We start from the raw sequence: 56240 nt of genomic DNA on the forward strand, positions 1-56240 counted from the left end.
ACGAGCTGAATTAACCCCTATTAAGTTGAGAAAAAAAGCAGCTGCTTATGCAAAAAAACAAGTTTCCCAACAAATGGATGGTTTTAAAAGATGGGGAATATGGGGTGATTGGGAACAACCATATTTAAGTTTAGACAAAAAGTTTGAAGCCTCTCAGATCAAATTGTTTGGTGAAATGGTATTTAGAGGATACATATATCGAGGTCTAAAACCAGTTCATTGGAGTCCAAGTTCTCAAACTGCTCTGGCCGAGGCGGAGTTAGAATATCCCTCTGGTCATATTAGCAAAAGTATTTATGTAGGATTTAAAGTTGATCAAATACCAAAAATATTAACTCAAGAAATTTCTAAGCAAGCTCCAGATCTATTTAATTCTGAAGGTAAATTAAAAGAAGTTAAGCTTGTTATTTGGACTACCACGCCTTGGACGATTCCTGCAAACGAGGCTATTTCTGTTAACCAAAAATTAGACTATGTAATTGCACAAAGTTCTGATAGCTCGTTAATAATTATGGCTAAAGATCTTTTGGAAGAAGTTTCTGAAACTGTAGGAATTAATTATGAAAAAAGAGTATTAATCAAAGGATCAACATTAAATGGAATTATATATAAACACCCTTTATTTAATAAAAGAAGTCCTGTTATTTTAGGAGGAGATTATATTACAACTGATTCAGGAACTGGATTAGTACATACTGCTCCAGGCCATGGTGTTGATGATTTTAACACGGGTAAAAAACATAAGTTACCAATTTCTTGTACAGTTGATTCAAAAGGTTTTCTGACTAAGGAAGCTGGAAAATTTGAAGGTTTAAATGTATTAAAAGATGCTAATAATGTCATAATAAATGATTTGATTCATACTGGATCTTTGCTTAAAGAAGTTCCCTATGAGCATAAGTATCCTTATGATTGGAGAACTAAAAAACCAACTATTTTTAGAGCTACAGAACAATGGTTCGCTTCAATTCAAGGATTTAGAGATAAAGCTCTTACTGCAATAGAAGGTGTTATTTGGCTTCCTGAATCTGGAAAAAATAGAATTAATTCTATGGTTAGAGAAAGAGGAGATTGGTGTATTTCGCGACAAAGGACTTGGGGACTTCCAATACCAGTATTTTATGAAAAGAATGGGCAAGAAATTCTGCTCAATAAAGAAACTATTTCTCATATAGTTGATTTATTTTCTATTCATGGATCAGATATTTGGTGGGAATATGATGTATCACAGCTATTACCTTCTTCTTATTTAAATGAGGCAGATCGATGGCAAAAAGGTACTGATACTATGGATGTTTGGTTTGACTCTGGCTCTAGTTGGTCTTCAGTTATTTTTAAGAAAGAAAATTTAAATTATCCAGCAGATTTATATTTGGAGGGATCTGATCAACATCGGGGTTGGTTTCAGTCCTCTTTGTTAACCTCTGTAGCAGTCAATGAACATGCACCTTTTAAAAAGGTCCTTACACATGGTTTTGCATTAGATGAGAATGGTAGGAAAATGAGTAAATCTTTAGGAAATATTATTGATCCTTTAGTTATAATTAATGGTGGTTCCAATAAAAAATTAGATCCTGCGTATGGAGCTGATGTTTTGAGACTTTGGGTTAGTTCTGTTGATTACTCTGCAGATGTTCCTATTGGATCAAATATACTTAAGCAAATTTCTGATGTTTATCGTAAGGTTCGCAACACGTCTAGATATCTATTAGGCAACCTCTATGATTTTGATTATAAAAATGATTCCATTGATATTTCTAATTTACCATTGTTAGATAAATGGATGTTGAATAGAACAGCTGAAGTAATCGATGAGATAACTGAAGCATACTCTGGTTTTGAATTTTCGAAGTTTTTTCAAACAATTCAGAATTTTTGTGTAGTTGATCTCTCTAATTTTTACTTAGATATTGCAAAAGACAGGTTGTATGTCAGTTCTAAATCTGACTTTAGAAGAAGAAGTTGTCAGACAGTTTTATCCTTGGTGATTGAGAAAATATCTGGCCTGATTGCACCTGTTTTGTGTCATATGGCAGAAGATATTTGGCAGAATATTCCATATAGCTTAGAGGAAGCCTCAGTATTTCAAAGAGGATGGCCTAATGCACCTAAATCATGGCGAAATAGTAGTTTTAATTGCCATGTTATTGAACTCCGTAAACTCAGATCAGTTCTTAATCGTATGTTAGAGAGTTGTAGAAATAAGCAAGAGTTAGGTTCTTCTTTGGAAGCATCAGTAAGGATTGATATCTCTGATGAAAAAGTTCAAGCTGCTATTGAATGGTTAGCTCAAAGTGAATCCAATAATGTTGATGTTTTAAGAGATTGGTTTCTAGTTTCATCTTTACAAATTGGTGGTGAGCCTTGGGCTGAAGTTTTAGTTAGTGAGGATCATGATCTTGCTTCAGTGGATATTGCAAAAGCTAAAGGATTTAAGTGTGAAAGATGCTGGCATTATGAAATTGAAATGAGCAATAATGAACAATATCCAAATATTTGTAAAAGGTGCGAAAAAATAGTTTTAGCTATTTGAATATTAATTAAAATGTAATATTAAAGTTATTATTATTAAAATTTACCGGCGAATCTTCCATTCTTTGGAAATTGAATAATCAACCATTGAAGTAAACCTATTAAATATAATATCAGAGCTGAATATGCAAAAAATGTAGCGATTCCTGTAGTCCAATTACCATCTAAAACAAATTTTATAATTACTTTTGTTGTATTAAATGAATTATATGGAATTTCTCTCCAAGCATCGCAATAGTTCCTATCGACTGAATTCAAGCACCTCCAACTAAATATATGAAGTCCAGTATTTAGTATGGCCCAAAACGACAAAGTCCATCGCCAAATTCTTGTGGTTAATGAAATTGGTTTATAAATAGGCATTTCATCAATTTCTTCATTGAGATCAACCCAAAACCAGATAGACCCCACCATAATTGTGGGTGCAATGAACGAAATTGATTGACCTAATTGACTCTCACCACTAAGGAATAAAAGGTTTATCGCGTATAGACTAGAAACTTTCCAGTAGATTGATAAAAGACGATCAATGGCGCTTGAATTGGAAATTTTAGCCCAAATTAATAGAAATAATGGGAGTCCAAATGCGAAAGTAGCAGCAATTCGATATGAGAGCCATACTAGAATTTGAAATTGAGGTTCAGTCAAGAAAAAAATCTCATTCATATGTATTATCAACCTTAAGGTATTCTTTTTATGGTTATTCTTAATTATTAAAGAGTTTTCTCCACATTTGAAGAAGCCCTTAAGCGATTAATTGATTTTCTTCCATAGATTTATTAATAATTATTAGCCCATAATAACAAAATAAAAAATATAATCCATTAAAAAAAATTTATAATTTTTTCTCTTGTTTATACTTTCTTTTAAAAATTTGAATTAACTTGCTAATATAATAATCTGATTTAATTAATATTAGGTTTATTTTTGTGAGACAGCATGTAAATCCTCTAAGCCAATTTTTTCAGCGACCTTTATCACTTCCAAGTAAGTCTATTCTTTTTAGTAATTCTCATTATCCAATTCATATAGATATTGGATCTGCAAAAGGTGAATTCTTAATTGAATTAGCATCAAAATACCCTAAGTGGAATTTTGTTGGTCTTGAGATAAGAGAATCTCTTGTTAGTGCATCTGAAAGGAAAAGAAAAAAATTAGAATTGAATAATTTAAAGTTTCTATTTTGCAATGTTAACGTAAGCTTACATGAGTGGTTATCAGATTTAGATTATGGTCAACTAAAAAGAGTTACAATTCAATTCCCAGACCCATGGTTTAAAAGAAAACACTTCAAAAGGAGAGTGTTGAAAATAAGTCTTTTAAACTCAATTGCAAGATTTATGGGTAAGGATGGCGAGCTATTCATTCAAAGTGATATATTTCAACTTATAGAATCTATGACTAATGTTATTGATCATAGTAATTACTTTGATAGAAAAGATTTAGATGGATTTAAGTTGATTAATAAGAATCCGTATGATGCATATACAGATAGGGAATTATTTGCTCTTAAGAAAAATTTAAAAATTTACAGGGCAATGTATATTAGAAATAGTTCATTATTCATAAATTAAGTTAATTTATTATTACTCCTATAATATGCTTTTAAATTAAAATTTTTGTATATTATTAGTATAAATAATTATTTCTGATGACTAATAACTCAAAAGTAGATAATGACCTTAGTTCTCTTCAGAAAATCTTTCTAGTTTTTCTTAGTATCTTTTTGGTTATGGGGTTATTTTTTTTTCGAGGTGAGTTTAAATCTAATGCAATGCTTGACCAATTAGCAAAAAACTCCCTTGAACCAGAAAAAGCTTTGTCAAATGGAAGGCCTACAGTGATTGAATTTTATGCAGATTGGTGTGAAGCCTGCAAGGAAATGGCTCCTTACATGGTGAATATTAAAAAACAAAATTATAATAAAGTAGATGTAGTTTTACTTAATGTTGATAATTCTCGCTGGTTTGATTTGATTGAGAAATATGATGTAAATGGTATCCCTAAGTTGATTTTTTTCGATGCTAAAGGTGAATTTAAGGGTTCTGCAATTGGAGTTAGAAAATATAGTGAGTTAAATGAAATATTTATTGCTTTAATTAGTAATTTAGAATTACCTTATTTTACTAATCTATCAAATTCAACTTATTTAATTTCAGGTAATAATTCTAAACAATTGAGTTTTAATAATATTAAATCTGAAGAACCTAGAGGACATGGCTAGTTTAGCCAATTCAAAGCGGATGAAACAACAGGATATTCTTTTGAAAAAATATTTTTGCATTCTTGTGCAATATCCATATGCTCTTTTTGTGTCCCGTGTCCAGTTCTTAGCTTTATGTAGTGAATCCAGGAGCGACATGACCCTGTCATGTAAATTCTGGTAGGTGTAGCAAGTGGAAGTACAAATCTCGCACATTCTTTAGCAATTCCAGCTTCTAGCATTTCTTCATAAAGTTCTTTATTTAGATTGAATTGACGTGCAATTTTTTTGTTGAATTGATTAACAACTTCTTCTGATAAGTCTGAGATGGAATTTTGTCTATTTTTATTATCTTGTCTTCTTAATTCAGGTATAGGTATTTCTCCTAATTGCCTACTATCCGCATAACGTTGAGAGAATTCCTGGAAAGTAAATGAACGATGCCTTAATATTTGTGCAGCAATTCCTCGAGTAGTTTCTATTTGTAAAGTCATATAAGCTTGCTCAAATACACTCCAATGTTCATTCTTTATGCAATATCCTATTAATTTTGTGAAGTCATCATTATCTTGATTTTTTGGATTACTTACTCTAGCAATGTATGCCATGCTTTTTTCAGCATCTGGTGTAGAAGTTATGAATTGAACAAGACTCATATTTAAACTTTTGCTAAAGTTACTCTTTCTTTTTGGTATTGATATTTACCTTTCCTATCACTATAAGTAGTCTCACAAGGATCACCTTCAAAGAAAAGTAATTGACAAATTCCTTCATCAGCATAAATCCTGCAATCTGCTCCAGAGCTGTTACTGAATTCAAGGGTTAGATGACCTTCCCAGCTTGCTTCTGCAGGAGTTGTATTTACTATTATTCCTAAGCGGGCGTATGTGCTTTTCCCAAGGCAAATAACCGTAATATTGGGAGGAACTTTCATTTTTTCTAATGCCACACCAAGTCCGTAAGAGTGAGCAGGTAAAATAAAAAACTTACCATCCTCATCTTCTTTTAAATCTGTGGATTCTAAATTGGCAGGATTAAATTTTTTTGGATTCATTACTGTTCCGGGGACATGTTTAAATATCAAAAATTCTTTCGGTGAAAGACGCAAATCATATCCATATGAGGAGCAACCAAAGCTTAAAACAGGTGATTTTTGTGATTCCGGTTCAAGATGTCGTATTAGTTTTTCTTGAAAAGGTTCAAGCATTCCTAAAGAAGCCTGCTCTGAAATCCAACGATCGTTTTTTAGCATTTAATTGCAGCGTAATTCAGTAATTTGATCAGCCATTTCCATTACTTTAGGTGGGATTGCTGGTCCTGTAAGAATAATATCTGTGGATGATGGTCGATTATTAATCATCGAAATCAAATCATTTTCTTCAATCAAACCAAGGCTAATAGCCATTCCTATTTCATCAAGAACAATTTTATCTAATTTTTTTTCAATTAAACGCGTTTTACAAAAGTCCCATAATTCTTTAATGGCTTTTTCTTCGTATTTTCTTCTTAGAGACAAATTCCCTTCCGATAATTGTTCAGGTATGCAAGTTTCAATAGCTGGCCTTAACCATTCCAGTCTTCCACAAAGATTAATTGCTCCATTTGGTCCTTGATTGACACCACCTCTCAAGAATTGAGATATTAAAACTTTGCTTCCCAATCCTGCAGATCGTAAAGCTTCACTAAGAACAATAGAAAAACTACCTCTAAAAGTAGAAGTGTGGATTTGGACTTGACCTTGTGTCGCAACTAGTTGTAGAGGCTTCCTAAGGGGGGTAGGCCTAAGAGAAGTCTCCGTCAAAGGTGATGACCCCCTCTGTTGAGCATTAATGCTGATTCGTGCATTCATCTCAATTTTTATCAGGATGTCTTTTGATTAATCTAGCGGTATAAAAATTCTAATCAACAAAATCAACACTATCTGTGGTGTATCAAATGAGAATCATTGGGTATCTAAATTTTTATAAGTCTTCAAAATCTGATCAAGGAAAATTTTAAATGTATTTCTTGATACTTTTTTTGAGTGATTTTTATTTTAGAGCCTTGTAAATATAGACTTGTGAGTAAGTTCAGGCTCGAATTGGAGACTTAGCTTGAAAAAAGTCGCCATGGCTACATATCGTTTTTTACCAACTTATTAATCTTCTCTGAACAATAAATTAAATATGGTCACTTCGTATCGTGGCTTTACTCGTTTCAACCAACAAAAGAATAACCAGATGGGTGGTAATTCTTCATCTTCTTTGCCGACAAACAAGACTCTCTTGGAGGTAATTAAATCTCTTGAGGGGGTGTCTACTGAAATAGTAGATAGGTCAAAAACTATTTTTTTCCCTGGTGATCCCGCTGAAAGGGTTTACTTGATAAGGCGAGGTGCAGTCCGATTGAGTAGGGTTTATGAAACAGGTGAAGAAATTACAGTCGCTTTGTTGAGAGAAAATAGTCTTTTTGGAGTTTTATCTTTATTAACAGGACATAGGTCAGATCGTTTTTATCATGCTGTAGCCTTTACTCGTGTTGAACTTGTTGCTGCGCCAGCTACTTCAGTAAGGAATGCAATTGAGCAAGATGCTTCTGTTGGATTACTACTACTCCAAGGTTTATCAAGTCGAGTACTTCAAACTGAGACGATGATCGAAACCTTAACTCATAGAGATATGTCCTCTAGACTCGCAAGCTTCTTGCTTGTTCTGTGTAGGGACTTTGGCGTACCAGGAGAAAAAGGAGTAACAATTGACTTAAGACTTTCTCATCAAGCGATCGCTGAAGCAATAGGTTCAACCAGGGTAACTATTACAAGACTACTTGGTGAGTTAAAAAGTTCCTCATTATTGGCAATAGATAGGAAAAAAATAACTATATTTGATCCGATTGCATTAGCAAAAAGATTTAATTGAAGGCCATTACATACTAAGGTTTAGGAGGTTTGATTAATTCTTCTTCTTTCTTTCTGTGACAGCCTGGCTTAAAATTCTATTACTATTAATCCTAGGTGGAATACTTTCTACTTTGGGAGATCGTTTAGGCAGCAGAGTTGGTAAAGCGCGTTTAAGTATTTTTAAATTAAGGCCAAAAAGTACAGCTATTTTAATAACTGTTTTTACTGGGAGTATTATTAGTGCTATTTCATTTGCAACTATGGTTGTATTTGATAGGGATTTAAGGATTGGATTATTCCAATTAGAGGATATTCGGGAGAAGATTACAGAAAGTGAAAAAGAATTAAAAAAATTAGAAAAAAATTTATATGCTCTAAGAAGTGGAAATGTAGTAATAAGTAGTGGTCAAACTTTAGCAACTAATACTATTAAAATAAATAAAAATAACGATATAAAAAAAATTATAGAAAGTTTATTGCAGCAAGCAAATTTTTATGCTTTTAACTTAGTAAAAACAAATCAATCGAAATATAGAAGAATATTATTAGTTCGGAAAGATGATATTGAGAAGCTTGAAAGTAAAATAGCTGATAATAGAAGTTGGGTGGTGAGTATTAAATCAGCAGGAAATATACTTAGAGGCGAAAATTATGTTTATGCATTTCCCGAAGTCACCTTAAATAAAATAATAACAAGACAAGGAGAAATTATTGCCCTAGAGAATATATATTTATCAAAGTCTGATTCTGAATCAATTAGTAAAAAGATTAATCTTTTACTTGCTTCAACTTTAGCTGAGGTTAGGAGAAGAGGATCATTAAGTTCTGAGTTGAAAATTAATGCTAATCAAATTAATAGTTTAGGTAAATATCTAGTTAAGAGAAAATATGGAGATTTTCAAATTATTGCTAGGGCGCTTGATAATAGTCAAAGTGCAGATAAAGTCTCAATATCATTAGAATTAAAATCTTTAGAAAACAATTTAATAAACAAAACTAAATGAGTTTTTATATATCTATAGATCCTGGAAATAAAAAATGCGGCTTGTTATTGGCTGATATTAAATCTGGAAAAGTTATTGAGGCAGGAATATCTTCATTAAATAATTTCTCTGATCTAGTTTCATTTTGGAATGAACAATACCTGATTAAAAAAATAATCATTGGTGATGGAACGAATTGCAGGTATATAGAAAATGAATTAAAACAAAAAAAAATCGTTAACCTCAAATATGTTAATGAAAGGGGATCAACCTTAAGGGCTAGGTTTAGATATTGGGAAATCTGGCCTCCAAATTATTGTATTCGTTGGCTTCCAAAAGAAATTCTTTTTCCTCCTGATAATCTTGATGCAATTGTCGCATTAATTTTATTAGAAGATTGTTTGAAATATACATTTATTTGGCCTGAAAAAGTAAATATTAAAATTTGGCCCTAACTGTGAAAATGTAATCTCCACCAGATTCAAGTTTATAATCCGCTTTTACTAAATAACGCTCTAAAGCATCTTTTATTAACGCTCTACCTAGTGGAGGTTCTACAAAAAGTTGTCCATGATGAAAGGCCCAAATAAAATTCCATTCAAAATCTCCTGCTCGGACTACACCTTCAACTTTTTTTTGATTAAAGCACTGCTTGTGAATCTTAAGATATGCAGTAGTGGATGGTTTGCTATTCATTTTTCTAAAGTTATATATTTTGAGGCTTAAAAGAATTTAGTCGAGTGGTTATCTTGTCCCAATTATTAGATGTAATTGAATCAATAGAACTAATGATTTCCTCAATGATGAACTTTAATATTGTAAATTCTTCTTTTGAAAATCTACCTAAAACGTGCGAAACAGTTTTAGATTTCCTCTCTTTTTGAATTTCACTAGGCGGACCTATCCCAATTTTTAATCTCTTAAACTCAGTAGATCCAAGATGATTGATAATGCTTTTTAATCCATTATGACCTCCTGAACTTCCTTTAGAGCGTACTCTTATTTTTCCTAGCGGTAGATCCATATCATCTACTAAGACTATTAATTGGTGATTATCTAAATTAAACCAATCCTTTGCTGATCGAACTGATTTCCCACTCTCATTCATATAAGTGTTAGGCATTAAAAGCCTAGTCTTATTAATACCTGATCCATATTCGCAAGTTTTTCCAAAGAGTTTCTTGCTTTCACGAAAGCTGCAATTATTTTGACTAGCAATTTCCTCTAACACCATAAACCCAACATTGTGACGAGTTTTACTGTAATCAGCCCCAGGATTGCCTAATCCAACTAGTAATTTCAAGTCATGAGACAACATATAAACCTTTTTTATTCTAATAGTTGAGATATATCTAATTAGTTTTGGAGTAATTAATTTTCTTTGTCTACATTGTTTTCATTTGAAGACTCGTCTTCTGTCATGGCATTTTTTATTTCACGCTCGAACTCATTAGAGGCGCTTTGAAGACCTTTAAGAGTTTTTCCAATAGTTCGCCCAAGTTCGGGAAGACGTTTTGGACCGAAAATAACAAGTGCTAATGCAGCAATAACTGCTATTTCGGGCAAACCTACCCCAAAAATATTCATGGGCGAATCTCTACTACTCAGAATTTAATCAATTCAGCCGTTCCAGTCGACTGAAAAGCCTTGTAATAAGAGTGACTGGTTATAAATTTGGAGCATAATAACTAGGAAAACTAATAGTAAGGCTCCTATAAAAGCCATTACTGGCACAGCCCCCCAACCAGGAACCACCTTTCCTTGTCCAGAATTGCCAATAGATTTCAGCAAAGATCCAAGTGCTGTTTTTTGTCCCATGTCGTTTCTCTAGCTCAGATTTGTATGAGTCAAGATATTGTATGAGAAGTTGTCCCAAAGGAGAAGAGACTGTAGAAACTTGTGATGGAATGTCCTAAAAAAAATGATATTTGAGAAATATGTTCTGAAATAAGTTGAAAAACTTGGAAAATTTAATAAAAAAAAGAAAAGTTAGAGATTTTTTTGAATTCCAATTTGAATAAATATTGATCTTCCCATAAAAATCCGCCGGTTTTATTGACTTTTCTAGCTTTCCCTAGTGATTAGAATTTATCCAATTTCCAAAAGTCTGTAACACCTTTGTTTTTTTGATTGGAGTTATCGACTTAATAGGATAGGTTTAAGCTCATATTAGTTGGTTCCTATTCATGCTTGCCCTCAAGATTTCCGTCTATACGGTCGTCTTTTTCTTTGTCGGGATCTTTTTATTTGGTTTCTTGGCAAGTGATCCAACAAGGACACCAAATAGAAAGGATTTGGAAAGCCCTCAGGACTAAAAATGACACGCTAATTACTGGACTAAACAAGTTCATGTAATTGCTTTATTAGGTATTATCTTTTCGTTGCTTAACTCATTTGGCGGCGAAAGAAAAATTCTTTTTTCTTATAAACCTTGGATTTCTAGGGTTTGCTAGTTTTTTGTCTTTATTTGATATTGCTGTTGGCAAGGAGAATTCTTTTGGAAATTTAGAAAAATCAAAACTTTATGACTTTTCTGTTGGTACTTTAATTAATAGCTCTAAAAAATTACCTATAGAAAAATCAAAAGTAGAAAATATATTTTTAACTTTAAAGATTTTTTCTGATCAACAATATGACATTGATCAGAATATTTATCTAGCCGAGGGTAATGTTAAGGCTATTGTAAATGGGGGAGTATTAAGATCTGACTTTCTAAAATATGAAAAATCAACAGGTATTTTATCTGCTCAGGGAAATATTAGATTCAATAAGGGACGCCAATATCTTAGAGGTAAAGAATTTCAATTTAATTTATTAAATAAAGAAGGATTTATTAAAGATGCATTTGGGATATTAGATATTAAGAATGTATTAGATGATTTGAGGATTCATTCAAATTCAGGAGAATTTTTAGAGAAAAATAGATCTATTAATAAATTAAATTTAGATGGAGAAAATGCTTATGATGATGGTATTGAATTTGTTTTTGGAAATATTAAACTACCGCAAAATAAAATCACGAGATCTAATAAATCAAAAGGTTCAATTAATAGTTGGAGATTTAAATCTGACTTAATAAATATTCAGCAAAATGGTTGGAAATCTAATAAAATTAATTTTACAAATGATCCATTCGATCCCCATCAGATTACTTTTGAAGGAATAGATGTTATTGCAGAAGAAGATGATGATGAATTAGTTATTACTTCTTCTCAAACCAATCTGATTTTTGAGGGTAGAACTAAAATTTTCTTAGGTAAAAGAATATTTGGAGCTAAGAATAAAAAGAGAAACAAATTTGATTTGATTTTAGATGCTAAAGATCGTGATGGATTAGTTTTAATTAGAAGAAGCAATACTACAAGAATTAATAAAAATCTTAAACTAAACTTACAGCCTCAATTTTTAATTAATAGAGCTATTTTAGGAAAAACAAATAGTTATAAAAATAAAAAAAATAATGATAGAAAATCTATTCATTTTTCTGATTTATTAGGTATGAATTTAAAACTAAATGCAAATTATAATGATTGGATATTTGATAGTGAGAATGATTTAAGCACACTAAATACAAATAGGATTTTTAGTGGACTGAGGCACACGTCTTCTTTTAGAAAGTATTTTAAAATGCCTGTTTTGGATGATATAAATTTTAATATTTTCACTAATTATAGATCTAGAGCTTGGAATGGAACTATTGGAGAGACTGAGATAAAGAATGCATATGGTGGATATATTGAAAAGTCTCATAATTTTAAAGCTGGTGAGGTAATAAACAACTTAAACATACGATTAGGAACCGCTAAATACGAAGCAGAAAAACTTGAAAATAGTGACATGGTTAATCTTTGGCGAGCTAGTATTTTTTCTTCTTTAGATAGTGAATATCAGATATGGAAGGGCAATAAAAACAATCTTGATCAAAAGAAAGAAATGCCTTTATCTCCTGTTTTGATAAACCCCGAATTAGTTTTCAGAACTAATATAAATGCAGCCTATTTTAAATATGAAGATGATAGTGATCAGGGCTTTATTAAGTTTAGTTTTGGTCCCGAAATTAGATTAGGGGAATTACAAAATAATTTTCTTGATTATACAAAACTCTCTGTTATGCCAGGTGTAAAAATTAAATCTGGGAATAGTCCATTTAAGTTTGATAATGCAATTGATTTGAAAACACTTAATTTCAGTTTAATGCAACAAATATATGGTCCAATAATCTTTGATATTTTTTCTAACTTAAATATCGATAATAATTCAGAAAAATATGGTGAATATTATGATACTAAGTTAGGAATTTTATGGCAAAAAAGAGCATATGAGTTTGGAATTTATTATCTTCCCGATACTTATGGAGGTGGATTATATTTTCGTATAAATGGATTTGATTTTGATAATTCTGTAAAAGCAGCTTTTTAGATTTTTTATTGAAAATTATTCAGATAAGGTAGTTTTCTGAATGTATCCTTGATTCTGTCCTCTTCATCTAATAATTGTGAAGTCGCATCCCATTTTCCTGATAAAAGCATTTTATAAGCTCCTTCTTCAAGATCGAGTTTAAAAATTTCTTTTTGATTAGAAATTGAAAGTCCCTGAAGATTAAAATCCCAAATTTCATTGGAGTTTTGATTAATTCGGTTTTGTAATTTAGTGATTTCTTGTTTTGAAGACGTCATGCAAGGTATCCCAAGTGCAAGACAATTACCAAAAAAAATTTCAGCGAAACTCTCTCCTATAATTAATCTTATTCCCCATCTCATAAGAGCTTGTGGTGCATGTTCGCGACTTGAACCGCAGCCAAAATTATCATTAACAACAAGAATATTGGCTCCTTTATTTTGCTCGAGATCAAATGGGTGATTCCCTTTGAGTTCTTCTCTGTCATCTGCGAACACTTGTTCTCCTAATGAGGAAAAACTCACACATTTGAGAAACCTTGCAGGAATAATTCTGTCAGTATCGATATCATCGCCTTTAATTACCAAGCTTCTTGCCTTAATTGATTTGATTTCACCTTTTGGAAAATCCTGTTTCATCGATAAAAAATTTGTTTGTAGTTTTACTCTTGGAGTAATTTTCTTACATCAGTAACCTTCCCATTTATTGCAGCAGCAGCAACCATGGCTGGACTCATCAATAGGGTTCTTCCACTAGCAGAACCTTGCCTGCCTTTGAAATTTCTATTGCTTGAGCTAGCACTTATTTGTCTTCCTTCTAATTTGTCTTGATTCATGGCTAGGCACATTGAGCAACCGGGCTCTCTCCATTCGAACCCTGCCGTAAGGAATATCTTATCTATTCCTTTTCGCTTGGCCTCCTTAGAAACCTTTTGGGAACCAGGTACAACAAATGCTCTAATTCCAGTAGCGACTCTGTGACCTTCAACAACTTTAGATGCCTCTTGGAGATCACTTAATCTTCCATTTGTACAGCTTCCTATAAAGCAAACATCAATTGATGTTCCTTCTATGGGTTGTTCAGGTTCTAGATTCATATATTTGCAAGCATCTTTAGCTATTTGTTGCTCATTTTCTGGAAGTTTCTCAGGATTTGGAATTTTCTCTTTGATTGAAATGCCTTGACCAGGAGTTATACCCCAAGTAACTGTGGGTTCTATAGATGATCCATCCAATTGAATCTCATCATCGAATTTCGCTTCTGAATCACTCACCAAACTTTTCCACCAATTAATAGCTTTATCCCATTCTTGATCTTTGGGAGAAAATTCTTTGCCTTTAAGATATTCAAAAGTAGTTTCATCTGGATTGATATATCCACATCTTGCACCTCCCTCAATAGCCATGTTGCATATGGTCATTCTTCCTTCCATTGAAAGTTCTTTTATTGCAGGACCAGCAAATTCATAGGCAAATCCAACTCCACCTTTGACTCCAAGAAGACGAATGATATGAAGAATAAGGTCTTTTGCATAAACTCCCTTTTGCAATGAACCATCTACCCATATCCTTCTTACTTTTAATTTTTTCATTGCCAAACTTTGGCTAGCTAAAACATCTCGCACTTGACTTGTTCCAATTCCGAATGCAATCGCTCCAAATGCTCCATGGGTTGAAGTATGTGAATCTCCGCAAGCCACTGTCATCCCAGGCTGGGTTAATCCTAATTCTGGAGCCATAACATGAACTACTCCTTGAGAATGGCTTCCAATTCCGTGAAATTTTATTCCATGAAATTTGCAGTTTTTTTCTAAAGTAGCCAGCATTTCCTCTGCGAGAGGATCACTGAATGGACGCTGCTGGTTAAGTGTTGGAACTATATGATCAACCGTTGCAACTGTTAGATTAGGGAATTTGACTTCAAGATTTTTTTCATTAAGAGCCGAAAAAGCTTGAGGGCTTGTGACTTCGTGAATCAAATGAAGACCAACAAAAAGTTGCGTTGATCCACCAGGTAGTTTTTTTACCTGATGGAAGTTCCAAACTTTGTCGTAGAGGGTTCCAGAACTCAACTTTCAAATCCAATAATTAGGACTCAGCTTTCCATGAGTATAGATAAACGTAATCTATCAAGAGCATTTAAAACGCTTAATTTTTGAATATCTTCTCTTGTCTTATTAGATCCAAATCTTTCTTCCCACGAGATAAGGGTTTTTGGACTCTTAATACAAAAATTGACTAGTCCAACTGGTTTTAATTTGCTTCCTCCATTCGGCCCTGCAATTCCACTGACAGATATAGCCCAGTTAACTTTAAATTTTTTTTGAACACCTTGCGCCATTGATTCAACTACTGGTTTTGAGACTGCACCATAGGTATTAATTATTTCCTCAGGCACACCTAATATTCTTTCCTTGATTGAATTGTTATACGCGATGACACCTCCATAAAAAATTTTTGAGGATCCAGGGATTTTTGTAAGTTTAGAACCTATCCCGCCTCCAGTGCATGATTCTGCAACAGCAATAGTTTCTTTTCTTTTCAGTAATAATTTAAATACTAATTCTTCAAGAGTTTCATTATCTACACCAAAGCATTTTAATCCAGTGATTTGAGTTATTTCTTTTTCAATGGGTTGTATCAATTTATTAGTTTCTTCTGAATTATCTCCTTTTGCTGTGATTCGTACCTTTACTTCTCCAGTGCTTGCATAAGTTGCAACAGTAGGGTTTTTTTCTTTCAGTAAATGTGTAATTTTGTCTGCTAATGATGATTCACTTATACCCGTAAAATGCAAGACTTTACTAGAGATTATTTTTTTTGAAAAATTATTATTAATTAACCATTTTGCTGCTTGATTTATCCACATTTCTTTTAATTCACTAGGAACTCCAGGGAAAGTAAGAATTGTAAAATCATTCTTTGGACTCCATATGATACCTGGTGCTGTACCTGAGTAATTTTTTATGATTTTAGACCCTTTTGGTACTAAGGATTGTTTCTTTTGACTTTCAGATAATTTACTATCCTTATTTCTTAATTTATTTTTCAAATCAATCAAAATATCATTTCTTTCTTCTAATGGTGTATTAAAAGTATCAGCAATTACCTTCGTTGTGATATCATCAGGTGTCGGTCCAAGCCCACCAGTTGTTATTAAAATTTCAGATCGATTAGATGCCTCAAGTATTGCTTCTTTTAATCTGTCAGAGTTATCTCCGATAACCGTTTGTCTGAAATGTGGAATACCTAAAATTGCTAATTGTTCAGCTATCCATTGAGAATTAGTATTAACAATATTTCCTAGCAGTATTTCGCTACCAATGCATAAGATCTCTGCTCCAAATTGATTTTTATTGTTAATACTGGCTTCTTTAAATGTTTTCACTGTATAAAGGAAACTTATTGCAAAGTTCAGATACTTTCCTGATTGATTTTTCCTTTATTTTTTCATCATTAGGGTTAAGCAATCTATCTGCAATGATATTCCCAACATCCTCAAAGGCTTGTTCATTAAACCCCCTAGTTGTAAGAGCTGCGGAACCTAGCCTTAGCCCACTAGTAACAAATGGTGATTCGGGGTCAAAAGGTACAGTATTTTTGTTTGCGGTTATCTTGATATCACTAACTAACTGATCAGCAACTTTACCTGTCATACCAATACTTCTAAGGTCAAGAAGAACTATGTGATTATCAGTCCCTTTACTGACAATAGAAATGCCTCTTTTTTGAAGTTGATTGGAAAGAACTTTTGCGTTTGAGAGTACTCTTTGGCTGTAGAGCTTGAATGCGGATTCAGAAGCTTCTTTGAATGCCACGGCTTTGGCTGCTATTACATGTTCTAAAGGACCTCCCTGGGTGCCTGGAAAAACAGCCTTATCAAGCTTTTTCCCAAGCTCTTCGTTTTTTGAGAGAATTAGTCCTCCCCTTGGCCCTCTAAGAGTTTTGTGAGTGGTTGTTGTAACTACATCACAATATGGGATTGGACTTGGGTGAAGACCACTTGCCACTAAACCAGCAATGTGAGCAATATCAGCCAATAAATAAGCATTTACTTCATCAGCTATTGATCTAAAAGCCTGGAAGTCAATTTTTCGTGGATACGCAGAGAATCCACAAATAATTAGTTTTGGCTGATTTTCAATCGCTTTTTTTCTGATTGCATCCATATCTAATATTTCGGTCGTTTTATCAACTTCGTAGTGACATGTCTTAAACCATTTGCCACTGACATTTACAGGTGAACCATGTGTGAGGTGACCTCCATGAGATAGGTCCATTCCCATGATTTTGTCACCAGGCTTAAGAAGGCTTAGAAAAACTGCAAAGTTAGCTTGAGCTCCGCTGTGTGGTTGGACATTTGCCCAGTTGGCACCAAAAAGGTTTTTTGCTCTATCTATTGCTAATTGCTCAATTCCATCAATATGCTCACATCCTCCGTAATAGCGCTTATTGGGGAGACCTTCAGCATATTTATTTGTTAGGACTGAGCCCTGTGCTTCCATTACAGCCTTTGAGGCGAAATTCTCACTTGCAATTAGTTCTAAATGTGTTTCTTGTCTTGATAATTCATTGTTTATTAATTTCGCAATACTTGGATCACATTCCATCAAAGAAGATTTAATAGTCACTTTATTCTTTTATTTATGATGTGATAGTAGGCATATGTTTAGTCTAATGAGAAAAAACTTTCTCTTATTTTCTGGTTATATATGGATTTACATATTTTTTAAACGCGCCTGGAGAGATTCGAACTCCCGACCCTCTGATCCGTAGTCAGATGCTCTAATCCGCTGAGCTACAGGCGCATAAAAAAACAATATCAGATTGACACCCAAAGAATAGGAAAATATGTGTGTATCTATGCCTTAAAAATTGATTGAAATACGATTGTGAAACTTAAAAAGTTATTTTTCCATTAATTTTTGCATTTTGAGAAAGTAATCAATCTCTATCTAAGGTTACTAATAATAGAAAAAACTATGTTTTTATGTCCACTTCTATCGATTCATCGCAAATTAATGAGCTAGCTGTGTCAATAGCTGACAGATTATTTATTCAAGTTGAAAATTGGAACCTTTATCTGGGCGATGCGGGCCTTTCAAAGGACTTGGCTATTGAATGTCAGGCTAACTTTGATCAAGGTGCAAATGTTTCAGCTAGAAAAGCTCTTGAAGCGATTCAAGTAAAACTTGGCGGAGGTAAAACGATTTTGCCATTATCAAAATTAATTCCACCAAATCAATTTTTTGACCTCGAGGAGATTTTAGAACCCTATTGCAGATAAGATTTGATCAATTGCTTTCTTATTCTTGCTAATCATTCAGGTGACTAATGCCAGAGAAGTTGTAAGGAAGCGAATTGGTCGCTTAGGAGAAAGACTTATAGGGAAAGTTGCTGATGCTGAAGCACAGGTTGAAAAGGAATTAATGAAAGAGATGGAAATAGCTTTTCAAGAGTTTGGCATTGAAGCAAGAATTCTTTCAGTCAGTGGAGTGAAAACTGATGAAATGAACTGTTTAGAAATTCCACTTAAAGTTAGATCAGAAAAAGATGTTTTTCTTAAAGATGATTAAATTTCTCTTTTAAAAACTTATTTAAATTATTAATATCATCAACTTTAAGAATAATTGCTAGACAATAGAATATAACAAGACTAATTCCAGATGATATTATTATTTTAAATAATAAATTAAAGAAACTATAGGGCAAGTATGTTATTTTAAAAATAAAAAATGAGCTAATACCAGAAATTAAACCAATTAATATAATTCTAAGGTTTTGTGATACTATTTTTGAAAGTTTCAGGTTCTCTAGTTTATTATTTAATTTTAAGAGTAAAAGTATGCAAGCAAATAAATTAACAAATGTAGTTGAATATACTAAACCATTTACTCCTAAGTTGATTGGGGATAGTTCCCCCCATGGACTTGTTCCTCCAATTAGAAACCAGTCAAAAAATAAATTTAATAATATTGCTATACTTGATATTCTAAATGGTGTTTTTGAATCTTCAATACCATAAAATACTCTTACTAATAGATCTCTTAATAGATAAAAAGGCATACCTATTCCATATGCAATCAATAGTTGACTTACAACATCTATAGCATTTTCATTGAATGAACCTCTGCCATAGATTAATATTACTATTGGAGCAGATAGTGAAATAAATATCGAACCTAGAAATACCATCGAAGAAGAGGAAATAATTAATCCTTGATGGATTTTCTTGATCAATTTTAAATGATTTTCTCGAGCTCTTAAGCTTACAAAAACTGGTAATAATGGAATTAAAATAGAATTTGATATTATTCCAAGAGGAGCTTGAACTAAAAAGTTTGCGTAACTTAGAGCAGCTGCAGCTCCAACTATTTTTGATGCAAAGAATAAATCAGTAATAACATTGATTTGCATCATTCCTGAAGAAAGTGAAGCAGGGGCAATCATTCTCCAGGCTCTTTTTAATTCTGAATATTTTGTTTGGATTGAAAAACTTATAGTAAATATTCCTTTTTTAATTAGAAAAGGTATTTGAATTAAATATTGAGATAGAGCTCCTATAAATGTTGCCTTTGCAAGAATAATTCCTCCCCTCAAGTTTAATTCATATATATCAGCTGAAGTTTCTTTATTTATCCAAAAGTTTGATACTGCAATTATAATTATTAGACTTGAAAGTAATGGAGATATAGACGGGATTAAAAATTCTTTTTTTGCATTTAGAGATCCAAAACCTAGGCCTATTAGTCCAGATAAGAATATAATGGGAGACATTATTTTTAATTGAGAAGATGCTATTTCTTTGATCTCATTGTTTAAACTGGGTCCAACTAAATTAATCAATAAATCGGATGAAAAGAAAATAAAAAAACTTATTATTAATAGTATTAGAGATAAAATATTATTGATTGAACTTATAAATAACCTACTATCAATTTTATTTTTATCTGCTAATAGTGTAACCATTGAGTTATGTAATGGTCCATTAATACCTCCAAGAAGAACCAAGAAAAATCCAGGTATAATATAAGCATAATTATATGCATCATATGCAGCACTAATTCCGAAAGCACCAGCAATAACTAATTGCCTAGCCATCCCACCAAGTTTACTTAATAAAGTTCCTAAACTTACGACGAAAGCAATTTCTTTGAATGATTTCGACATGTTAGGTTTGAAAAAAGAGAGCTTTCATCTTTCTAGAATATTTTTAGTTCTTGTTTTAATTGGATGTTAATTAAGTGATTGAGATTGGGAAAACCATTATTAAGTTTCCCCCTCTTGTAGAGGGAATCTTAATTAAAAGATATAAGAGATTTTTGGCTGATGTTGAGTTGGCTGATGGTGAAATTGTTACTGCTCATTGTGCAAATACAGGACCAATGAAAGGGGTTTTGAGGCCTGGTGGTCGAGTTAGACTTAAGTTCTCTCCTTCTCCTAAACGTAAATTAGATTGGTCTTGGGAGCAAGCTGAGGTGCCAAGTCATAATGAGCTGAAAAGATGCTGGGTTGGTATTAATACATCTTTACCTAATAAATTGATTAGAAATTTGGTTGAGGCGAATGGCTTAGAGAAGCAATTGGGTTCAATTGCAAATATCAAGCCTGAAGTTAAATATGGTTTAGAGGGTAAAAGTCGAATTGATTTGTTACTTAAACCAAAAACAAACAACTCAGATAGTAGAGATATTTATATAGAGGTTAAAAATACAACTTGGTGTGAAAAAACATTAGCTTTATTCCCGGATACGGTAACCACAAGAGGTCAAAAACATTTGAGGGAGCTAATGAGTATTTGTACTAATTCAAGGGCGATATTGATTCCTTGCATAAGTAGAAGTGATATGGAAATTTTTGCACCTTCTGATTTAGCAGATCCTTTATATGGAAAATTATTTAGACAGGCAATATCTATGGGTGTAGAGGTTGTTCCATGCTCATTTGGTTTCTTTTCGGACCACATAACTTGGGAAGGTGTTAAACCCTTTAAGATTTCACAAAAATAAAATATCTAGAACAAAATACTTAGGTAGATCTATTTTAACTATTTAAGCTAGTTTTTTATTTTGATTTTTAATTGTGGGATTTAAATTAATTTGAAAATTTAATCAATTAACACAAAAAATGTGTAAATAAGAACATATATGCGGTACCAAACTCTTTTTTTGTATCAACACCTACATCTTGTCAGTATCAGTTGCATTCATATTCATAAGTGTATAAATTTTGGATTAACTATCCATTTCTTTTTTTCGAAGTAAGCATCATTTATGACCACTGCTTTGCAATCGCCTCCAAGGCGAAGTACTTCTCGTCTTCAAGACGCAAGTCTTTTGAACGGGCCAATGCTTCTTCTAAGAAGCATTAAAGGTTTTAGAAGAAGTCAATCTTGGGCATGGCTAGCGTCTGTCCCATTGGCACTTTTAGGATTAGGTGTTTTCACTTTCTCTGCAAGAGCTGAGGTTGCACTTTCAGATTTAACTGGACCTCAAGCTGCTGCATTTTTGGCAGATAACCTTTGGTTATTTATAGCCACAATCCTCGTTATTTTTATGAACGCAGGATTCGCAATGGTTGAAGCTGGTATGTGTCGCCAAAAAAATGCGGTCAACATATTAGCCAAAAACTTATTTGTTTTTGCTCTTGCTGTCACTGCCTATTGGGTAATTGGATATTCCCTAATGTATGGCGGTTCAGTAATTGATGGATGGCTTTATTTCCAAGGCTTGTTTGTTGATCCTGATCCTTCAGGTGCATTAGAGTGTGCAGCTGCTGGCGATACAGGTTGTCTTGTTCCAGCAGTTGATTTCCTTTTTCAGTCTGCTTTTGCTGGTACTGCTGCAACTATCGTTTCTGGATTAGTTGCAGAGAGAGTCAAATTTGGTGAATTTGTCGTTTTCTCTATAGTTTTAACTGCTTTTATCTACCCAATCGCTGGTAGTTGGCAGTGGAATGGTGGATGGCTTTCTGAACTTGGCTTTATTGACTTTGCTGGCTCATCTATCGTTCATTCTGTTGGAGGATGGGCAGGTCTTGTTGGGGCAATGCTGCTTGGACCTCGTATTGGCAAATTTGTAGATGGCAAAGCTCAAGCTATGCCTGGACACAATATGGCTATTGCAACTTTAGGAGCGCTAATCCTTTGGATAGGTTGGTATGGATTTAATCCTGGCTCCGAATTAGCAATGGATCAATATGTTGCTTATGTCGCCGTAACAACAACATTGGCAGCAGCTGGTGGCGCAATCGCAGCTACAGTTCTATCTACCATTACTTCTGGTAAACCTGATCTAACCATGATTATCAACGGTATACTTGCTGGATTAGTAAGTATCACTGCTGGTTGTGGCAATATGACTTTTGCTGGATCTTGGCTTGCTGGAGCAGTTGGTGGATTAATTGTTGTAGTTGCAGTAGCTGCTTTAGATTCTGCAGGTATTGATGATCCAGTTGGTGCTTTCTCAGTTCACGGTGTTTGTGGTGTTTGGGGAACTGTTGTCATAGGCCTTTGGGGCGTTGATGGCATGGACCCAGGTGCTGCAGGAATTGGTCTTCTTAATGGAGGAGGAATTAACCAATTCTTCATTCAAGCATTAGGTGCAGCTGCTTATGGTATCTGGACTGTAGTTACATGCTGGATTGCTTGGCAAATTATTGGTGGCTTCTTCGGTGGCATCAGAGTTAGCGAAGCAGAAGAGACTCAGGGTCTTGACATTGGCGAGCATGGAATGGAGGCATATCCTGACTTTGCTTCTAGCTAGTTACCTTATTTAGTTCTCTTACATTAAGTTTAAAAAAGCCCGGATATATTCCGGGCTTTTTTAGTGTGGTTTAATAGTGATGGGAATCCTATCAATTTGTTTATAACCTTTTAATTGAAATGGATACTCAAGCATTCAAGCAAACTCTTCATAAATCAGATAGATATAACAGGAGAGGATTTGGCTCTGCAAACAAGCGAGCCCAGGCTCTAGCAGAGGCTTATCAAAGTGGATTAATCGGATCAATTAGAGATAACGGCAATGAATTGGTTCATGGACGACTTAAAGTCAAAATTGCAGAGGCTTTTGGTTTTTGTTGGGGAGTAGAAAGAGCTGTAGCAATGGCTTATGAGACTAGAAAGCATTATCCGAATGAAAAGATATGGATTACTAATGAAATTATTCATAATCCTTCAGTAAATGACCAGCTTAGGAAAATGGATGTACTTTTTATTACTGAGGAGAAAGGAGTCAAGGATTTTTCAGGCGTAAAAGATGGGGATGTTGTAATTCTTCCTGCTTTTGGTGCAACTGTTCAAGATATGAAAATGCTTCATGATAGAGGCTGTCATATTATTGACACCACTTGTCCATGGGTTTCAAAAGTTTGGCATACAGTTGAAAAGCATAAAAAACATACATTTACTTCCATTATTCATGGTAAATACAAACATGAAGAAACACTTGCGACTAGCTCTTTCGCAGGAACTTATCTAGTTGTATTTGACTTAGAAGAAGCCAATTATGTAGCTGAATATATTCTTGGTAATGGAAATAGAGAGGAATTCTTAAAGCGTTTTGCTAAAGCATCTTCTGCTGGGTTTGATCCTGATAAGGATTTGCAAAGAATTGGGGTCGCTAACCAGACAACAATGCTCAAAAGTGAAACAGAAGAGATAGGTAAATTATTCGAAAAAACGATGCTAAAAAAATACGGTCCAGCTGATTTAAATGAACACTTTTTAGCTTTCAATACTATTTGTGATGCCACGGAGGAAAGACAAGGAGCAATGTTTTCTCTAGTTGATGAACCCCTTGATCTTATGGTTGTTATTGGTGGTTATAACTCTTCAAACACTACCCATCTTCAAGAAATAGCGGTAAGCAGGGGTATTCGCTCTTTCCATATTGATACTCCAGAGCGAATAGGAGAAGAGACAAATACTATTACTCACATGCCACTTGAAGGTGAATTAATTACTGAGAAGGAATTTCTTCCAATTGGCAGTATTAAAGTGGGAATCACATCTGGAGCCTCTACTCCAGATAGAGTGGTTGAGCATGTTATCCACAAGCTTATGAAAATAAGTGAAAAAGATTAATCTAGGGTAAATCACAATTTTGACTCAATTTCTCGTAGGATATACATTCAATATTTGTTGAAGATGGCTCAACCCACAAGCTCTAATATTCAAGATTCTGACTCACAAAAGGTTGAAGTCGTTGTACAGAGTCCCGATGGGGAGGTGAATATTTTTGGAGAACTTTCAATATTAGTTCTTAGAGTTAGTTTTAGTTTGTTGATGGTTCATCATGGTTTGGAAAAATTAAATGATCCAGGAGGATTCGCTGAATTTGTTGTGGGTAAATATTTCAGCTTTCTTCCTGGTGATCCTGTAATTTGGACATACATGGCCGCCGTTACTCAAATAGTTTGTCCAATTGGTTTAGCGACTGGGGTATTGGCAAGAATATCCTCCTTGGGTCTGCTATCAACTATGGTATTCGCGTTATATTTCCACTTTATAGATACTGGCTTAGAAGGATTTCCTTTCGCTGTTGTAGAAAATCACAATTACATATTTGAATTATCCGCCATTTATGCTGCAATATCATTCTATTTTTTATGTGCTGGTCCTGGAAGACTTTCACTCTTTAGGAAATCAAATAAAATAACTTATTATCCAAAAGGTACATAAGTAAAGAATAACTTTTAAGGCTAAATAATAATATTTAAAATTAAAAATTACTCATAGTTGGTTTTAATGTAAAAAGTGTCTTTTTCCAGTAAGAACCATTTTTATTCCCAATTCATTGCATGCGCTGATAGAATCTTTATCTCTAATACTTCCACCTGGCTGAATAATTGAACTAATACCATAATCAGCTGCCATCTTTACAGTATCGTCGAATGGGAAAAAACCATCACTAGCCAACACAGCACCTTTTGATTTGCTCCCAGCTGCCTCTAATGCAAGTTTTGCTGAACCTATCCTATTCATTTGACCAGCTCCAATTCCTAGACTCTGCTTATTAGATGCAACAGCTATTGCATTTGATCGTATATGTTTTACGATTTTCCAAGCAAAAGATAAGTCAATCATTTCCTCTTCATTTGGGATTAGTTTGGTAACATTTTTCCATTCAGTTTGATCAAAATCCGGTTCATCTAAATCTTGAATTAATAAACCACCAAGTATGCTTCTGATATGATTGTTATCTGCTTTTTGAATAGACTCAGCTTTTAACTCTAATAGCCTTAGGTTTTTCTTTTTTGAAAGTATTTCTTTTGCATTACTATCAAAATAGGGAGCTACTATGCATTCGATAAATATATTTTCAAGTTCTTTTGCAGCAGCTTTATCCACGGGGCAATTGATAGCAATAATTCCACCAAAAGCACTAACTCGATCTCCATCTAATGCTCTTTTTAGAGCAGAACATGGCGAATCTCCAATTGCGACTCCACAAGGATTTGTGTGTTTAATAACTACCGCCGCTTTTTGATATGAAGCATCTTTAATAGTATTTTCATATCCAAATTCACGGAGCGTAGATAATGCAGCCTCCAGATCAAGAAGATTATTTGTACTTAATTCTTTTCCTTGCAATTGATTAGCTCCACTCCAACCTTTCTCAGGCTCTCCATACCATGAGGCCTTTTGGTGGGGATTTTCTCCATACCTAAGCTCTTGCTTTAAAGGCAAGCTTTGCAACCAATAAGCTTTTTGTGAGGGAATTTGCTTTGCAATCCATTTGCTTATTGTTAGGTCATAAATGGCTGTATGCTCAAAGGCTTTTAGAGAATAGCTTTTTCGTAATTCATTGGTGACTGTTTTTGATTTGTATGCATCAATTAAGTTTGAGTATTGACTTGGATTAGTGACTACAAGAACGTCTTCATGGTTCTTTGCCGCTGCTCGAATCATTGTTGGACCGCCAATATCAATATTCTCGATTGCCTCATCCCATGAAACATTTTCTTTTGAAATTGTTTGTTCAAATGGATATAAGTTAACAACCACCAAATTAATTGGATTGATATTTTGTGCCTTCAAATCTTCCATATGATTTTGTTTATCTCTTTTCGCCAATATTCCTCCATGAATTTTGGGATTAAGTGTTTTCACCCTTCCTTCAAGAATTTCTGGAAACCCTGTGTAATCTGCTACTCGAGTGACAGGTAGATTTGCGCTCTCAATTAACTTTGCAGTTCCTCCACTTGAAATAATTCTGAAACCCAATTCATTTATTAATGCTTCAGCCAGAGGAATTAAGCCAGTTTTGTCTGAGACACTTAACAGTGCTATTGGTGACATTTTTATTCTTTGAAATCGATTCTTTTCGATAACCTACGCATCAAAGAGCCATATTGCATTCAAGATGACTGAACTAATCTGCTTAAATTCTGAATCCGCAACAAATAGATTGGTTTTACTTCACGGTTGGGGAGCTGATGCACATGATCTTGTACCTATTGGAAAATTATTAACTGAAGGATTAAAAAATCGTTTTGAAATTGTTTCTTTCTCTGCTCCTAATATTCATCCAAGCGGATTAGGTAGGCAATGGTACCCCTTGTACCCTCATGAGTGGGAACAGGTTCCAAATGCAGTATTAGACCTTGAAAGGAGCTTAAATAGCCTTTGCTTTAAACGCATCCCTTTAAATAAAACATTGCTCTTGGGCTTTTCTCAAGGAGGTGCAATGGCTTTAGAGCTTGCAAAAAGAAATAGATTTGATGGGGTTTTTGCACTTAGCTCTTATCCACATCCGGATTGGGAACCTTCAAAAAATATGCCACCAATTTTTCTTTGTCATGGAAATATGGATCAAGTAGTCCCTAAAGCTGCTTCTCAGAAAAGCTTTGATATTTTGTTAAAACATGAAGTTAAGTCAGAGTTGTATTTCTTTGATGGAGGCCATGAAATAACTAATGATCTAATTGAACATTGCCGAGAAAAAATTAAACAAGAATTTCTGGATTAAACAAAAGCGTATTCATACTCTTCGATTTCTTCCCAGTCGTCTGCTGTAAGTTCTAAGCCTGCAAAAATTTTGTCCTCACCTAGAAATTCAACAATCACTCTTAAAGAGGGAAAAAGAAAGTGATTTTCCTCAGCATATTGAGCACTAAACAAACCTTTCTCTCCCCAGAAGAAGCGATCAGTCGTGTGTTCATTGCGACGTACATTTAATATTGCCGGCGCATACAGTCCTTCTTCGGCAATAAAACGCCTAGCAGCAGTTACAGGCTTATGTTGCCCTGTTCCTAAATGAAAAATAGGAACATGTGACATTACACGCTGACCTGCGAGCCTTCGCCTGCTAATTCTTTTGCGCTTCTTAGACATGAAAAAAAACTACCTTTTTTGGGTGGGAGAGATTTAGAGGTTTTGTTATTCGCTCTGGCTGAAGCTAGAGTTTTTTGAAGAAAAAAATAAGGTTGAAACTGAGGTGGAAAGTTTTTCTTAAATAATTAAAAAGTTGGCTACAGAGTTACCCATCAATCTCTGCCCTAGCATCAAAGTCATTGAAATGCTCACTTTTTAATTAAATTTGAGATAACCTCCTATCAAGATCTAAATTCTTTATTAACATCTTAATACTTTTTTCAAATTTATCAAGTTTTTGAATACTTCGTTTTCCTTGTCTAAGATAGCTTAATGAGTTCAATGCAGTATTCAGAACGGTTTTTAAATTTTGTTCAACAGCAGTTGATGAGCTTTCAAGCTAATCAAGAACTGGAGCATGTTGTTGTTTACGTGGCGAGATCTGGAGACAGTGGATCTCCAAGCTTGGAGGTCGTTGGTCAGTGGCCTAAGTCAGAGAAAGTATTACAGCCTGTAGAAACTGATACTGCTCTTCGCACGCCATCTTCGAATAGAAGATGGTATCCATTGCAAGAAGGATCAATATTGTTGGGAGTTATTCGTGCAGAGAGAATTGCTTCTGAAGAAGAAGAATGGTCGGAGTCTCTTGACCAACGTCTGCAATCGATTTCAATTTTACTGGCTAACTCTCTTGCTTCTGAACTTGATAGAAAAAGGTTGTTAGAACAATTAGATGATCAAAAGGAGCAAATATCTCTAATGGTTCATCAACTAAGAAATCCATTGGCTGCTCTTGGTACTTACGCAAAACTTCTTTTGAAAAAAATAGGACCTGAAAGTGAACATAAGAATCTTGTAAAAGGACTTATGACTGAACAAGCACAAGTCAATAAATATCTCTATGCACTTGATCAACTTAGTCAAGTGAAATTACCGCAAGCTGATGATGGATCAAACAGATTGCTCTTGCCTCCGCTGTTGCCTACTGAGACTTCTATCAGTGTGAAAAGTTTAATAGAACCATTAATTGAGAGAGCTAAAGCTCGAGCTAATTTGCAAGGAAGAAAATGGTTCGGTCCTTCAAAATGGCCAAAATGGATGGAATCAAGATCAATTTCAGAAGGTGTTATTGCTGAAATAGTTGCAAATCTTTTGGAAAATGCATTTAGGTATAGTCCTCCTCAATCTTCTATTGGTATAGAAGTAATTGAAGAGGGCATATGTATTTGGGATGAAGGCATCCCTATCAAGCAGGAAGAAAGAGAAATGATTTTTGAGAAAGGGTTTAGAGGCGAAAGTGGTTCAAAAATGTCTGGGAGTGGAATAGGTCTGGCTCTCGCTAGAGATTTAGCTAGACAACTAGGTGGAGATTTAAAGTTATTTGTGAATCCGAGCCAATTTAAAAATTCTTTGCCTGAATCAGGGAATGCTTTTGTTTTTACTTTGGAACCAAAATGATACTTAATAATACTAAGTTAGTTGTTTCTGTTATTACTAGACCTGCTCCATAAGTATCTCCATTATGTCCTTCTAAAGATTTATTTATAAAGTGTGGGATTAATATAGAAGTTATTAATCCCGACAATATGCAATAAGTTAATAATAATATATTAGAAGATATATTGAGATTAGTTGAAAATAGAAAAACTATTATGCTTGAAAAAATTATTATCAATGAAGGTCTTATTTCTTTATTTATCCCTTTCCAGCTTTGATGATGAAAGGAAATGGATTCTTTCTTGAAAATGTAATCATAATTTTCAATTGCAAAAATTTGTGAGAGTCTTCCCCAAAAGGCAGCTAAAGGGAAGGCGAAGGGTGCATAAAAACCAAGTTTGATTATTGCTGCTATTTGAAGCATCAAAATGATTGCTAAACTTTGCAAACCTATTGCACCAACTCTGCTATCTTTCATCGCCTCAATTCGCTTTAATGGACCAGCACCAATCCCATCTGCAGTATCAATTAAACCGTCAATATGAAGTCCACCAGTTATAACAATGTTAATTGCAATAGATATTAAGGCGATAGAAATATTTGGCCAATTAAAGTAATTAAGTAAAAGCCAAAAAAATGATTGTAAAAACCCAATTAAAATCCCTATTAAAGGAGCAAACCGAGCAATTCTGTTGAATCTAGGTTTGATTATTGGCCATTGAGGCAAAATTGTGTAAAAAACCCAGGCACCTGCAAGGTCACTTAGCCAGTTTTTGAAAATCAGAATTACAACCTCAACTGTTTCTAAAGTCTCAAAATAGTTATATAACTATTTTGAGACTTTAGAAAAATTAGGAATAATTGAAAAAGCTCTTCTTTGATTTTCAAATAAAAAAGAGATGCAATTCGACATTAGCTCGAGTCTGTTCTTTTAAAACGCCAAATGGAATAGTAAATACTCCTCGATTTATGCCAGTTGGGACTCTAGGAACAGTTAAAGGTATTACATCTAAGCAGCTTGAGAAAACAGGAGCAGAAATGATTCTTGCAAATACTTTTCATCTTCATCTGCAACCTGGAGAAAAGATTGTTCAAGAGGCAGGGGGACTACATAAATTTATGAGCTGGAATAAGCCTATACTCACTGACTCAGGTGGTTTTCAAGTATTTAGTTTGGCAAAATTAAATAAAATTGATGATGCAGGAGTTTCTTTTCAAAGTCCAAGAGATGGTAAACATATTTTCTTGACTCCTGAAAAAGCTATTCAAATTCAAATGGCTTTAGGTTCTGATATAGCAATGGCTTTTGATCAATGCCCCTCTTATCCAGCGAGTGAATCAGACGTTGAGGATGCTTGTAATAGGACACATCATTGGCTAGAGAGATGTCTTAATGTTCACAAAAAAGATGATCAAGCAGTTTTTGGAATAGTTCAAGGTGGGTGTTTCCCTCATTTGAGGAAATTTAGTGCAAAAATTGTCTCAGGATTCGATTTACCTGGGATTGCTATTGGAGGTGTAAGTGTAGGTGAACCCATACATCAAATTCACAAAATTGTAAGAGAAACCTGTCCTCTACTACCTCAAGATCGACCTAGATACTTAATGGGAATTGGAACTTTAAGAGAAATGGCCATAGCAGTAGCAAATGGAATAGATCTGTTTGATTGTGTGATCCCTACGCGCTTGGGAAGGCATGGGAGCGCATTAGTTAATGGTGAGACATGGAATTTAAGGAATGCACGTTTTAAAGACGATTACAGACCATTAGATTCGTCTTGCACGTGTGAAGCTTGTACCGGATATACAAGAGCATATATTCATCATTTAATTCGCAACAAAGAACTACTTGGTCTTACACTTTTGAGTTTGCATAATCTCACGCATTTGATCCGTTTTACAGGTGCCATGAGGCAAGCAATTATTGAAGGTTGTTTTTCAGAGGATTTCGCTCCGTGGCAGACTGACTCTAAAGCGCGTCATACGTGGTAGCGTGCGTGCTTAATATGTCCATTATTTCTTAGGGATGGCACTGATTAATCTTGACTTGCTTGCTGAACTTCCAGTTGCTTACCAGGCTTTTGCACCAACAGTGGATGTACTTCCGCTTATACCTCTTTTCTTCTTTCTGCTTGTTTTTGTTTGGCAAGCGGCAGTTGGCTTTCGTTAAAAGCGAAGTTTTTCTTCAAGATTTTTAAAAAATTAAGCAATCGATTAGAGGTTCTTAACAAAATAAAATTTTTGCTCGAAGTAAAAACCCGGGCAGAATTTGTTTTTTTTTGAGTTAGGTAATAGTTTTATCTAAATCCCTTTGCTCAGCAAAATATCTTCACTTGGCATTGATACTGCCTTTTCAATTAAATCAGCCAGATGAAGTGCTCTAGATGCTTGAAGCCCTCCAACCGCAGGCTTCTCCTTGCCTCTGACGCATTGCAGGAAATGCTCCAGTTCTGCATACAATGGTTCAATCGATGTTGTACTTACTTCTTCAATAAAACCGTCATTTCTATAAAGTAATTCTCCATGATCAGCTGAATACCATTCATGAGCCTTTCTATGAATGTGAATATTGTGATTTAGGAAATCTGTTTCTATGAGACTTTGCTTGCAATGAGCGCTTAAGCTTCTGATTTTTTTGTGACTCATTTTGCTTGCAGTCAGACTTGCAACTACCCCGTTTTGAAACCCTAGTGTTGCATTAACGTAATCCATCGGTCCATCTCCACTGCATCCACCAACAGCAGCAAGCCTTATCACTTTTGAATTTGCAAGTTCAATAACTAAATCAATATCGTGAATCATTAAGTCCAATACGACTGAAACATCATTAGCTCTCTCAGGATGTGGGCTGTGCCTTCTTGCTTCAAGAACTACAACCTCTTCATTCGCAACTACTTTTGTTAATTCCCTAAAAGCTGGATTAAATCTTTCTATATGGCCAACTTGTAATAATTTTTTTGCATTATTGGAGGCATTAATCAACGATGATGCTTCTTCTTTATTTGCTGCTATTGGCTTTTCAATTAAAACATGTTTACCTGAGTTTAAGCATTCTAGACCTACTTCATGGTGATATAACGTGGGTACAGCAACACATACAGCTTCTACTTGAAGTAATAAATCCTTGTAATTTCTATACCAATTACAATTGAATTGATCCATAGCCAACTTTCCTCGTTCTTCATCTAAATCTGCAACACCTACTAGCTCAGCATCTTTGAGAAGACTGAGAACTCTGGCATGGTGCCACCCCATATTTCCAATCCCTATTACCCCAACTTTTACAGGAATAATATTTTTGTTGATCTTGGAGATAGTATTCATGTTTACTTTTTTATTAATTAATAGTCTTTTTTATCAATTATTTAGGAAGGGTTATTTTTACTTTGTTAATTCTTGGACCTTTCATAGAGGTAATTTCAAATACAATTTCATTATGAATGAATGTTTCTCCTGAATTGGGAATTTCTTGGAGTTTTTCTAAAACAAATCCAGCAAGAGTGTAATGATCATCTGCTTCTGGTAATTCTAGTTTAAGCTCTCTATTTAGTTCTATTACTTCTATTTCCCCAGAAGTAATCCATATTTTTTTTAAGTCATCAATAGGTCTAAGTTCAGCTTCTTTATTGTCAAATTGAATTTCATCACCAACAATCTCTCCTGTTAAGTCTGCTGATGTTATTAATCCTTCAGTTCCTCCATATTCATCAACAACTAAAAGTAATGGGTTTCCATTTTTTATGAGGGGTAGTAATTCGGCCAAAGTAGAAGTTTCTAAAACACGAACAACTGGATCTATATAAGGCTCTAGAGATGTATTGGCTTGCATTTCCCCTTTGGCTATTGGATCAGCAAGTTGCCTTAAATCCAAAACTCCAAGAACATTATCCAGTGAATCATCAATTACTAGGTATCTTGCATGACGAGTTTTATGCACTTCTTCCATCATTTGAGTGAAGGAAACATCTCTTGGCAGAGTAACCATCCCTGATCTGGGAACCATTACTTCTCTAACTTGTGTATCTCTTAAAGCAAAAACACCTTCAAGTATGTTTCTTTCATCAGGTTTTAATCCTGTTACTCCACCTGTTTCAATTAATTTTTCTAATTCTCCTGCAGAGAATGCAGCTGTCGTAAGACTTTCTGATTGAGAATTGAGTCCAAATAACCTAAGAATTAATAAAGCAAGTCCTTCTAGCAAAGAAAGGAATGGTGACATCCATTTTATTGCTGCTTCAATAAGGGGTGATAATCTTAAAGCTGAAGTCTCTGGTTGATTAAGAACAAGTGCTTTTGGAAGAAGACCAGATATTAGAGTTGCTAAAAGTACAACAGTAATAAAAAGTCCTAGATCTAAAAAATAGTTAATTGAAGCATTATTTCCCCACCATTGACTTGCGAGATTTTTGCAGATCCAACCAATTGAAATTAAAGAAATAGTTATTCCTAACTCTGCTATTAAAAGAGTTCTTCTTAACCTTTTCTGTAGACGAATTATTGAATTGGAGCCAGGTAGTCCCTCTTCTACCAACCTTTGAACTTTAGTTGAACGAAGTCGTAAAATAGCAAATTGACCTGCATTAAAAAATGCTGGTACTACAAGCAATATAAAAAGAAGTAATAAACTCATTAATAATTTTTCTATGGGGGTGGCGAGGATCGAACTCGCCTAAGGCGAATTATGAGTTCGCTGCATTCACCAGATTGCTACACCCCCAAAAAAGCAGAACTAAAACTTTTTTTGATAATAGTTAAATAGTTTGCCTAAAGTAAATATATATCTAATCCCACCAAGATGTTTAATAATTAAACTTGCATATAAAGATATGACCCCATTGAATCCTTCGTCAGATGGAATAAAAGAAAATCTTTTAACTTTATTAGCTCAACAAGCTTATAGGTTTGGCGATTTTTCTTTGGCTTCCGGGAAAAAAAGTTCTCATTACGTCAATTGCAAGCCAGTCTCTCTCTCAGGTCCAGGACTCTTGTCGATAAGTTCACTATTCCTAAAACAATTAAACGAAAGTGATAGTGCTGTAGCTGGACTGACTTTGGGTGCTGACCCTCTAGTTAGTGGCGTTGTAATGTTGGCAGCTCAATCAGGTATTAATTTAAGCGGTTTAATAGTAAGGAAAGAAGCTAAAGGTCATGGAACTGGAGCATGGTTGGAAGGACCTTTGCCTCCAAAGGGCTCTGTGATTACTGTCCTGGAGGATGTTGTCACTACTGGTGGCTCTTCTCTAAAGGCTGTTGAAAAACTTAGAAATCAAGGGTATTTAGTTAATCAAGTATTAGCAATAGTAGATAGAGAAGAGGGAGGATTAGATGCAATGTCTAAAGCTGACTTAGATTTAAATAGTCTTTTCTTTTTAAGAGAGATTGTTGAGAGAGCTCAAAGCTTGTAATGACAGAAATGAAATCAATGATTTGGGATGAGACATTCCCTGCATTACTTCTAAAAGGTCAGGGGACTTCTGCTTTTTTACATGGTCAAACAACCGCAGATGTTTTTGCTAAGAAAGAATTAGATAAAATATTTATGAGTTGTTGGCTATCAACTAAAGGATCTTTAAAAGCTGTATTAGAAATTCGACTTTCAGATGATATGGCTGAAATAGTTATAATTTGCGGTGAAATCAATTCGATAAGAGATGGATTTGAATCAGTGATATTTCCAGCTGATAAAGTTAAGTTAGAAGTTGTAGATCCAATTAGAAGAAGACAAGAAATATATAATAATAATTCATGGAAGGAGTCAAATGTTAGTTGGATTGATAACAATAATTTAAGCCTAGATGGAATAAATAAATATACAAAACCTACTAAAGAAGAACTGGAAGTTTGGAAAATAAGACAAGGAATACCTAGCCTTGATAAAGAGATAAATGGAGAAAATAATCCTTATGAGCTAGGATTAGCCGATACTATAAACCTAGATAAAGGCTGTTATCTAGGTCAAGAGGCAATGGCCAAGTTTTTCAGGTCTAAATCTCTAAAATATCAACTTCGTTATTGGGAAGCTTATGGGGAAAATGATAATTTTCAAATTGGTAAAAATTTTTTTAATACTAATAAAAATGAAGGGTATAAAAAAAATGTAGGAGTTATTACTTCTTCAATTAGGGTTGATGATAATTTTTTTAATGGACTGGCTTTAATTAAGAAAACTTTTCTTGATCAGGATTTTTGTTTTTCTGAAAATGGTGATTCCATAACTATTAAAAAACCAATCTCTTTTACTAATCCTTTTTAATTTATTGCTACATGCTTACTAGTGATCTATTAACCACTTTGCGATCATTAAAGTAGCTATACAGTCATCACGATTGTATTCAAAAATTGAATTTAAATTTCTAGAATACATTTTATTTATTTTACGTGATTTTTTCCATTGTCTCCACCATAAAAGAGCTCTAGCTCCATCTACATTTGATTGTTTCCACTCAAATCCTATCCATTCTGCTATTGATTTAAGACCATAATTTCTTACGGGAAGACACCAGTATTCTCTAATTAATAAATGTATATCAATAAATCTTTTTTTTAATGCTTCAATTTCATGAGGATCAGCTCCTTGTCTCAATCCTAGCTTTAGCAAAGATATTGGTTCTGTCTCCCCATAATGGATGATGGGATAGTCTCGATTAAGACTTAATTTTTTAGTTATTCTTTTCCATAGAAAACTTTCAGTATTTTTTTCAAGATTAAGTAATGGTGAATATTTAGTTTTTTCTAAACTTATTTCATTTTTTATATTTTTTGGTAATCGAATAAATCCATGTAAAAAGTCATGTTTAATATCTGGGTCAGATTCAATGTCGTAAATATATAATCCTTTAGCTTTTTTTAGATTATTTAGTTCTATTTCTGGATTTAGTTTGATTGCCCTATTGGTTGATTGAGATTGAGATTGTAAAATAATTTGTTTGGAAATATCACCATGTTGTGTCCCAAAGATCTCAAGCTTTTCCTTTAATTTATAATGCTTTATATTTGCTAGTTCCTCTATATTATTTATGCCAATTTTGTTTAATAAAAGTTCTCTTTTTGCTCCAATACCGCTGATTTCACTTAAGCTTCCTTCTTTAATTGCTACAGCATCACAATCTTTTCTCCATGAACATATTGTGCATTTTTTTCTATTAGAAGTTATGGGTGGAGGAGTTCTTGATTCAATATCTTTCTCTAGGTTTAATAATGAATCTATTAAATCTGTGTTTATATTAGCGCTTAATCTTATCTTTTGGACTTTGATAACGTCATTTTCTTTGTGTAATATTAACCCTTTTTGTACTTGAAATTTTTGTAAATTATTGATTAATAAACCAGTCATTGCAAGTGTTAATTTATGCTCTCTTGTGATTTTTTTACCTTGCCTAGCTAATACAGGTTGATATGCAAAATTCCCCCAAATACTCTCTCCTGAGGTCTTCCTTAGTATCGGTAAATTTGCCTTGATAATTCTATTTTTAATTAGAGGATATTTAATTCTGACTCCATAAGCAATATTTTTCCCTTCTTCACAAGCTTGAATTCCTATCCCATAACTTTTTTGTGAGAGATTATCAAAGCAGTCGATTTGATGATTTAATTGAAGTGTGCTATGAGCCGTCCACAATTTTTTTTGTTTATCACCATAAATATCAAGCCACGCTTTTCTTCTGCATCTAATCCAACTCCTTAAAAGGTGATCATTAATTGGTTTGGATCTATTACATTTCATACTTAGAGAATAATCCGCATTTCTTTAAGAACAAAGTTTCTCCAATATAAAGATGAAAAAGAAAAAGTTGAATCTCACTAAGGAAAAAATTTCTTTCGGAACAGATGGATGGAGGGGGATATTAGGAGTTGAGTTCACCTTGGAAAGATTACTTAAAGTTGCAGCAGCAGCAGCTCAACAGCTTGCTTATGTGAAAGAGAAAAAAAATAATAAAATAATCATTGGTTATGACCGACGTTTCCTAGCAGAGGAGATGGCCGAGGCGGTCGCATCTGCTGTTAGAGGAGTTGATTTAGTCCCTTTGTTGGCTTCTTCCGCGCTGCCAACTCCCTCTTGTAGCTGGGGGATAGTTGAAGAAAATGCACTTGGTGCATTAGTGATTACCGCAAGTCACAACCCATGCGAATGGTTGGGTTTGAAAATTAAAGGTCCCTTTGGAGGCTCAGTTGATAGCTCTTTTACCGATTCTGTTCAAAAAAGATTAGATGCTGGGGGGATATCAATTCCAATCGAAGGCGTAACGGAGAGAGTTGATTTTCGAAAACAACATATTTTGGGGATTAGTCAGAAATTTGACATGCATTTGATTTCTGATGGCTTGAGGAAATTAGGTGTGAAAATTTTTGTCGATCCAATGCATGGATCTGCGGCGGGCTGCATGTCTGAATTATTTGGAGTTGATAGTGAAGAGCTTATTTATGAAATAAGAACTGAAAGAGACCCATGCTTTGGTGGGAATCCTCCAGAACCTTTGAAGGCTTACCTATCGCAATTAATAAAAGAAGTACAGGATGAATTCGAGGCAGGACAGTTATCCATGGGCCTGGTTTTTGATGGAGATGGAGATCGAATTGCGGCAATAGATGAAAAAGGTAGATATTGCAATACGCAGTTATTAATGCCTGTCTTGATAGATCATTTGGCAAGAGTTAGAAATATGCCAGGTTGCGTTGTAAAAACTGTAAGTGGCTCGGACTTGATGAGATTGGTTGCGGAGGATTTAGGGAGAGTAGTGCACGAAAAGCCAGTTGGGTTTAAATATATTGCTGAAGAAATGCTTTCAAGAGAAGTTCTTATTGGAGGAGAGGAGTCAGGGGGGGTTGGGTTTGGACATCACTTGCCAGAACGTGATGCTTTGTTTACCACTTTGCTTTTGATGGAGTCAATAGTTGCTGATGGTAAATGTTTAGGTGAGAAAATAGATTCTCTTCATGCTCGTTTTGGTAAGAGTCATTTCGAACGTATTGATTTAACTCTCAAAGACATGGAGATGAGAAGGTCCGTGGAAGATTTTTTGAAACAGAAAACTCCATCTTCAATTGGCCATAAATCAGTTTTAGAGGTTATTTCAACTGATGGAATAAAACTCATACTTGATAAAAGTCATTGGCTGATGTTCCGTTTTTCTGGAACAGAGCCTCTTTTAAGAATTTATTGTGAAGCGCCATCCAGTGCAGAAGTTACTTCAACTTTGTATTATGCAAAGCAACTTATAGCTAATAGTTTTGGATAATCTCCCTCTGGTAATTGCTAGTGGCAATAAGGGTAAAATAGGAGAATTTAAAAAACTTTTGGACGGTTTTCCATTTGATTTATTGACTCAACCTGTTGGTTTTGAGATTGAGGAAACAGGAAATACATTTATGGAAAATGCAAGAATCAAGGCCATTGCTGTTAGTCAAGCAACAGGTAATTTCTCTCTTTCTGACGACTCTGGATTAAGTGTTGAGGCTCTTGGAGGGGCTCCAGGTATTTATTCTTCTAGGTATGCAAGTTCAGACAAGGAAAGAATTGAAAAACTATTAGCCGAGTTAAAACCTTTTTCAAATAGAAAAGCTAAATTTGAATGTGCATTATGTATTGCTAGTGGAGAAAAAGTGTTGATAGAAGTTTCAGGCTTTTGCGAAGGTCTAATAACTTTTTCCCCGAAAGGGAAAAATGGGTTTGGTTATGATCCGATTTTTGAAGTTTCTGGATTAGGTGAAACTTATGCAGAAATGGATCACGACAAAAAGAAGCATATTGGTCATAGGGGGAATGCATTCAAATTGCTCATACCAGAATTGAAAAAACTATTGGGTTCAATAAAAAAGTAGTTTTAGTTTTTAATTTTCAACCCAACTTCCGTGTAATCCATGTGGTATGGAAATAGGAACTTCAAGAATAGCTTTTTCAGTCAGATCTTTAGAATCAAGGATTATTAAATCAGTTCCTGATCTAATACTATTCCAAACCAATACGACAACCCATCCATTGTCTTCTTCAGATTTTGATTCTTGGGAAGGAATAAATATAGGCTCACTTACAAAACCTCTTGGAGCGGCACTCCAACTTATTTCTTCCTCTTTTAAGGAATCGAATTTTTTAATAGCTTGTAGTGGTCCATTCCCTTCCTTTTTTTCAGCGGTTGCCATCCAACTGAACCGGGACTTTAGCCCTTCAAAATAGGGGTTAACCATTGCAAATTCACAACATTGTTTACTCAATGTGGAACAGTTAAATGTGTTTTTATTGGGATTTATTTCACATCTTTTTAAAATTCCTTCTGGTAAAAGATCAAAGTCAATTTTTCTAAAATTATCATCTGGCCCAATACTAGGAAAATCATCATAAAAAATACTTTCAACATTGATTTTTTCATTTTCTTCCCAAGCATTGAGATGATGAAAAACAAACCCCTTAGGAGCATTCACTGTTTTTGGGGGGGCTCCTGCAAATTTGCCGCAATCTCTTGGAATCAATAAAAATTGTGGATTCCCATCAGGTTTTGATGCCAAACATTGTGCCGCTCCCTTTTGTCCTAGAAGGAATGGGAGAGGATTGAAACTAATAGCATTTTGTAGAAATATTGCCCAGTTTGGGGTTATGGCAAAATCATGCAAAAAAGCAAAACCATTAAAAGAATCTTTCCTATCGCTTAAAAGAGAACCAGCTTTTTCGCCTTCGCTTGAAAATTCCATCAATCTTATTGTGCTTTTAGGACCTGTATTGACTCCAAAGGTCACCATTCTCTCTTTTTTGTGATGACCAGGGTCAAATCTAGGATGCGCACTAAACGCTTCACCTTTCTTTAAAACTCCATTTAAATCAGAGATACCGTTCGTTTCCAGAGTGATAGGATTTAGTGAATATGGGCTAGATGCTTCCCATAAGGCAAGGAGATCATTCCCAAGTTTTATTACGTGGGTATTAGCTATATTTTTTAACCTAATGTCAAAGGCATTAGCTAATAAACCACCTTCTTTCTGAGTACCAAAAACTCCTCTGTAAAGAAATTTCTGTGATTTTTCCTCTTCCTTCCATTCTTTTGTTCGAACAAAACGATTTGTGATTTTTATTTTTCCATTGTCAAACTTGAAGGCTGCTATCATTCCATCTCCATCAAATGGATGATGGACCCATCTTCCACCTCTCTCTAATCGACCTGGACCGTTTCTATAGAAAGTTCCTGAGATTTGCTTTGGGATAGATCCTTTTACAAGCTTCAATTCAGCGTTATTTAGTTCTTTCTCAACATTGCAATATGCACTTGACCAATCCTCTTGTGAGAAGATTGCTTCATTTTGAGATGAGTCTTTTTTTAAATAGCTAACTGCCACTACTTACATAAGATTGGAGTTTGATTTTCGCTAAAAGTTAGAACTTTTGCGAGCTTATTAGAAAATTGGTGGATTCAACTAGATTCATTTCAACTACCAGCTTGTTCAAGAACTCCTTTGCTGCTTGGTATTTGACCTGATCTTCTAGGATCAATTTCAGTAGCCATCCTTAAGGCTCTTGCAAAAGATTTAAAAGATGCCTCAACTATATGGTGTGTGTTTGTTCCTGATATTTGCCTTATGTGGAGGGTTAAGCCACTATTGCTTGACACAGCAGCAAAAAATTCTTTAACCAGCTCCGTATCATAGGTACCTACTTTTTGAGAAGGGATATCTAAATCAAAACTTAAATGGGGTCGCCCTGAGCAATCGACTACTACTTGAATAAGAGCTTCATCAAGAGGAGCAAGGAAATGACCAAAACGCTTTATTCCAGATCGATCTCCAAGTGCCTTTGATAAGGCTTGTCCTATTGCGATTCCAATATCTTCATTAGTGTGATGATCGTCTACATGAGTATCTCCATTTGCGCTTACTTTTATATCGAATAATCCATGGCTAGATAATTGTTGGATCATATGGTCTAGAAAACCAATACCAGTACTTACATCGCACTTTCCAGATCCATCAATATCTATTTGGACAAAAACGTCCGTTTCCTTAGTTACTCGGCTGATTTCTCCTGATCTTGTTCTGTTCATATCTATTCTATTAATTAAATTGAAATAAAATTACATTCCATTTATGCAATACCCAGCATCAACATAAACAGTTTGACCTGATATACCACTTGAAAGATCACTAAGCAAGAAAGCAGCTGTGTTTCCTACTTCGATTTGGGTAACGGTTCTTCTAAGAGGAGCTTTTTCTTCGACGTTATGAATCATGTCTAAAATCCCTCCAATAGCAGAACTTGCGAGAGTTCTTATTGGTCCAGCGCTAATTGCATTAACTCGAACCTGATTTTCAGGACCAAGCTCCTCTGAAAGATATCTAACTGAAGCCTCTAAAGCTGCTTTCGCGACACCCATTACGTTGTAATTAGGAATTGCTCTTTCTGCTCCTAAGTAAGTCAAAGTAACTACTCCCGCCCCTTTACTGAAAAGAGGTTTTGCGTATTTACACAATGGAGCAAGAGAATATGCGCTTATTTCAAGTGCTCTAGAGAATCCCTCCGGAGAAGTCGCACTGTAATTGCCTACTAATTCTTCTTTTCCTGCAAAGGCTAAACAGTGGACTAATCCATCAATCTGTCCCCATTGATTCTTAATTGCTTCAAAAACTTCTTCTATTTGAGAAGAGTTTTGAACATTCAGGGGTAAAAATAAGCTTGGATTTAACGGAGAAGTTAGTTCTTTGACTTTTGCTTCGAATCGACCTTTCTCATCTGGTAAGTATGTGATTCCTAGCTCTGCTCCAGCTGCGTTTAATTGTTGAGCGATTCCCCACGCAATTGATCTGTTGTTTGCTATCCCAGTTACCAGGATTTTTTTGCCACTAAGATCGAGAAGCATCTTGTCGGACTCTTTTGGTTAGTATTCCTTATTCTCCCTTATTTAGGGGTAAGACTCATAGTTAAATGAATATATAGTTAAAAGTTCTTTAATCCATTTACCAGCAAAACACTAAAAATCATGGTTCGGACTGCTTCAACAATGCTTCCACTTGGGACGCAATTACCTGATTTTGAATTGGAGATGGTTTCAGGTTTAAAATTTTCACCTGAGGATCCATTTAGATGTGCTAGCCATATTAGAAGTTTTGATCTAACTAAAAAACCATTGTTTTTGATGGTGATTTGCGCTCATTGTCCGTTTGTTAAACACGTTGAAAGTGGAATTACAAATTTGTTTAATTCTTTTGGAGATAATGTTCAATTTTTAGCTGTTTCTAGTAATAGCTTGATAACTCATCCTCAAGATTCTCCTGAATTATTAGCTTATCAAGCGAATAATCTTGGATGGAAATTTCCTTATTTGTTTGATTCTGATCAGATATTGGCAAAAGCTCTAAAGGCTGCATGCACTCCAGATTTTTATATTTTTTGGCCTTCTAAAGATGGAGTATCAAAATTGAGGTATAGGGGACAAATGGATGGAAGTCGACCTGGAAATGAAATACCTGTTTCTGGTGATGATATTCGTCTAGTGCTTAGCTCATTATTAAAGGGAGAAGATATTTCAACTGATCAAAAACCCTCCATCGGCTGCAATATTAAATGGCATCCTGGTATGGAACCTGAATGGTTTGGATGAATTTATGATTGTCTTTTTAATTTTTATCATTTGAAGTTAATCTAAATAATATGCAAATACCTCCTTTTAGTCTTGATGAACAAATTTCCGAAATTGGAGACGAGATTGAAAAAGTTTTAATTAAAGTTTTTAGAAGCGGAAAATATATTGGAGGGGAGGAAGTAGCTTCATTTGAAAAAGCTTTTGCATTAGCCATAGAAACTTCTTACTCAGTTAGTTGTAACAGTGGAACTGATGCATTAATTCTTGCCTTAAGGTCACTAAATATTGGAGAGGGTGATGAAGTAATCACATCATCATTTAGTTTTTTCGCCACCGCAGAAGCAATTACCAGTGTGGGAGCTAGACCTGTTTTTGTAGATATTGATCCAGAAAATTATCTTATGGATCTTGATCTAATTGAGAAAGTAATAACTCCTAGAACAAAAGCTATTTTGCCTGTGCATTTGTTTGGTCAGCCAATAGATATGGATAAAATAATGGCAATTGCTGAAGTGAATAATCTAAAGGTTGTAGAAGATTGTGCACAAGCGGCTGGTGCAAATTGGCGAGGTAAACCCGTAGGAAGTTATGGCGATGTGGGTTGTTTTAGTTTTTTCCCTACTAAAAACTTAGGTGCAGCAGGAGATGGAGGAGCAATAACTACTAATAATTTGGAGCTGGCAAAAACAATCAGGGAATTGGCTGTTCATGGAATGCCAAAGAGATATTTTCATACAAGCATTGGATATAATAGTAGACTCGATTCATTACAAGCTGCAATATTAAATGTTAAATTAACTCGCTTAAATAAATGGATTGAGCGAAGAAAAGCAATAGCAATTAATTATATAAGTCAATTATCATCTATAGAATCAATTGAATTACCATCTAATAATTTGAGCAATAATTCTTTCCATTCTTGGAATCAATTTGTAATAAGAATAATGGACAATTCTTTTGTCAAAAATATAAAATCTACCTCAGAAAATGTTTTTGATAATACAAATAGAGATCTATTTAAAAATGAACTTCATAGGCTTGGAGTAAATACAATAATTTATTATCCAATACCAATACATCTTCAACCTGCATATAGAGAGTTAGGGTATACAGAAGGATCTCTTCCTATTACTGAAAAAGTATGTAGTCAGGTTATTAGTTTACCTATTTTCCCAGAGTTAGAATCTATTCAGCAATCATATGTTATTGATAAAATAAAAGAACTATTTAAAAATTAAGCTATTTAATATTCGAATATAATTCTTTGAATATTGATGTTTGATTTCTGTGGTTTATTAAAGGTTTTGGATAGCCATTAATCTCCGTCGAAGTTATTTCACCTGAAAGTAAATGAGGCGTTGAGATGTGTGATAATTCAGGGATCCATTTTCGAATATAATTACCATTTTCATCGAATTTAGAAGCTTGTCTAAAAGGATTAAATATTCTCATAGGTTTTGGATCCATTCCACTGCTAGCACTCCATTGCCAACCTCCATTATTTGATGCTAAATCACCATCAACTAAGCTTTTCATAAAGAAAAGTTCTCCCCATCTCCAATCAATTAAAAGGTCTTTTACTAGAAAAGAAGCAACAATCATTCTGCAACGATTATGCATCCATCCAGAATACTTAAGTTGTCTCATTGCAGCATCAATTATAGGGATTCCAGTCAATCCATTTTTCCAAGCTTCAAACCATTCAGATTTATTTTGCCATGGAAAATTTAACCATTTCTCCCTATATGGACCTTTTTCGAGCTCTGGAAAATTAATTAGAGCATTTTGGTAAAACTCTCTCCAAGCAAGTTCCTTTCTCCATGTATCAATAGAATTTATTTGATATTCGTTAGTCGCCATATTTTTTGATATTTGAGCTCCATTCCATACTGCCCTGCAACTTATTGTCCCTAAACTTAAAGCAGCACTTAGATTAGAAGTTGATTCTAAAGATGGAATATCTCTTGCTTGATTATATGAATTTATCACTCCTGAATTTATGAAAAAGTTTAATTGCTTTATTGCCTCAGACTCTCCTGGTTTACAAGGGCAAATATTAGTATCCTTAAATCTATTTGAAGAAAGTAAATCATAAATAGATTTACTTTTTTTGGTAATGCAATAGTTTAAATCTGAGTTTTTAATTTCTGATAAATCTCTCTCATTAAAACCTCTAATCTTTTCAGGTGTTCTTGATATTCTTATTAAATAATTATTTGATATGTTGCTCTGATTAATTATGCCAATCCATTTACGGTAAAAAGGACCATATACTTTGTAAGGTTCATCGTTGTTTGTTTTGATGTCACTTGGATTGACAATTAGTTGATCTAAAAATGTATATACTTTCTTTTTTTCTTTTTTTAGGTGTTCTGTAAGCAGTCTGTCTCGATTGATTTCGTAAGGCTCAATATTTTCGTTCCAGTAAATACATTCAGCTTTAATTAGGTGCGCTAATTTAGAAATTAATTTAATAGGATCTCCATTAAATATTAATAATAGACTTCCTCTTTTTTTCCAATTCTTTTGCAGTTCAAAAAGACTTTCACCTAAAAACCAATTTTTCGCTTCAGATGTTGTTCTATTGAGATTTAAAAGATTGGGATCTAAAACATATACTCCTATAAGATTTTTTGAATTTTTAGATGCTTCGAATAGACCGATATTATCTTCAATTCTTAAATCTCTTCTATGCCAAAATATTGATCGAAACTTGGTCATTTTTTATCCAAGATTTGGCATGCTCTGAACCATGCAGTAATAGTTTTCCCATCAAGTGATTCTTTTCCACTAGCGATAATTTCATTTAACTTTTCTGGAGCCATTTTTAATACTTCAATATCTTCATCTGCATCTCCCTCAGGTTTCTGCTCAAGTTTATTTAAATCTCTTGCAAGGAAAAGATGAATTGTTTCGTCTGAATATCCTGGACAAGGAAGCATTTCTCCAAGATTGTCCCATCTTTTTGCAGAGTAACCACTTTCTTCTTGAACTTCTCTTTTAATTGATTCAAGTGGGCTTTCACCTGCCTCTAAGGTTCCAGCGGGAAACTCAAGAATTCTTCTCGAACAAGCAAATCTGTATTGACGAAGAATAACCACTTCTCCAGAATCTGTAATGGGTACTGCCAATGCAGCGCCTGGATGCCGAATGACCCCAAATTCGCCCTCCATCGAATTAGGTAAAAGAAATTTATTAATTTCAAAACGAATTTTTTTTGCATCAAGACAAGCTTTTGTCTCAATAATTTCTGCGGGTTCAGGTCCTGAAATAGACATACATTTTTTTCTATTCATACAGGATGGCTGATTTTTTTAGAAAAGGTTGGTGATTTTTGTTACGAGTTTTATTCAGGCCAAATGTTTTGAGAATTGATTCGTTTCGGTTTTCCTTGGGCCTTTGATAAAACTTCTGCAAGAGGAATTAAAACAAAGTTTCTTTCACTTAATCTTGGATGAGGCAGAATCAAAGTGTCTGTATTTATCTGCAGTCCTCCCCAAGAAATGAAGTCAATATCCAAAGATCTTGGCCCCCCCCAAATTTCTGTATTTTTTCTTTCCCTACCTGCGATTTTCTCTAATTCTAAAAATTTTTTCATTAAAGAGATAGCTGCTTTTTTATTTGGTTTGACTAATGAAAATCCTCCTCCCGCTACAACAAGGACGGTATTAATAAATCTTGGTTGGTCAATTGGCCCACCTAAAGGATCAGTCTCAAATAGAGGCGCCCATTGAAAAGATAAAGACTTATCAATATTTTGAGAGTCGATTTTTGGGCAATTTAAAGCAACATTCCACTCAATTATGCTTTTTTCTATTTCCGGCCTCATAGCAGCGATTGTTCTTATGGGATCTCCAAGAATGCCAGGGATATTTGCGCCTATTGAGATGACGAGTTTCAATTCTGTTTTTTGTTTTGCATAAGTCATGCGAATATTAAAAGACTTTTAAAAATTTGCTTGATTTATCCAACCCTATGGTTTCCAGCAGATTGAATAACAACAAGATGTCTTCGGTTTCAAAAGACACTGCTGTCATGGATAGAGCTAATCGTTCTTTCCCGTTGGCTGCAATTACAGGCCATGGAACTTTAAAGCTTGCTTTAATGCTAGCCGCAGTTGATCCAGGCTTGGGAGGAGTAATAATTGCTGGTGGTCGTGGTACTGGTAAATCTGTTTTAGCTAGAGGGTTACATGCGCTTCTCCCTCCTATTGAAATAATTGATTTAGAACAATTAGCTAATAATGATCGTGATGATGATTCATTTATTTATCCAGCAGGTAGAAATTTAGATCCTTCTTTCTCAGGGGAGTGGGATGATTTGACTAAAAAGCTATTTACAAAAAACATAGGAAGCCTCGAAAATACTAATGATTTAGAAAATATCCCTAAAAAAGTTGTTCCTGCTCCTTTTATTCAGGTTCCCTTAGGAGTAACCGAGGATAGGCTTGTTGGCGCTGTGGATGTTGCTGCTTCATTATCTAGTGGAACTCCAGTCTTTCAGCCAGGTTTACTGGCTGAAGCTCATAGAGGAGTTTTGTACATAGACGAATTGAATTTATTAGATGATGGCATTGTTAATCTTGTTTTGTCCTCAGTAGGGGCAGGTGAAAATAGAGTAGAACGAGAAGGATTGAGCTTAAGTCACCCATGCCGTCCTCTCTTGATTGCTACTTACAATCCTGAAGAGGGGGGATTGAGGGATCATCTCTTGGACAGATTTGCAATTGTGTTGTCCGCAGATCAATTGATTACAAATGAACAAAGAGTTGAAATAACTCAGTCTGCTATTGCTCACGGTCAATCTAGTGAAGCTTTCTCTAAAAAATGGTCTGAAGATACAGAATCTCTATCAACGCAATTGCTTTTGGCAAGGCAATGGCTTCCAGATGTTCAAATCAGTGAGGATCAAATTGAATACTTAGTTTTAGAAGCAATTCGAGGAGGTGTAGAAGGACATAGATCAGAGCTTTATGCAGTAAGAGTTGCAAAGGCTCATGCTGCTTTATGTGGAAGAGATTCAGTTGACGCAGAAGATTTAAAGGCCGCAGTAAGACTTGTCATCGCCCCTAGGGCGATGCAAATCCCTTCGGAAGAAGAAATGGAGCCTCCTGCGCCAGAAGATCAGCAGCCTCCCCCTCCTCAAGACGCTGATGACAATGATGAGCAAGAAGAAGAACAAGAAGAAGATCAGGAAGAGGACCAAGAACAAGAGTCATCACCTCCAATCCCTGAAGAATTTATGCTTGATCCAGAAGCATGTGCTGTTGATCCAGATTTGTTACTTTTTTCATCCACCAAATCAAAAAGTGGAAATAGTGGAAGTCGTTCAGCTGTGTTAAGTGATAACCGGGGGAGATATGTAAAACCAATTCTTCCAAGAGGTCCTGTTAGAAGAATTGCAGTTGATGCGACTTTAAGAGCTGCAGCGCCTTATCAGAAAGCAAGAAGAGAAAGAGAACCTAATAGGAGAGTAATTGTTGAGGAAGGGGATTTGCGCGCAAAATTACTTCAGCGTAAAGCAGGTGCGCTGGTGATTTTCTTGGTTGATGCAAGTGGTTCAATGGCTCTAAATAGAATGCAAAGTGCAAAGGGAGCTGTTATTCGTTTGTTGACCGAAGCTTATGAAAACAGAGATGAAGTTTCTCTAATACCTTTTAGAGGAGATCAAGCAGAAGTTTTGCTTCCGCCAACCAGATCAATTACTGCTGCGAAAAGACGACTTGAGGCAATGCCATGTGGTGGTGGATCTCCACTTGCTCATGGATTAACTCAAGCTGCAAGAGTAGGAGCGAATGCTTTGGCGACAGGAGATCTCGGTCAGGTGGTCGTAGTGGCAATTACAGATGGCAGAGGGAACGTTCCATTAAGCACTTCATTAGGTCAACCAGTCCTTGAGGGAGAGACACCGCCTGATTTGAAGCAAGAAGTTCTTGATGTCGCTTCTCGCTATCGAGCCCTTGGTATTAAATTGCTTGTAATTGATACAGAAAGAAAGTTTATTGCAAGTGGTATGGGTAAAGACTTGGCTGAAGCGTCAGGAGGTAAATATGTTCAATTACCTAAGGCAAGTGATCAAGCTATTGCTTCAATCGCAATGGATGCAATTAATAGTGTGACCTGAAACTGTTTGTTATTGATATATATCATCAAATAATTTACTCAAACCTATAGTCAATCTTTTTAGAGAATCTAGAAGTTCTTTGTCTTCCAAAATATTTCCCATATCTGAACTCATTTGGTCAATTTTTTTTGTCAGTGAACTTGATGTTGAGGCAAGGTCCTGAATGTCTTTTAGAGTTTTAGGATTATCGAGGCTTTTAAGAATATTAGTTAAATGAACAGAAGCTTTTGTTAGCTCAGAGATTATAGGTTTTGCTCTTATAAGTTCTGATTTAGATAACAAGACAAGCTCATCGAGATTAGCTTGAGTTCTGTCAAATTGTTGAATAGATTCTGATACCTTATTTACTATTGCTTGTTTATCTGCTTCATCAATAATTCCATTTATACCCTCTGTTAAGCTAGAAATACTAATCATTTCTAAACCTTTAATCTTATCTCCACTACATAAAATTCTTTTATTTGGGCAATCTTTTTTGACTGTAATTAGTTCGTTCCTATTTAATGATTTACCTAATGAGACTAGCGATAATTGAGCATCTCCACCAAGCATAGAGCTTGTAGTTATTTTGGCAATTACAGGTTTTGGTAAAATTAAATTATCGTTGTTTAATTTGATTTTAGTTTCAACAGTGTTTGGGGTGAAATTTATCTTTTGAACAGAGCCAACAATGATTCCTCGATAAGTAACTGGAGACATCTTGGCAAGACCACTTGCATCTTTGAAGCTTGCAGATATCTCCCATGTTTTTGAACCTAAACGAAAATCTCTTAACCAAAGCATTGCTCCTGAAAAGATAATTAATCCACCTAATAGTGAAAATCCAACAAACGCATCTCGTAAACTTCTACGCATAAATTTATAAGTCCTCAGGTTGCATTGGTCCTTGAAGATTACCTGTGCGAAATTGTTTTACATAGGAATTTTCACTTTGTTTAAATTGATCTATGGATCCATCCCATTGAAATTTCCCATCGTAAAGCAAAATAACTCTATTAGTTGTTCTTTCAATTGTACTTGCAACGTGACTTACAACGATTGAACAGCCTTCCGCAGCATCAGTTGTTTTAATGATTAGATCTTCAATACGAGTGCAAGCTATTGGATCTAAACCAGCAGTTGGTTCGTCATATAGAAGAAGAGGAATAGAGTCTTTTCTTTTCTTGCAGTCACTAATTAATGCACGAGCAAAACTTACTCTTTTTTGCATCCCTCCACTAAGTTGATTCGGAAATTTATCTGCAACATCATACAAGCCTACTTTCTGTAAACAATTTATGACTTTTTTATTGATATTTTCTTCGGAAACAACTTTCTGCTTTTCAAGTAAAAAACCTACATTTTCCTTAACTGTTAATGATGCTAATAATGCTGGGTTTTGAAAAACTAATCTCACATCGGGAGGTTCGTTTTGATCAAGCCTTAAATAATTTTGCTCAATACCTGATATTTCAAGACTTCCTTTAGTAGGTAATAGCAAGCCAGCTATGAGGCGAAGTATTGTTGATTTCCCTGCCCCAGATGGACCAACAATTGCAAGTCTCTCTCCAGCACCTATGGCAAGATTGACTTCATTGAGAACTTTATTTGATCCCAGTTCAACACTGAGATCTTTCATCAACAATACTTGAGTGTTTTTTGGCACACTCTCTCCTAATGTCTGTTTACCTATCTCATTTTGTATGAGATAGGTAAATTGGGAAGTTTTATTAGAATTTATATGAATTAATTATTTAGGTCTCTTTGTTGAAATCTTCTCTAACTTGAATCCATTGAACCAAAGAAGGAAAAGAAAATTAAGAAGATCTACTTTGCGTAAAAGCTATTTCGCTAGTTTGTCTTTTCATCTTTACTCGCGCTTTAAAAGAGCTATTAGATGGCTTTTGCCAGGGCTAGTAGTTAAAAGGTGGATGATGACATCAGGCTTGGGATTATTAATCGCTTTGATTGGAGCGTCAATTTGGGCCGATCTACGTCCAATTTATTGGGTAGTTGAAATACTTTTTTGGTTTTTAGGATTCATAACTACTTTTATTCCTAGAAATATTTCTGGGCCAATAGTCTTTTTGATAGGGATATCTCTTTTGATTTGGGGTCAAGGAAGAAGTTTTGAATCTATTAGGCAGGCCTTAGGTTCCAAAAAAGATACTTTTTTAGTTGATGCATTGAGAGCTAAACAAAAATTAAATAGAGGTCCAAACATTGTTGCTGTTGGAGGGGGCACAGGTTTATCGTCATTATTAAAAGGTTTAAAAAGATATAGCAGTCGAATAACTGCAATAGTTACTGTTGCAGATGATGGAGGAAGTAGTGGAGTGCTTAGAAGAGAGCTGGGAGTTCAGCCCCCAGGAGATATAAGAAATTGTTTAGCAGCTTTAGCAACAGAAGAGCCACTAATAAAAGGTCTTTTTCAGTATCGCTTCCCTTCAGGAAGTGGACTTGAGGGACATAGCTTTGGGAACCTTTTTCTATCCGCTTTAACTGCAATAACTGGAAGCTTAGAGACGGCAATCACAGCATCAAGCAGGGTCCTAGCTGTTCAAGGTCAAGTTGTACCAGCAACTAATGTAGATGTCCGTTTATGGGCCGAACTTGAAAATGGTGATCGAATAGATGGAGAATCAGCGATTGGGAAGGCTCGCCTACCAATAATCAGAATCGGTTGTTATCCTTCTCGCCCTCCAGCTTTGCCAAGAGCACTGGAAGCAATCAGAAATGCTGAAATTATTTTGATAGGGCCAGGAAGCCTATACACTTCAATTCTTCCAAACCTACTTGTTCCTGAAATAGTCGAAGCTATTGAGAGAAGCAAAGCTCCAAAGCTTTATATATGTAATCTGATGACTCAACCAGGTGAAACTGATGGACTTGACGTTACTGGTCATGTGAGGGCTATCGAAGCGCAATTGGCATCTAGAGGAATTACTAGGAAAATATTTAGTTCAATACTTGCCCAAGGTGAATTAGAACCCTCCCCATTGGTTGATTACTACAAATCAAAAGGGGCTGAACCAGTGAAATGCAATAAATTTGATCTTTTATCTAGAGGCTATAAGGTTTATTTGGCTTCTCTTCAGGGCTCAAAGGCTACTCCAACTTTGAGGCATGATCCTAGGAGTCTCGCTTTAGCAATAATGAGATTTTATAGAAGATACAAAAAAGGGAAATAAATCAGTATGCATCTTGCATTTCATAAAAATCTGGCTGAACATAGTCCTTCCTAAGTGGCCATCCTTTCCAATCTTCAGGCATTAAAAGTCTTTTAGGATGAGGGTGGCCTGTGAAGTTGATACCATACATATCGAATGTTTCTCTTTCTTGCCAATCTGCTCCTCTGAAAAGACCGTATAAACTAGGAACAGTTAAGTCCCCATTTCGAGTTAGGAATACTTTTAATCTTACTTCGCGAGGTGAAAAATCTTTTTTAAATTCACTCATTTCTATTAAATTATAAAAACAAACAATATTTAAACCAGGACCTTCATCGTATCCACCCTGGCATTGAAGGTAATTAAACCCATCATTTTTTAACGCTTCAACTATTGATAAAAGATTGCTTGGCGTAATTTTTATTATTTCAACTCCTAAGTGATCATCTTGGAGAGGAATGTGGTCAAATCCATTTTTAGAAAGCCAAACGCTTATTGGACCTGAGATTTTTTCTTCTACTACAATTTCTGAATCGTTTGTCATTTTTTTATAAGAGATGCTTAATTGCTTGAAAGTTCTTCAGATATTTTTTGAACCTCTTTTAATGATTGATCAAATTTTTCAGATAAGGAAGGATTTAATGCAATTAGTTGGGATTTTGCATTTAGATATTGTCCATTAACTTTTGACTCTGCTCTCTTCATCCTATGAGGAATAGTTAAATAACGATGAGTTTGAGTGATCTTTGATCTTTCAGAGATAGATTCGTTGGCAACTTTTTTTCTTAATTTGATCACAGCATCAAATATTGCTTCTGGTCTTGGAGGACAGCCAGGAAGGTAAAGATCAACTGGTATTAATTTGTCAACACCTCGAACTGCCGTAGTTGAATCTGCGCTGAACATGCCACCAGTAATAGTGCAAGCTCCCATAGCAATTACGTATTTCGGATCAGGCATTTGCTCATATAGTCTTACAAGGGCGGGTGCCATTTTCATAGTTACAGTACCTGCAACTATTAGTAGATCTGCTTGCCTAGGAGAACTTCTAGGTACTAATCCAAATCTATCAAAATCAAATCGAGATCCAATTAAAGCCGCAAATTCAATAAAACAGCAAGCAGTTCCATAAAGAAGAGGCCAAAGACTGCTTAATCTCGCCCAGTTGTGAAGATCTTCAAGGCTAGTAAGGATTATGTTTTCGCTTAAATCATTTGTTACTGTTGGCGTTGCCACCGGGCCACAAGAAGCTTCTCTAAGGTTTCTTGCGGCTTCAGAAGAGGGAGATTTATTCAAATTGTTCAAAGGATTCAACTCCATTCAAGGGCACCTTTTCTCCATGCATATGCTAATGCAACAACCAATATTGTGATGAAAACAAGTGCTTCAATAAATGCTAATAACCCAAGTTTGTTAAATGCAACTGCCCATGGGTAAAGGAACACCGTTTCGACGTCAAATATAACGAAAACAAGAGCAAACATGTAGTAACGAATATTAAATTGGATCCATGCTCCCCCAATTGGTTCCATGCCAGATTCATATGTAAGCTGTCTTTCTCCTGCTTTACTGCTAGGAGAAATTAGCTTATTTGTTGTGAGCGCAAGAATAGGAACTGCTCCAGAAATAAGAAGAAATCCTAAAAAATACTCATAACCCTGAAGGGTAAACATGAATGAATTACTGATTTCAATATCAGTTTGACAGTCATTTTCTAGATTAGTGCCATAGAGTTGTTATGTGTGAAAGTGAAAACTGTGAGTAAAGACAACAAAACAGAAACAAATCCTTTGGAAGATTTCAATTCTGATGAAAAACAAAACCAAGTTATTTCATTTGCACCAAAAAACTCAACCGAGGAATTTGATCCAAAAGCAAATCGCTTCGAATGTATTAGCTGTGGTTTTATTTATGATCCTGATGAGGGTATAAAGAAGCTTAATATTGAGCCAGGAACTGCATTCTTAGATATAGATAGAGAGAAGTTCAGATGTCCAGTCTGTCGAGTAGGATTTGTTGGATACAAGGATATTGGACCTAAATCAAAGCCTAGTGGATTTGAAGAAAACCTTACATATGGCTTTGGATTTAATAAACTTCCTTCAGGCCAGAAAAACGTTCTTATTTTTGGAAGCCTGGCTTTAGCTGCTGCCTGTTTTCTCTCTCTTTATTCTTTGAAATGAAACGTCTGTTTTCAAATGTCATTAATTTGACCCTTGTCTTAATAGTAGGAGTAGCTCTTAGTGGTTGTACTGTTAGTAATGCATCCATTGGCTCATCAAGCCCTTGGACACAAGTCGACCTAGATACTGAGGCAAATCCTCTAGATGCTGACTTTGTTGATGACAAAAATGGGTTTTTAGTTGGCACCAATAGGTTAATTCTAGAGACAAATGATGGCGGAATTACCTGGAAAGAAAGAAATTTAGATATCCCAAGCGAAGGTAACTTTCGTCTAATAAGCGTTGATTTTAAAGGCCCAGAAGGTTGGATTGCAGGTCAACCAGGATTGATTCTTCACACAACTGATGGAGGGAAAAATTGGACTCGTCTCGATTTGGGAAATAAGTTGCCTGGAGATCCATATTTGATAACAACAATTGATAATGATTCTGCTGAGTTGGCAACTACTGCTGGAGCAATTTATAAAACAACTGATGCTGGTGAGAATTGGGAAGCAATAGTTGTTGATACTTCAGGCTCTGGAGGCATAAGAGAATTAAGACGCACAAATAATGGTGGTTATATAAGTGTAAGTAGTCTTGGTAACTTCTTCTCAGTATTAAGTCCAGGTCAGGAGTCATGGAGCCCTCATCAAAGAGCAAGTAGTAAGAGAGTTCAGAGCGTTGGTGAGCAGCCAAATGGTGATCTATGGATGCTTTCTAGAGGAGCTGAAATCAGGTTTAATGCAGATTCGGATGATATCGACTCCTGGTCAAAACCCATAATCCCAATCGTCAACGGGTATAACTATCAAGATCTTGTTTGGGATCCATCTAAGTCGATTTGGGCAGCTGGAGGAAACGGAACTTTATTAGTGAGCAATGATGATGGAAAAACTTGGGAGAAAGACCCTGTTGGTGAATCTGTTCCTACTAATTTCATAAGAATTCTATTTGTGGACGATTCAAATAGTGTCAATCCTAAGGGATTTGTTTTTGGAGAAAGGGGAAATTTATTGCGTTGGAATGGTTGAAATCATCAAAAATTCTATGATTTCCATGACTCTGTGTAACCACCTTGCAACAGAGATCGTTTCTTTTGATTTCGCTTGATAAGATCACTGAGCTGATTAAGTGAGGCTATGGCTGCCGGCTCTACCGGGGAACGCCCGTTTTTTGAGATCATTACTAGTGTCCGCTATTGGATTATCCATGCTGTGGCACTTCCTGCGATCTTCGTGGCAGGATTCCTATTTGTGTCTTCTGGGCTTGCCTACGACGCTTTTGGAACTCCTAGACCAGATACGTATTTTCAGGCTGGAGAAAGCAAAGCTCCTGTTGTTGTTCAGCGCTTTGATTCCAAGGCTGAACTTGACACGCGTCTGAAATAACCAAATTTCATCTGATTGCTTTTTTATCCATGCAAGTCAATCCAAATCCAAATAAAGTTCCGGTTGAATTAAACCGAACAAGTCTTTATCTTGGACTCTTACTTGTTTTTGTAATGGGAATTCTTTTTTCCAGTTACTTCTTTAACTAAATCTCTTTATCATGAGCAAATTAAAAGGACCTGATGGGCGAGCAGGAGATCGTCTGCCAAATGGTATGCCTGCAGTCTCCTGGCAAAGACGGTGGACAGAGGGAGCACTTCCTTTATGGTTAGTGGCTACTGCAGGTGGAACAGCTGTTATTTTTGTTCTTGGTATTTTCTTTTATGGTTCATACACTGGTATTGGTAACGCTGGTTAGTTTTAACTAGAAAAATACTATTTATTTGAAATAACTTTAAAACCAACTGGCATTAAATGTCGGTTGGTTTTTTTTAAAGCCAATATTTATCTGTAAATAATTTGATCTTGTTTTTAGTTGTATTTGGTACATGCTCTTTTGGAGTGACTAGCGCATTTTTTAATGCATTATGAAAAGAGCTTGAAGGCCTTAATGATGAGATTCTTTTGGCGGCAGCAGATATTATTAATTTTGCAAAATTTGCATTTTCCTGAAGATTCTCAATGACCATCTCGACAGATACATTTTCGCAATTTTGATTCCAGCAATCATAATCAGTAACCATGGAAAGGCTTGAATAAGCGATTTCGGCTTCTTTTGCTAATCTGGCTTCCGTATGGTTTGTCATGCCTATGACTGAGCATCCCCAATCTCTATATAATTTTGATTCTGCTTTTGTTGAAAATGCTGGCCCTTCCATAGCAAGATATGTTCCTCCAATATGCATGCTTTTTTCTTTGGTTAAAAGTTTTTCTATTTCTTGCGACAGTATTTGAGAAAGAATTTCGCAAAATGGATTTGCCATGCTTATGTGAGCTACAACTCCATTGTTGAAAAAGGTCAATGGCCTTTGATGAGTTCGATCAATAAATTGATCAGGTATAACAATGTCGCAAGGTTTGATATTTTCTTTTAATGAACCCACAGCTGATGCTGATATCAACCATCTAACATTTAGATAACGCATAGCCCAGATATTTGCTTTATATGG

General features: G+C 35.0%; 62 protein-coding genes and 2 tRNA genes (2 of these 64 running past the window's edge). 31 read left to right on the forward strand and 33 right to left on the reverse strand.

Translation table 11 applies throughout. The annotated features are described in order from the left end of the window. Positions 1-2533, forward strand: partial view of an isoleucine--tRNA ligase gene (gene ileS, locus O5633_RS09910; RefSeq protein ID WP_269609545.1) — the 3' portion only. It extends 371 nt beyond the left edge of the window; only the last 2533 of its 2904 coding nucleotides appear in the window; its start codon lies off the left edge, out of view; its stop codon occupies positions 2531-2533. Positions 2534-2568: 35 nt separating this feature from the next. Here ileS and O5633_RS09915 read toward each other — a convergent pair whose 3' ends face one another. After that, entirely contained in the window at positions 2569-3198 is a 630-nt protein-coding gene (locus O5633_RS09915) for a DUF3177 family protein (RefSeq protein WP_269609546.1), read from the reverse strand. Between the two features lie 263 nt (positions 3199-3461). On the opposite strand from O5633_RS09915, the gene trmB reads away from it, so the two are divergent. Together trmB and O5633_RS09925 are read left to right on the forward strand one after the other, a co-directional pair. After that, a complete protein-coding gene (trmB, locus tag O5633_RS09920; protein WP_269609547.1) occupies positions 3462-4106 on the forward strand; it encodes a tRNA (guanosine(46)-N7)-methyltransferase TrmB in 645 nt (214 codons plus the stop codon). Between the two features lie 77 nt (positions 4107-4183). Further along, positions 4184-4756, forward strand: coding sequence for a thioredoxin domain-containing protein (locus O5633_RS09925; RefSeq protein WP_269609548.1), 573 nt, complete (start codon positions 4184-4186; stop codon positions 4754-4756). Here O5633_RS09925 and thyX read toward each other — a convergent pair. From thyX to O5633_RS09940, 3 genes are read right to left on the reverse strand one after another with little or no spacing between them, the layout of a single operon-like run. After that, positions 4753-5391 (reverse strand): FAD-dependent thymidylate synthase, encoded by a 639-nt coding sequence (thyX, locus tag O5633_RS09930; RefSeq protein ID WP_269609549.1) that lies wholly within the window; start codon positions 5389-5391, stop codon positions 4753-4755. The genes O5633_RS09925 and thyX overlap by 4 nt on opposite strands. Positions 5392-5393: 2 nt before the next feature. After that, positions 5394-5987 carry a dCTP deaminase gene (gene dcd, locus O5633_RS09935; RefSeq protein WP_269609550.1) on the reverse strand — a complete coding sequence of 198 codons (594 nt, stop codon included), beginning with the start codon at positions 5985-5987 and terminating at the stop codon, positions 5394-5396. Beyond that, positions 5988-6584 carry a cob(I)yrinic acid a,c-diamide adenosyltransferase gene (locus O5633_RS09940; protein WP_269609551.1) on the reverse strand — a complete coding sequence of 199 codons (597 nt, stop codon included), beginning with the start codon at positions 6582-6584 and terminating at the stop codon, positions 5988-5990. A 316-nt stretch (positions 6585-6900) separates the two neighbouring features. Between O5633_RS09940 and ntcA the strand changes: the two genes are divergently transcribed. Genes ntcA through O5633_RS09955 form a run of 3 tightly spaced genes read left to right on the forward strand, consistent with a single transcriptional unit; the run spans position 6901 to position 9051 of the window. After that, positions 6901-7632 carry a global nitrogen regulator NtcA gene (gene ntcA, locus O5633_RS09945; protein ID WP_269609552.1) on the forward strand — a complete coding sequence of 244 codons (732 nt, stop codon included), beginning with the start codon at positions 6901-6903 and terminating at the stop codon, positions 7630-7632. A gap of 55 nt (positions 7633-7687) precedes the next feature. Beyond that, positions 7688-8617 (forward strand): DUF3084 domain-containing protein, encoded by a 930-nt coding sequence (locus O5633_RS09950; RefSeq protein WP_269609553.1) that lies wholly within the window; start codon positions 7688-7690, stop codon positions 8615-8617. Continuing rightward, the gene (locus O5633_RS09955; protein ID WP_269609554.1) at positions 8614-9051 is read left to right on the forward strand and encodes a hypothetical protein; all 438 of its coding nucleotides are present in this window, start codon (positions 8614-8616) and stop codon (positions 9049-9051) included. The genes O5633_RS09950 and O5633_RS09955 overlap by 4 nt, the downstream gene beginning before the upstream one ends. Here O5633_RS09955 and O5633_RS09960 read toward each other — a convergent pair. Genes O5633_RS09960 through psbH form a run of 4 tightly spaced genes read right to left on the reverse strand, consistent with a single transcriptional unit; the run spans position 9035 to position 10414 of the window. Next, the gene (locus O5633_RS09960) at positions 9035-9292 is read right to left on the reverse strand and encodes a DUF3146 family protein (protein ID WP_269609556.1); all 258 of its coding nucleotides are present in this window, start codon (positions 9290-9292) and stop codon (positions 9035-9037) included. The two genes, O5633_RS09955 and O5633_RS09960, sit on opposite strands and share 17 nt — an antisense overlap. Before the next feature lie 10 nt (positions 9293-9302). Further along, positions 9303-9914 (reverse strand): aminoacyl-tRNA hydrolase, encoded by a 612-nt coding sequence (gene pth, locus O5633_RS09965; protein WP_269609557.1) that lies wholly within the window; start codon positions 9912-9914, stop codon positions 9303-9305. Positions 9915-9967: 53 nt separating this feature from the next. Next, complete coding sequence (locus tag O5633_RS09970) at positions 9968-10183, reverse strand: TatA/E family twin arginine-targeting protein translocase (RefSeq protein ID WP_269609558.1); 216 nt, start codon at positions 10181-10183, stop codon at positions 9968-9970. Between the two features lie 33 nt (positions 10184-10216). Further along, on the reverse strand, positions 10217-10414 hold the full coding sequence (gene psbH / locus O5633_RS09975) for a photosystem II reaction center phosphoprotein PsbH (protein WP_269609559.1): 198 nt from the start codon (positions 10412-10414) through the stop codon (positions 10217-10219). A gap of 368 nt (positions 10415-10782) precedes the next feature. Here psbH and O5633_RS09980 point away from each other — a divergent pair, with 368 nt between their 5' ends. Then, complete coding sequence (locus tag O5633_RS09980; protein WP_011294252.1) at positions 10783-10911, forward strand: photosystem II reaction center protein I; 129 nt, start codon at positions 10783-10785, stop codon at positions 10909-10911. A gap of 142 nt (positions 10912-11053) precedes the next feature. After that, positions 11054-13015 carry a DUF3769 domain-containing protein gene (locus tag O5633_RS09985; protein ID WP_269609560.1) on the forward strand — a complete coding sequence of 654 codons (1962 nt, stop codon included), beginning with the start codon at positions 11054-11056 and terminating at the stop codon, positions 13013-13015. 5 nt (positions 13016-13020) lie between these two features. On the opposite strand, the gene O5633_RS09990 is transcribed toward O5633_RS09985, so the two are convergent. The 5 genes from O5633_RS09990 to O5633_RS10010 all read right to left on the reverse strand — a co-directional run bounded on the left by O5633_RS09990 (position 13021) and on the right by O5633_RS10010 (position 17801). Then, the gene (locus O5633_RS09990; RefSeq protein WP_269609561.1) at positions 13021-13632 is read right to left on the reverse strand and encodes a 3-isopropylmalate dehydratase small subunit; all 612 of its coding nucleotides are present in this window, start codon (positions 13630-13632) and stop codon (positions 13021-13023) included. A 23-nt stretch (positions 13633-13655) separates the two neighbouring features. Beyond that, the gene (gene leuC, locus O5633_RS09995) at positions 13656-15065 is read right to left on the reverse strand and encodes a 3-isopropylmalate dehydratase large subunit (RefSeq protein ID WP_269609562.1); all 1410 of its coding nucleotides are present in this window, start codon (positions 15063-15065) and stop codon (positions 13656-13658) included. A 23-nt stretch (positions 15066-15088) separates the two neighbouring features. Further along, positions 15089-16381 (reverse strand): competence/damage-inducible protein A, encoded by a 1293-nt coding sequence (locus O5633_RS10000; RefSeq protein ID WP_269609563.1) that lies wholly within the window; start codon positions 16379-16381, stop codon positions 15089-15091. After that, positions 16368-17603 (reverse strand): serine hydroxymethyltransferase, encoded by a 1236-nt coding sequence (glyA, locus tag O5633_RS10005; protein ID WP_269611352.1) that lies wholly within the window; start codon positions 17601-17603, stop codon positions 16368-16370. The genes O5633_RS10000 and glyA overlap by 14 nt, the downstream gene beginning before the upstream one ends. 124 nt (positions 17604-17727) lie before the next feature. Further along, positions 17728-17801 (reverse strand) — tRNA-Arg (locus O5633_RS10010). A gap of 182 nt (positions 17802-17983) precedes the next feature. Here O5633_RS10010 and O5633_RS10015 point away from each other — a divergent pair. Both O5633_RS10015 and O5633_RS10020 read left to right on the forward strand, forming a co-directional pair. After that, positions 17984-18280: a DUF3181 family protein gene (locus O5633_RS10015; RefSeq protein WP_269609564.1), complete on the forward strand. Its 297-nt coding sequence runs from the start codon at positions 17984-17986 to the stop codon at positions 18278-18280. 40 nt (positions 18281-18320) lie between these two features. Continuing rightward, positions 18321-18569 carry a cytochrome-c oxidase gene (locus O5633_RS10020; RefSeq protein ID WP_269609566.1) on the forward strand — a complete coding sequence of 83 codons (249 nt, stop codon included), beginning with the start codon at positions 18321-18323 and terminating at the stop codon, positions 18567-18569. Here O5633_RS10020 and murJ read toward each other — a convergent pair. After that, positions 18556-20163, reverse strand: a complete 1608-nt coding sequence (gene murJ / locus O5633_RS10025; RefSeq protein ID WP_269609567.1) for a murein biosynthesis integral membrane protein MurJ — start codon at positions 20161-20163, stop codon at positions 18556-18558. The two genes, O5633_RS10020 and murJ, sit on opposite strands and share 14 nt — an antisense overlap. 74 nt (positions 20164-20237) lie before the next feature. On the opposite strand from murJ, the gene sfsA reads away from it, so the two are divergent. The 4 genes from sfsA to O5633_RS10045 all read left to right on the forward strand — a co-directional run bounded on the left by sfsA (position 20238) and on the right by O5633_RS10045 (position 24676). Next, entirely contained in the window at positions 20238-21002 is a 765-nt protein-coding gene (sfsA, locus tag O5633_RS10030; protein WP_269609568.1) for a DNA/RNA nuclease SfsA, read from the forward strand. Between the two features lie 264 nt (positions 21003-21266). Further along, positions 21267-22757 carry an ammonium transporter gene (locus tag O5633_RS10035; protein ID WP_269609569.1) on the forward strand — a complete coding sequence of 497 codons (1491 nt, stop codon included), beginning with the start codon at positions 21267-21269 and terminating at the stop codon, positions 22755-22757. Positions 22758-22876: 119 nt separating this feature from the next. Continuing rightward, entirely contained in the window at positions 22877-24079 is a 1203-nt protein-coding gene (locus tag O5633_RS10040; protein ID WP_269609570.1) for a 4-hydroxy-3-methylbut-2-enyl diphosphate reductase, read from the forward strand. Positions 24080-24142: 63 nt separating this feature from the next. After that, a complete protein-coding gene (locus tag O5633_RS10045) occupies positions 24143-24676 on the forward strand; it encodes a DoxX family protein (RefSeq protein ID WP_269609571.1) in 534 nt (177 codons plus the stop codon). A gap of 63 nt (positions 24677-24739) precedes the next feature. On the opposite strand, the gene purH is transcribed toward O5633_RS10045, so the two are convergent. After that, positions 24740-26296: a bifunctional phosphoribosylaminoimidazolecarboxamide formyltransferase/IMP cyclohydrolase gene (gene purH / locus O5633_RS10050; protein WP_269609573.1), complete on the reverse strand. Its 1557-nt coding sequence runs from the start codon at positions 26294-26296 to the stop codon at positions 24740-24742. A 64-nt stretch (positions 26297-26360) separates the two neighbouring features. On the opposite strand from purH, the gene O5633_RS10055 reads away from it, so the two are divergent. Further along, on the forward strand, positions 26361-26966 hold the full coding sequence (locus O5633_RS10055; RefSeq protein ID WP_269609574.1) for an alpha/beta hydrolase: 606 nt from the start codon (positions 26361-26363) through the stop codon (positions 26964-26966). Here O5633_RS10055 and O5633_RS10060 read toward each other — a convergent pair. Beyond that, the gene (locus O5633_RS10060) at positions 26963-27331 is read right to left on the reverse strand and encodes a DUF3155 domain-containing protein (protein ID WP_011294267.1); all 369 of its coding nucleotides are present in this window, start codon (positions 27329-27331) and stop codon (positions 26963-26965) included. The two genes, O5633_RS10055 and O5633_RS10060, sit on opposite strands and share 4 nt — an antisense overlap. 312 nt (positions 27332-27643) lie before the next feature. On the opposite strand from O5633_RS10060, the gene O5633_RS10065 reads away from it, so the two are divergent. Continuing rightward, the gene (locus O5633_RS10065; RefSeq protein ID WP_269609575.1) at positions 27644-28768 is read left to right on the forward strand and encodes a sensor histidine kinase; all 1125 of its coding nucleotides are present in this window, start codon (positions 27644-27646) and stop codon (positions 28766-28768) included. Here the strand turns inward: O5633_RS10065 and O5633_RS10070 are convergent. After that, complete coding sequence (locus O5633_RS10070; RefSeq protein WP_332299684.1) at positions 28749-29534, reverse strand: adenosylcobinamide-GDP ribazoletransferase; 786 nt, start codon at positions 29532-29534, stop codon at positions 28749-28751. The genes O5633_RS10065 and O5633_RS10070 overlap by 20 nt on opposite strands. Positions 29535-29608: 74 nt before the next feature. Here O5633_RS10070 and tgt point away from each other — a divergent pair, with 74 nt between their 5' ends. Then, positions 29609-30739, forward strand: coding sequence for a tRNA guanosine(34) transglycosylase Tgt (gene tgt / locus O5633_RS10075; RefSeq protein WP_269609577.1), 1131 nt, complete (start codon positions 29609-29611; stop codon positions 30737-30739). Between the two features lie 34 nt (positions 30740-30773). After that, the gene (locus O5633_RS10080) at positions 30774-30917 is read left to right on the forward strand and encodes a photosystem II reaction center protein K (protein WP_269604438.1); all 144 of its coding nucleotides are present in this window, start codon (positions 30774-30776) and stop codon (positions 30915-30917) included. 131 nt (positions 30918-31048) lie between these two features. Here the strand turns inward: O5633_RS10080 and O5633_RS10085 are convergent, their stop codons facing one another. From O5633_RS10085 to O5633_RS10095, 3 genes are all read right to left on the reverse strand, one after another. Next, positions 31049-32071: a Gfo/Idh/MocA family protein gene (locus O5633_RS10085; protein WP_269609578.1), complete on the reverse strand. Its 1023-nt coding sequence runs from the start codon at positions 32069-32071 to the stop codon at positions 31049-31051. Between the two features lie 37 nt (positions 32072-32108). Continuing rightward, positions 32109-33377 (reverse strand): hemolysin family protein, encoded by a 1269-nt coding sequence (locus O5633_RS10090; protein ID WP_269609580.1) that lies wholly within the window; start codon positions 33375-33377, stop codon positions 32109-32111. 14 nt (positions 33378-33391) lie between these two features. Then, positions 33392-33464 (reverse strand) — tRNA-Ile (locus O5633_RS10095). Between the two features lie 109 nt (positions 33465-33573). On the opposite strand from O5633_RS10095, the gene pyrE reads away from it, so the two are divergent. Together pyrE and O5633_RS10105 are read left to right on the forward strand one after the other, a co-directional pair. After that, on the forward strand, positions 33574-34152 hold the full coding sequence (gene pyrE, locus O5633_RS10100; protein WP_269609581.1) for an orotate phosphoribosyltransferase: 579 nt from the start codon (positions 33574-33576) through the stop codon (positions 34150-34152). An 8-nt stretch (positions 34153-34160) separates the two neighbouring features. Next, complete coding sequence (locus O5633_RS10105; protein WP_269609582.1) at positions 34161-35000, forward strand: tRNA-modifying protein YgfZ; 840 nt, start codon at positions 34161-34163, stop codon at positions 34998-35000. Between the two features lie 18 nt (positions 35001-35018). Here the strand turns inward: O5633_RS10105 and O5633_RS10110 are convergent, their stop codons facing one another. After that, the gene (locus O5633_RS10110) at positions 35019-36470 is read right to left on the reverse strand and encodes a TM0106 family RecB-like putative nuclease (protein WP_269609583.1); all 1452 of its coding nucleotides are present in this window, start codon (positions 36468-36470) and stop codon (positions 35019-35021) included. 52 nt (positions 36471-36522) lie between these two features. On the opposite strand from O5633_RS10110, the gene O5633_RS10115 reads away from it, so the two are divergent. Both O5633_RS10115 and rdgB read left to right on the forward strand, forming a co-directional pair. Next, on the forward strand, positions 36523-37983 hold the full coding sequence (locus O5633_RS10115) for a phosphoglucomutase/phosphomannomutase family protein (protein WP_269609584.1): 1461 nt from the start codon (positions 36523-36525) through the stop codon (positions 37981-37983). Continuing rightward, positions 37976-38566, forward strand: coding sequence for an RdgB/HAM1 family non-canonical purine NTP pyrophosphatase (gene rdgB / locus O5633_RS10120; RefSeq protein ID WP_269609585.1), 591 nt, complete (start codon positions 37976-37978; stop codon positions 38564-38566). The genes O5633_RS10115 and rdgB overlap by 8 nt, the downstream gene beginning before the upstream one ends. 9 nt (positions 38567-38575) lie before the next feature. Here the strand turns inward: rdgB and O5633_RS10125 are convergent, their stop codons facing one another. The 3 genes from O5633_RS10125 to fabI form a co-directional block, all read right to left on the reverse strand. Further along, positions 38576-40069 carry a carotenoid oxygenase family protein gene (locus tag O5633_RS10125; RefSeq protein ID WP_269609586.1) on the reverse strand — a complete coding sequence of 498 codons (1494 nt, stop codon included), beginning with the start codon at positions 40067-40069 and terminating at the stop codon, positions 38576-38578. An 89-nt stretch (positions 40070-40158) separates the two neighbouring features. Beyond that, on the reverse strand, positions 40159-40770 hold the full coding sequence (hisB, locus tag O5633_RS10130; protein WP_269609587.1) for an imidazoleglycerol-phosphate dehydratase HisB: 612 nt from the start codon (positions 40768-40770) through the stop codon (positions 40159-40161). 30 nt (positions 40771-40800) lie between these two features. After that, positions 40801-41583, reverse strand: a complete 783-nt coding sequence (gene fabI, locus O5633_RS10135) for an enoyl-ACP reductase FabI (RefSeq protein ID WP_269609588.1) — start codon at positions 41581-41583, stop codon at positions 40801-40803. 120 nt (positions 41584-41703) lie between these two features. On the opposite strand from fabI, the gene O5633_RS10140 reads away from it, so the two are divergent. Further along, positions 41704-42324, forward strand: a complete 621-nt coding sequence (locus O5633_RS10140; RefSeq protein ID WP_269609589.1) for a thioredoxin family protein — start codon at positions 41704-41706, stop codon at positions 42322-42324. Positions 42325-42374: 50 nt separating this feature from the next. After that, positions 42375-43544: a DegT/DnrJ/EryC1/StrS family aminotransferase gene (locus O5633_RS10145; protein ID WP_269609590.1), complete on the forward strand. Its 1170-nt coding sequence runs from the start codon at positions 42375-42377 to the stop codon at positions 43542-43544. Position 43545: 1 nt separating this feature from the next. Here the strand turns inward: O5633_RS10145 and O5633_RS10150 are convergent, their stop codons facing one another. The 3 genes from O5633_RS10150 to folK form a co-directional block, all read right to left on the reverse strand. Continuing rightward, complete coding sequence (locus O5633_RS10150; protein WP_269609591.1) at positions 43546-45027, reverse strand: cryptochrome/photolyase family protein; 1482 nt, start codon at positions 45025-45027, stop codon at positions 43546-43548. Next, positions 45024-45584 carry an NUDIX hydrolase gene (locus O5633_RS10155; RefSeq protein WP_269611354.1) on the reverse strand — a complete coding sequence of 187 codons (561 nt, stop codon included), beginning with the start codon at positions 45582-45584 and terminating at the stop codon, positions 45024-45026. The genes O5633_RS10150 and O5633_RS10155 overlap by 4 nt, the downstream gene beginning before the upstream one ends. A gap of 68 nt (positions 45585-45652) precedes the next feature. Next, entirely contained in the window at positions 45653-46234 is a 582-nt protein-coding gene (gene folK, locus O5633_RS10160) for a 2-amino-4-hydroxy-6-hydroxymethyldihydropteridine diphosphokinase (RefSeq protein ID WP_269609592.1), read from the reverse strand. A 47-nt stretch (positions 46235-46281) separates the two neighbouring features. Between folK and bchD the strand changes: the two genes are divergently transcribed. Then, positions 46282-48429: a magnesium chelatase ATPase subunit D gene (gene bchD, locus O5633_RS10165; protein WP_420063615.1), complete on the forward strand. Its 2148-nt coding sequence runs from the start codon at positions 46282-46284 to the stop codon at positions 48427-48429. Between the two features lie 9 nt (positions 48430-48438). Here bchD and O5633_RS10170 read toward each other — a convergent pair whose 3' ends face one another. Beyond that, positions 48439-49284, reverse strand: a complete 846-nt coding sequence (locus O5633_RS10170; RefSeq protein WP_269609594.1) for an MlaD family protein — start codon at positions 49282-49284, stop codon at positions 48439-48441. A 4-nt stretch (positions 49285-49288) separates the two neighbouring features. Then, entirely contained in the window at positions 49289-50074 is a 786-nt protein-coding gene (locus O5633_RS10175) for an ABC transporter ATP-binding protein (protein ID WP_269609596.1), read from the reverse strand. A 127-nt stretch (positions 50075-50201) separates the two neighbouring features. Between O5633_RS10175 and O5633_RS10180 the strand changes: the two genes are divergently transcribed. Then, positions 50202-51599 (forward strand): gluconeogenesis factor YvcK family protein, encoded by a 1398-nt coding sequence (locus O5633_RS10180; protein ID WP_269611355.1) that lies wholly within the window; start codon positions 50202-50204, stop codon positions 51597-51599. A gap of 1 nt (position 51600) precedes the next feature. Here the strand turns inward: O5633_RS10180 and O5633_RS10185 are convergent, their stop codons facing one another. The 3 genes from O5633_RS10185 to O5633_RS10195 are packed head-to-tail and all read right to left on the reverse strand — an operon-like array spanning position 51601 to position 53251. After that, on the reverse strand, positions 51601-52122 hold the full coding sequence (locus O5633_RS10185; protein ID WP_269609597.1) for an NAD(P)H-quinone oxidoreductase subunit J: 522 nt from the start codon (positions 52120-52122) through the stop codon (positions 51601-51603). Between the two features lie 17 nt (positions 52123-52139). Then, entirely contained in the window at positions 52140-52898 is a 759-nt protein-coding gene (nuoB, locus tag O5633_RS10190) for an NADH-quinone oxidoreductase subunit NuoB (RefSeq protein ID WP_269609598.1), read from the reverse strand. Then, a complete protein-coding gene (locus O5633_RS10195; protein WP_269609599.1) occupies positions 52889-53251 on the reverse strand; it encodes an NAD(P)H-quinone oxidoreductase subunit 3 in 363 nt (120 codons plus the stop codon). Before O5633_RS10195 ends, nuoB begins: the two co-directional genes overlap by 10 nt. A gap of 156 nt (positions 53252-53407) precedes the next feature. Between O5633_RS10195 and O5633_RS10200 the strand changes: the two genes are divergently transcribed. The 5 genes from O5633_RS10200 to O5633_RS10220 all read left to right on the forward strand — a co-directional run bounded on the left by O5633_RS10200 (position 53408) and on the right by O5633_RS10220 (position 55489). After that, positions 53408-53761 carry a rubredoxin gene (locus O5633_RS10200; RefSeq protein WP_269611356.1) on the forward strand — a complete coding sequence of 118 codons (354 nt, stop codon included), beginning with the start codon at positions 53408-53410 and terminating at the stop codon, positions 53759-53761. Next, positions 53758-54774, forward strand: coding sequence for a photosynthesis system II assembly factor Ycf48 (locus tag O5633_RS10205; protein WP_269609600.1), 1017 nt, complete (start codon positions 53758-53760; stop codon positions 54772-54774). Before O5633_RS10200 ends, O5633_RS10205 begins: the two co-directional genes overlap by 4 nt. Before the next feature lie 108 nt (positions 54775-54882). Next, positions 54883-55131, forward strand: coding sequence for a cytochrome b559 subunit alpha (gene psbE / locus O5633_RS10210; RefSeq protein ID WP_011294296.1), 249 nt, complete (start codon positions 54883-54885; stop codon positions 55129-55131). Positions 55132-55160: 29 nt separating this feature from the next. Then, the gene (locus tag O5633_RS10215) at positions 55161-55280 is read left to right on the forward strand and encodes a photosystem II reaction center protein L (protein WP_011294297.1); all 120 of its coding nucleotides are present in this window, start codon (positions 55161-55163) and stop codon (positions 55278-55280) included. A gap of 11 nt (positions 55281-55291) precedes the next feature. After that, positions 55292-55489: a photosystem II reaction center protein J gene (locus O5633_RS10220; protein WP_269609601.1), complete on the forward strand. Its 198-nt coding sequence runs from the start codon at positions 55292-55294 to the stop codon at positions 55487-55489. 73 nt (positions 55490-55562) lie between these two features. Here O5633_RS10220 and mtnP read toward each other — a convergent pair whose 3' ends face one another. Next, positions 55563-56240, reverse strand: partial view of an S-methyl-5'-thioadenosine phosphorylase gene (gene mtnP / locus O5633_RS10225; protein ID WP_269611357.1) — the 3' portion only. Its footprint extends 255 nt past the window's final position; 678 of the gene's 933 nt are visible here — the last part of the coding sequence; its start codon lies off the right edge, out of view; the stop codon is at positions 55563-55565.

It is taken from the genome of Prochlorococcus marinus str. MIT 1013 (genome assembly GCF_027359395.1).
Classification (GTDB): domain Bacteria; phylum Cyanobacteriota; class Cyanobacteriia; order PCC-6307; family Cyanobiaceae; genus Prochlorococcus_B; species Prochlorococcus_B marinus_E.

Bases quoted from the DNA above. Each gene is read 5' to 3' on its own strand.
- dcd (WP_269609550.1), bottom strand. From the start codon at position 5,987: ATGCTAAAAAACGATCGTTGGATTTCAGAGCAGGCTTCTTTAGGAATG.
- bchD (WP_420063615.1), top strand. From the start codon at position 46,282: ATGGTTTCCAGCAGATTGAATAACAACAAGATGTCTTCGGTTTCAAAA.
- O5633_RS10110 (WP_269609583.1), bottom strand. From the start codon at position 36,470: ATGAAATGTAATAGATCCAAACCAATTAATGATCACCTTTTAAGGAGT.
- O5633_RS10090 (WP_269609580.1), bottom strand. From the start codon at position 33,377: ATGAGTTTATTACTTCTTTTTATATTGCTTGTAGTACCAGCATTTTTT.
- O5633_RS10015 (WP_269609564.1), top strand. From the start codon at position 17,984: ATGTCCACTTCTATCGATTCATCGCAAATTAATGAGCTAGCTGTGTCA.
- O5633_RS09980 (WP_011294252.1), top strand. From the start codon at position 10,783: ATGCTTGCCCTCAAGATTTCCGTCTATACGGTCGTCTTTTTCTTTGTC.
- O5633_RS10145 (WP_269609590.1), top strand. From the start codon at position 42,375: ATGCAAATACCTCCTTTTAGTCTTGATGAACAAATTTCCGAAATTGGA.
- O5633_RS09970 (WP_269609558.1), bottom strand. From the start codon at position 10,183: ATGAATATTTTTGGGGTAGGTTTGCCCGAAATAGCAGTTATTGCTGCA.
- fabI (WP_269609588.1), bottom strand. From the start codon at position 41,583: ATGCTTCTCGATCTTAGTGGCAAAAAAATCCTGGTAACTGGGATAGCA.
- folK (WP_269609592.1), bottom strand. From the start codon at position 46,234: ATGACTTATGCAAAACAAAAAACAGAATTGAAACTCGTCATCTCAATA.
- O5633_RS10045 (WP_269609571.1), top strand. From the start codon at position 24,143: ATGGCTCAACCCACAAGCTCTAATATTCAAGATTCTGACTCACAAAAG.
- glyA (WP_269611352.1), bottom strand. From the start codon at position 17,603: ATGGAATGTGATCCAAGTATTGCGAAATTAATAAACAATGAATTATCA.
- O5633_RS09925 (WP_269609548.1), top strand. From the start codon at position 4,184: ATGACTAATAACTCAAAAGTAGATAATGACCTTAGTTCTCTTCAGAAA.
- murJ (WP_269609567.1), bottom strand. From the start codon at position 20,163: ATGTCGAAATCATTCAAAGAAATTGCTTTCGTCGTAAGTTTAGGAACT.
- O5633_RS09960 (WP_269609556.1), bottom strand. From the start codon at position 9,292: ATGAATAGCAAACCATCCACTACTGCATATCTTAAGATTCACAAGCAG.
- O5633_RS10215 (WP_011294297.1), top strand. From the start codon at position 55,161: ATGCAAGTCAATCCAAATCCAAATAAAGTTCCGGTTGAATTAAACCGA.
- O5633_RS10065 (WP_269609575.1), top strand. From the start codon at position 27,644: ATGAGTTCAATGCAGTATTCAGAACGGTTTTTAAATTTTGTTCAACAG.
- O5633_RS10055 (WP_269609574.1), top strand. From the start codon at position 26,361: ATGACTGAACTAATCTGCTTAAATTCTGAATCCGCAACAAATAGATTG.
- O5633_RS10105 (WP_269609582.1), top strand. From the start codon at position 34,161: ATGAAATCAATGATTTGGGATGAGACATTCCCTGCATTACTTCTAAAA.
- O5633_RS09955 (WP_269609554.1), top strand. From the start codon at position 8,614: ATGAGTTTTTATATATCTATAGATCCTGGAAATAAAAAATGCGGCTTG.
- O5633_RS10205 (WP_269609600.1), top strand. From the start codon at position 53,758: ATGAAACGTCTGTTTTCAAATGTCATTAATTTGACCCTTGTCTTAATA.
- O5633_RS09915 (WP_269609546.1), bottom strand. From the start codon at position 3,198: ATGAATGAGATTTTTTTCTTGACTGAACCTCAATTTCAAATTCTAGTA.
- psbE (WP_011294296.1), top strand. From the start codon at position 54,883: ATGGCTGCCGGCTCTACCGGGGAACGCCCGTTTTTTGAGATCATTACT.
- thyX (WP_269609549.1), bottom strand. From the start codon at position 5,391: ATGAGTCTTGTTCAATTCATAACTTCTACACCAGATGCTGAAAAAAGC.
- O5633_RS10040 (WP_269609570.1), top strand. From the start codon at position 22,877: ATGGATACTCAAGCATTCAAGCAAACTCTTCATAAATCAGATAGATAT.
- ntcA (WP_269609552.1), top strand. From the start codon at position 6,901: ATGGTCACTTCGTATCGTGGCTTTACTCGTTTCAACCAACAAAAGAAT.
- O5633_RS10220 (WP_269609601.1), top strand. From the start codon at position 55,292: ATGAGCAAATTAAAAGGACCTGATGGGCGAGCAGGAGATCGTCTGCCA.
- O5633_RS10185 (WP_269609597.1), bottom strand. From the start codon at position 52,122: ATGACAAACGATTCAGAAATTGTAGTAGAAGAAAAAATCTCAGGTCCA.
- O5633_RS10155 (WP_269611354.1), bottom strand. From the start codon at position 45,584: ATGTCTATTTCAGGACCTGAACCCGCAGAAATTATTGAGACAAAAGCT.
- O5633_RS10150 (WP_269609591.1), bottom strand. From the start codon at position 45,027: ATGACCAAGTTTCGATCAATATTTTGGCATAGAAGAGATTTAAGAATT.
- O5633_RS10085 (WP_269609578.1), bottom strand. From the start codon at position 32,071: ATGAATACTATCTCCAAGATCAACAAAAATATTATTCCTGTAAAAGTT.
- pyrE (WP_269609581.1), top strand. From the start codon at position 33,574: ATGACCCCATTGAATCCTTCGTCAGATGGAATAAAAGAAAATCTTTTA.
- psbH (WP_269609559.1), bottom strand. From the start codon at position 10,414: ATGGGACAAAAAACAGCACTTGGATCTTTGCTGAAATCTATTGGCAAT.
- O5633_RS10035 (WP_269609569.1), top strand. From the start codon at position 21,267: ATGACCACTGCTTTGCAATCGCCTCCAAGGCGAAGTACTTCTCGTCTT.
- O5633_RS10170 (WP_269609594.1), bottom strand. From the start codon at position 49,284: ATGCGTAGAAGTTTACGAGATGCGTTTGTTGGATTTTCACTATTAGGT.
- pth (WP_269609557.1), bottom strand. From the start codon at position 9,914: ATGTTGTCTCATGACTTGAAATTACTAGTTGGATTAGGCAATCCTGGG.
- purH (WP_269609573.1), bottom strand. From the start codon at position 26,296: ATGTCACCAATAGCACTGTTAAGTGTCTCAGACAAAACTGGCTTAATT.
- O5633_RS10195 (WP_269609599.1), bottom strand. From the start codon at position 53,251: ATGTTTACCCTTCAGGGTTATGAGTATTTTTTAGGATTTCTTCTTATT.
- O5633_RS09990 (WP_269609561.1), bottom strand. From the start codon at position 13,632: ATGAAACAGGATTTTCCAAAAGGTGAAATCAAATCAATTAAGGCAAGA.
- O5633_RS09940 (WP_269609551.1), bottom strand. From the start codon at position 6,584: ATGAATGCACGAATCAGCATTAATGCTCAACAGAGGGGGTCATCACCT.
- O5633_RS10080 (WP_269604438.1), top strand. From the start codon at position 30,774: ATGGCACTGATTAATCTTGACTTGCTTGCTGAACTTCCAGTTGCTTAC.
- nuoB (WP_269609598.1), bottom strand. From the start codon at position 52,898: ATGGAGTTGAATCCTTTGAACAATTTGAATAAATCTCCCTCTTCTGAA.
- O5633_RS10115 (WP_269609584.1), top strand. From the start codon at position 36,523: ATGAAAAAGAAAAAGTTGAATCTCACTAAGGAAAAAATTTCTTTCGGA.
- O5633_RS10140 (WP_269609589.1), top strand. From the start codon at position 41,704: ATGGTTCGGACTGCTTCAACAATGCTTCCACTTGGGACGCAATTACCT.
- hisB (WP_269609587.1), bottom strand. From the start codon at position 40,770: ATGAACAGAACAAGATCAGGAGAAATCAGCCGAGTAACTAAGGAAACG.
- O5633_RS10060 (WP_011294267.1), bottom strand. From the start codon at position 27,331: ATGTCTAAGAAGCGCAAAAGAATTAGCAGGCGAAGGCTCGCAGGTCAG.